This window comes from Roseibium sp. MMSF_3544 (assembly GCF_030732845.1).
GTDB lineage: Bacteria > Pseudomonadota > Alphaproteobacteria > Rhizobiales > Stappiaceae > Roseibium.
Genome location: NZ_JASHKA010000002.1, coordinates 403,701 through 461,074, shown reverse-complemented (window position 1 = coordinate 461,074; position 57,374 = coordinate 403,701). Strand labels below are relative to the sequence as shown.

General features: G+C 58.3%; 49 protein-coding genes and 1 tRNA gene (2 of these 50 cut by a window edge). 18 read left to right on the top strand and 32 right to left on the bottom strand.

Annotated features, from left to right (window positions below; all coding sequences use genetic code 11):
• From hisD to RBB47_RS04675, 3 genes are all read right to left on the bottom strand, one after another.
• On the bottom strand, positions 1–1,119 hold the 5' portion of the coding sequence (hisD, locus tag RBB47_RS04685; RefSeq protein ID WP_305984584.1) for a histidinol dehydrogenase. It extends 183 nt beyond the left edge of the window; the window shows 1,119 of its 1,302 coding nt (coding positions 1–1,119); its start codon is at positions 1,117–1,119; the stop codon falls past the left edge of the window.
• Positions 1,120–1,164: 45 nt separating this feature from the next.
• The gene (locus RBB47_RS04680; RefSeq protein WP_305984583.1) at positions 1,165–1,602 is read right to left on the bottom strand and encodes a DUF2948 family protein; all 438 of its coding nucleotides are present in this window, start codon (positions 1,600–1,602) and stop codon (positions 1,165–1,167) included.
• 132 nt (positions 1,603–1,734) lie between these two features.
• Positions 1,735–1,947, bottom strand: a complete 213-nt coding sequence (locus RBB47_RS04675) for a hypothetical protein (protein ID WP_305984582.1) — start codon at positions 1,945–1,947, stop codon at positions 1,735–1,737.
• A gap of 95 nt (positions 1,948–2,042) precedes the next feature.
• Between RBB47_RS04675 and RBB47_RS04670 the strand changes: the two genes are divergently transcribed.
• Positions 2,043–2,552 (top strand): DUF3124 domain-containing protein, encoded by a 510-nt coding sequence (locus RBB47_RS04670; RefSeq protein ID WP_305984581.1) that lies wholly within the window; start codon positions 2,043–2,045, stop codon positions 2,550–2,552.
• Positions 2,553–2,837: 285 nt separating this feature from the next.
• On the opposite strand, the gene murA is transcribed toward RBB47_RS04670, so the two are convergent.
• Both murA and RBB47_RS04660 read right to left on the bottom strand, forming a co-directional pair.
• Entirely contained in the window at positions 2,838–4,127 is a 1,290-nt protein-coding gene (gene murA / locus RBB47_RS04665) for a UDP-N-acetylglucosamine 1-carboxyvinyltransferase (protein WP_305984580.1), read from the bottom strand.
• A 166-nt stretch (positions 4,128–4,293) separates the two neighbouring features.
• The gene (locus tag RBB47_RS04660) at positions 4,294–4,473 is read right to left on the bottom strand and encodes a hypothetical protein (protein WP_305984579.1); all 180 of its coding nucleotides are present in this window, start codon (positions 4,471–4,473) and stop codon (positions 4,294–4,296) included.
• 433 nt (positions 4,474–4,906) lie between these two features.
• On the opposite strand from RBB47_RS04660, the gene RBB47_RS04655 reads away from it, so the two are divergent.
• Positions 4,907–4,981 (top strand) — tRNA-Thr (locus RBB47_RS04655).
• 192 nt (positions 4,982–5,173) lie between these two features.
• Here the strand turns inward: RBB47_RS04655 and RBB47_RS04650 are convergent.
• Positions 5,174–6,784: an FAD-dependent oxidoreductase gene (locus RBB47_RS04650; protein WP_305984578.1), complete on the bottom strand. Its 1,611-nt coding sequence runs from the start codon at positions 6,782–6,784 to the stop codon at positions 5,174–5,176.
• Between the two features lie 336 nt (positions 6,785–7,120).
• Here RBB47_RS04650 and RBB47_RS04645 point away from each other — a divergent pair, with 336 nt between their 5' ends.
• From RBB47_RS04645 to RBB47_RS04635, 3 genes are all read left to right on the top strand, one after another.
• Complete coding sequence (locus tag RBB47_RS04645) at positions 7,121–8,032, top strand: LysR family transcriptional regulator (protein WP_305984577.1); 912 nt, start codon at positions 7,121–7,123, stop codon at positions 8,030–8,032.
• A gap of 138 nt (positions 8,033–8,170) precedes the next feature.
• Positions 8,171–9,367: an efflux RND transporter periplasmic adaptor subunit gene (locus tag RBB47_RS04640; RefSeq protein ID WP_305984576.1), complete on the top strand. Its 1,197-nt coding sequence runs from the start codon at positions 8,171–8,173 to the stop codon at positions 9,365–9,367.
• A gap of 32 nt (positions 9,368–9,399) precedes the next feature.
• Positions 9,400–12,564, top strand: a complete 3,165-nt coding sequence (locus RBB47_RS04635; RefSeq protein WP_305984575.1) for an efflux RND transporter permease subunit — start codon at positions 9,400–9,402, stop codon at positions 12,562–12,564.
• 111 nt (positions 12,565–12,675) lie between these two features.
• Here the strand turns inward: RBB47_RS04635 and RBB47_RS04630 are convergent, their stop codons facing one another.
• The 7 genes from RBB47_RS04630 to RBB47_RS04600 all read right to left on the bottom strand — a co-directional run bounded on the left by RBB47_RS04630 (position 12,676) and on the right by RBB47_RS04600 (position 19,984).
• Positions 12,676–14,070 carry an FGGY-family carbohydrate kinase gene (locus RBB47_RS04630; RefSeq protein ID WP_305984574.1) on the bottom strand — a complete coding sequence of 465 codons (1,395 nt, stop codon included), beginning with the start codon at positions 14,068–14,070 and terminating at the stop codon, positions 12,676–12,678.
• A gap of 6 nt (positions 14,071–14,076) precedes the next feature.
• Positions 14,077–14,391, bottom strand: a complete 315-nt coding sequence (gene rhaM, locus RBB47_RS04625; RefSeq protein WP_305984573.1) for an L-rhamnose mutarotase — start codon at positions 14,389–14,391, stop codon at positions 14,077–14,079.
• Positions 14,392–14,395: 4 nt separating this feature from the next.
• Positions 14,396–15,412 carry an ABC transporter permease gene (locus RBB47_RS04620; protein ID WP_305984572.1) on the bottom strand — a complete coding sequence of 339 codons (1,017 nt, stop codon included), beginning with the start codon at positions 15,410–15,412 and terminating at the stop codon, positions 14,396–14,398.
• A complete protein-coding gene (locus RBB47_RS04615) occupies positions 15,409–16,392 on the bottom strand; it encodes an ABC transporter permease (protein WP_305984571.1) in 984 nt (327 codons plus the stop codon). Before RBB47_RS04615 ends, RBB47_RS04620 begins: the two co-directional genes overlap by 4 nt.
• Positions 16,389–17,948, bottom strand: coding sequence for a sugar ABC transporter ATP-binding protein (locus tag RBB47_RS04610; RefSeq protein WP_371932738.1), 1,560 nt, complete (start codon positions 17,946–17,948; stop codon positions 16,389–16,391). Before RBB47_RS04610 ends, RBB47_RS04615 begins: the two co-directional genes overlap by 4 nt.
• A gap of 93 nt (positions 17,949–18,041) precedes the next feature.
• Complete coding sequence (gene rhaS, locus RBB47_RS04605) at positions 18,042–19,034, bottom strand: rhamnose ABC transporter substrate-binding protein (protein ID WP_305984569.1); 993 nt, start codon at positions 19,032–19,034, stop codon at positions 18,042–18,044.
• Between the two features lie 143 nt (positions 19,035–19,177).
• Positions 19,178–19,984 carry a DeoR/GlpR family DNA-binding transcription regulator gene (locus RBB47_RS04600; protein WP_305984568.1) on the bottom strand — a complete coding sequence of 269 codons (807 nt, stop codon included), beginning with the start codon at positions 19,982–19,984 and terminating at the stop codon, positions 19,178–19,180.
• 184 nt (positions 19,985–20,168) lie between these two features.
• Between RBB47_RS04600 and RBB47_RS04595 the strand changes: the two genes are divergently transcribed.
• The 3 genes from RBB47_RS04595 (at position 20,169) to RBB47_RS04585 (ending at position 24,682) form a co-directional block, all read left to right on the top strand.
• On the top strand, positions 20,169–22,271 hold the full coding sequence (locus tag RBB47_RS04595) for a bifunctional rhamnulose-1-phosphate aldolase/short-chain dehydrogenase (protein WP_305984567.1): 2,103 nt from the start codon (positions 20,169–20,171) through the stop codon (positions 22,269–22,271).
• 9 nt (positions 22,272–22,280) lie between these two features.
• The gene (locus RBB47_RS04590) at positions 22,281–23,519 is read left to right on the top strand and encodes an L-rhamnose isomerase (protein ID WP_305984566.1); all 1,239 of its coding nucleotides are present in this window, start codon (positions 22,281–22,283) and stop codon (positions 23,517–23,519) included.
• Positions 23,520–23,626: 107 nt separating this feature from the next.
• Positions 23,627–24,682 (top strand): osmoprotectant NAGGN system M42 family peptidase, encoded by a 1,056-nt coding sequence (locus tag RBB47_RS04585; RefSeq protein WP_305984565.1) that lies wholly within the window; start codon positions 23,627–23,629, stop codon positions 24,680–24,682.
• Here RBB47_RS04585 and RBB47_RS04580 read toward each other — a convergent pair.
• Positions 24,677–25,894 carry a M20 family metallo-hydrolase gene (locus RBB47_RS04580; protein ID WP_305984564.1) on the bottom strand — a complete coding sequence of 406 codons (1,218 nt, stop codon included), beginning with the start codon at positions 25,892–25,894 and terminating at the stop codon, positions 24,677–24,679. The genes RBB47_RS04585 and RBB47_RS04580 overlap by 6 nt on opposite strands.
• 181 nt (positions 25,895–26,075) lie before the next feature.
• On the opposite strand from RBB47_RS04580, the gene RBB47_RS04575 reads away from it, so the two are divergent.
• Positions 26,076–26,867: a FadR/GntR family transcriptional regulator gene (locus RBB47_RS04575; protein WP_305984563.1), complete on the top strand. Its 792-nt coding sequence runs from the start codon at positions 26,076–26,078 to the stop codon at positions 26,865–26,867.
• Positions 26,868–26,886: 19 nt separating this feature from the next.
• On the opposite strand, the gene RBB47_RS04570 is transcribed toward RBB47_RS04575, so the two are convergent.
• Entirely contained in the window at positions 26,887–27,579 is a 693-nt protein-coding gene (locus RBB47_RS04570; protein ID WP_305984562.1) for a DUF1028 domain-containing protein, read from the bottom strand.
• Between the two features lie 141 nt (positions 27,580–27,720).
• On the opposite strand from RBB47_RS04570, the gene RBB47_RS04565 reads away from it, so the two are divergent.
• The 5 genes from RBB47_RS04565 to RBB47_RS04545 all read left to right on the top strand — a co-directional run bounded on the left by RBB47_RS04565 (position 27,721) and on the right by RBB47_RS04545 (position 33,456).
• A complete protein-coding gene (locus RBB47_RS04565) occupies positions 27,721–29,277 on the top strand; it encodes an ABC transporter substrate-binding protein (RefSeq protein ID WP_371932737.1) in 1,557 nt (518 codons plus the stop codon).
• Between the two features lie 103 nt (positions 29,278–29,380).
• Complete coding sequence (locus RBB47_RS04560; RefSeq protein ID WP_305984560.1) at positions 29,381–30,328, top strand: ABC transporter permease; 948 nt, start codon at positions 29,381–29,383, stop codon at positions 30,326–30,328.
• Complete coding sequence (locus tag RBB47_RS04555; protein WP_305984559.1) at positions 30,325–32,217, top strand: dipeptide/oligopeptide/nickel ABC transporter permease/ATP-binding protein; 1,893 nt, start codon at positions 30,325–30,327, stop codon at positions 32,215–32,217. The genes RBB47_RS04560 and RBB47_RS04555 overlap by 4 nt, the downstream gene beginning before the upstream one ends.
• Positions 32,214–33,167 carry an ABC transporter ATP-binding protein gene (locus tag RBB47_RS04550; RefSeq protein WP_305984558.1) on the top strand — a complete coding sequence of 318 codons (954 nt, stop codon included), beginning with the start codon at positions 32,214–32,216 and terminating at the stop codon, positions 33,165–33,167. The genes RBB47_RS04555 and RBB47_RS04550 overlap by 4 nt, the downstream gene beginning before the upstream one ends.
• A 46-nt stretch (positions 33,168–33,213) precedes the next feature.
• Positions 33,214–33,456, top strand: a complete 243-nt coding sequence (locus tag RBB47_RS04545) for a hypothetical protein (RefSeq protein WP_305984557.1) — start codon at positions 33,214–33,216, stop codon at positions 33,454–33,456.
• Positions 33,457–33,688: 232 nt separating this feature from the next.
• Here RBB47_RS04545 and RBB47_RS04540 read toward each other — a convergent pair whose 3' ends face one another.
• The 6 genes from RBB47_RS04540 to RBB47_RS04515 all read right to left on the bottom strand — a co-directional run bounded on the left by RBB47_RS04540 (position 33,689) and on the right by RBB47_RS04515 (position 40,780).
• Positions 33,689–35,113, bottom strand: a complete 1,425-nt coding sequence (locus RBB47_RS04540; protein WP_305984556.1) for a M20 family metallopeptidase — start codon at positions 35,111–35,113, stop codon at positions 33,689–33,691.
• A gap of 164 nt (positions 35,114–35,277) precedes the next feature.
• Entirely contained in the window at positions 35,278–36,276 is a 999-nt protein-coding gene (locus tag RBB47_RS04535; RefSeq protein ID WP_305984555.1) for an ABC transporter ATP-binding protein, read from the bottom strand.
• Positions 36,273–37,247: an ABC transporter ATP-binding protein gene (locus RBB47_RS04530; RefSeq protein ID WP_305984554.1), complete on the bottom strand. Its 975-nt coding sequence runs from the start codon at positions 37,245–37,247 to the stop codon at positions 36,273–36,275. Before RBB47_RS04530 ends, RBB47_RS04535 begins: the two co-directional genes overlap by 4 nt.
• A complete protein-coding gene (locus tag RBB47_RS04525) occupies positions 37,244–38,161 on the bottom strand; it encodes an ABC transporter permease (protein ID WP_305984553.1) in 918 nt (305 codons plus the stop codon). The genes RBB47_RS04530 and RBB47_RS04525 overlap by 4 nt, the downstream gene beginning before the upstream one ends.
• Positions 38,158–39,135, bottom strand: coding sequence for an ABC transporter permease (locus tag RBB47_RS04520; RefSeq protein ID WP_305984552.1), 978 nt, complete (start codon positions 39,133–39,135; stop codon positions 38,158–38,160). Before RBB47_RS04520 ends, RBB47_RS04525 begins: the two co-directional genes overlap by 4 nt.
• 61 nt (positions 39,136–39,196) lie before the next feature.
• Complete coding sequence (locus tag RBB47_RS04515; RefSeq protein ID WP_305984551.1) at positions 39,197–40,780, bottom strand: ABC transporter substrate-binding protein; 1,584 nt, start codon at positions 40,778–40,780, stop codon at positions 39,197–39,199.
• Between the two features lie 170 nt (positions 40,781–40,950).
• On the opposite strand from RBB47_RS04515, the gene RBB47_RS04510 reads away from it, so the two are divergent.
• A complete protein-coding gene (locus RBB47_RS04510; protein ID WP_305984550.1) occupies positions 40,951–41,862 on the top strand; it encodes a LysR family transcriptional regulator in 912 nt (303 codons plus the stop codon).
• Here the strand turns inward: RBB47_RS04510 and RBB47_RS04505 are convergent.
• Complete coding sequence (locus RBB47_RS04505) at positions 41,859–43,397, bottom strand: M81 family metallopeptidase (RefSeq protein WP_305984549.1); 1,539 nt, start codon at positions 43,395–43,397, stop codon at positions 41,859–41,861. The two genes, RBB47_RS04510 and RBB47_RS04505, sit on opposite strands and share 4 nt — an antisense overlap.
• Positions 43,398–43,447: 50 nt before the next feature.
• On the opposite strand from RBB47_RS04505, the gene RBB47_RS04500 reads away from it, so the two are divergent.
• Together RBB47_RS04500 and RBB47_RS04495 are read left to right on the top strand one after the other, a co-directional pair.
• Positions 43,448–44,407, top strand: coding sequence for a succinylglutamate desuccinylase/aspartoacylase family protein (locus RBB47_RS04500; RefSeq protein ID WP_305984548.1), 960 nt, complete (start codon positions 43,448–43,450; stop codon positions 44,405–44,407).
• A gap of 322 nt (positions 44,408–44,729) precedes the next feature.
• Positions 44,730–46,454, top strand: a complete 1,725-nt coding sequence (locus RBB47_RS04495; RefSeq protein WP_305984547.1) for an adenylate/guanylate cyclase domain-containing protein — start codon at positions 44,730–44,732, stop codon at positions 46,452–46,454.
• Here the strand turns inward: RBB47_RS04495 and RBB47_RS04490 are convergent, their stop codons facing one another.
• The 5 genes from RBB47_RS04490 to RBB47_RS04470 form a co-directional block, all read right to left on the bottom strand.
• Complete coding sequence (locus RBB47_RS04490) at positions 46,455–46,883, bottom strand: hypothetical protein (protein ID WP_305984546.1); 429 nt, start codon at positions 46,881–46,883, stop codon at positions 46,455–46,457.
• Positions 46,884–46,990: 107 nt separating this feature from the next.
• A complete protein-coding gene (locus RBB47_RS04485) occupies positions 46,991–47,596 on the bottom strand; it encodes a hypothetical protein (RefSeq protein ID WP_305984545.1) in 606 nt (201 codons plus the stop codon).
• A 56-nt stretch (positions 47,597–47,652) separates the two neighbouring features.
• Positions 47,653–48,945, bottom strand: a complete 1,293-nt coding sequence (locus tag RBB47_RS04480) for a hypothetical protein (protein WP_305984544.1) — start codon at positions 48,943–48,945, stop codon at positions 47,653–47,655.
• Positions 48,942–50,240 (bottom strand): TfuA-like protein, encoded by a 1,299-nt coding sequence (locus tag RBB47_RS04475; RefSeq protein WP_305984543.1) that lies wholly within the window; start codon positions 50,238–50,240, stop codon positions 48,942–48,944. The genes RBB47_RS04480 and RBB47_RS04475 overlap by 4 nt, the downstream gene beginning before the upstream one ends.
• Positions 50,237–51,454, bottom strand: coding sequence for a YcaO-like family protein (locus RBB47_RS04470; RefSeq protein WP_305984542.1), 1,218 nt, complete (start codon positions 51,452–51,454; stop codon positions 50,237–50,239). Before RBB47_RS04470 ends, RBB47_RS04475 begins: the two co-directional genes overlap by 4 nt.
• Positions 51,455–51,820: 366 nt before the next feature.
• Between RBB47_RS04470 and RBB47_RS04465 the strand changes: the two genes are divergently transcribed.
• Entirely contained in the window at positions 51,821–53,239 is a 1,419-nt protein-coding gene (locus RBB47_RS04465; RefSeq protein WP_305984541.1) for a M20 family metallopeptidase, read from the top strand.
• Positions 53,240–53,297: 58 nt separating this feature from the next.
• Here RBB47_RS04465 and RBB47_RS04460 read toward each other — a convergent pair whose 3' ends face one another.
• The 5 genes from RBB47_RS04460 to RBB47_RS04440 all read right to left on the bottom strand — a co-directional run.
• Positions 53,298–53,795, bottom strand: a complete 498-nt coding sequence (locus RBB47_RS04460) for a GNAT family N-acetyltransferase (RefSeq protein ID WP_305984540.1) — start codon at positions 53,793–53,795, stop codon at positions 53,298–53,300.
• A 95-nt stretch (positions 53,796–53,890) separates the two neighbouring features.
• Entirely contained in the window at positions 53,891–54,622 is a 732-nt protein-coding gene (locus RBB47_RS04455; protein WP_305984539.1) for a hypothetical protein, read from the bottom strand.
• A 135-nt stretch (positions 54,623–54,757) separates the two neighbouring features.
• On the bottom strand, positions 54,758–56,209 hold the full coding sequence (locus RBB47_RS04450) for a cytochrome-c peroxidase (protein WP_305984538.1): 1,452 nt from the start codon (positions 56,207–56,209) through the stop codon (positions 54,758–54,760).
• Positions 56,210–56,221: 12 nt separating this feature from the next.
• Complete coding sequence (locus RBB47_RS04445) at positions 56,222–56,560, bottom strand: hypothetical protein (protein WP_305984537.1); 339 nt, start codon at positions 56,558–56,560, stop codon at positions 56,222–56,224.
• Positions 56,561–56,578: 18 nt separating this feature from the next.
• Positions 56,579–57,374, bottom strand: partial view of a homocysteine S-methyltransferase family protein gene (locus RBB47_RS04440; RefSeq protein WP_305984536.1) — the 3' portion only. Its footprint extends 182 nt past the window's final position; only the last 796 of its 978 coding nucleotides appear in the window; its start codon lies off the right edge, out of view — the gene reads right to left on this strand; the stop codon is at positions 56,579–56,581.

The window sequence follows — 57,374 nt, the reverse complement described above, 5'->3', positions numbered from 1 at the left end:
CAGGACGTGGTTGGACCCGCCGACATAATCACCGATGGCCTCAGGCGTGTAATGTCCGAGAAAAACAGCGCCCGCGTTGCGAACCTTCGTCAACAGAGCTTCCGGGTCGGCGACCGCCAGTTCAAGGTGCTCTGGCGCGATCCGGTTGGCAAGCGGCATCGCCGCGTCCAGATCCTCTACCAGGATGACAGCTCCGAAATCTTCCCAGCTTGCCCGGGCAACTTCTTCGCGCGGCAACGTCTTGAGCTGCGCCTCGACAGCCTTTTCCACTTGCTCCGCCAAATCGGCGCTATCGGTTATCAGGATCGACTGGGCCGCCGTATCGTGCTCGGCCTGCGCCAGAAGGTCGGCCGCGATCCAGTCCGGGTTGTTTTCGCCATCTGCCACGATCAGGACTTCCGAAGGGCCGGCGATCATGTCGATCCCGACCGTACCGAACACTCTGCGCTTGGCCGCAGCCACAAAGGCGTTTCCAGGTCCGACGATCTTGGCCACCGGCGCGATCGTTTCCGTGCCGAAAGCCAGGGCGGCAACCGCCTGTGCCCCACCGATCCGGTAGATCTCGGTTACACCGGCAACCTTGGCAGCGGCCAGCACCAACGGGTTCAGCACGCCATCGGGACTCGGCACCACCATGACGATGCGTTCGACGCCGGCAACCTTCGCCGGCACAACATTCATAAGAACAGAGCTCGGGTAGCTGGCAAGGCCGCCCGGCACATAAACGCCAACGGCCTCAACCGCTGTCCAGAGCGAGCCAAGTTCCACACCAATGCCATCCGTGTAGCGGTCATCCTGCGGCATCTGGCGAAGATGGTGTGCGTGGATCCGGTCGTGGGCGAGCTTGAGGGCGTCCAGCGTTTCCGCCGGAACTTCTCTCACCGCGTTTTCGATTTCCATCTCGGAGACAGCAAGCTCCGACATATCCGCCGCCTCCAGCCGGTCGAATTTTGCGGTGTAATCCAAAACGGCGGCATCGCCGTTCAGGCGGACTGCCTCGATGATGTCCCGAACGACCTGATCAACGTCCTCAGACACTTCCCGCTTGCCTGCCAGGAGATCGGCGAACGTCTGCTCGAACCCGGCCTCGGTGCTGTTAAGGCGTAGAACCACGCGCATCTCCCTCAGGTTTGGTGCCGGGCACCGGTAGAATGGTCACGTCGCTTAGCTGAGATCGTGCTGCGGAAGGTTGGGCGTCGACCAGGCAGCTCCAAGGTCGGAAAGCTGCGCTTCGATGCACTCGACATCCAGCGCCAGGCTGGCTCCACCGGCAAAGGCAAGCTGTATTGTCCCGGAAGGTTCTTCGCCGCCTTCGAAGGTGACCGCAAGCAGTTCCAGGACAGCCCCCTTTGCATCCTGGCGGATGTTTTGCGCCTTCATGGCCTTGACCTGCGCAATGGCAAGGGCAGATCTGCGGCGCTCATGTTCCTTCGTGCGTTTGTCCGCCTCTTTGTCCCAGACAAAGCGGTTGAACACAAACACCGCCTTCTTTTCATTGGGTAGGTAGCGGATATCCGCCACGGTCAAAATGGCGTCCTGCAAATGTGCGGAGAGAACCTGAAGATCTTCCTGGTCGAGAGCGGCAAGTTTCAGCTGATCCATAGCGGCCTGATTCTGATCCGGTTATTGGTTTTTCGGCAAACCGCATATAGGTGAAGTCTGCCTGGGTCCCAAGGGGGATGACCTAATGCGGAATTCCCCGTTTGGCAACGACGAATAAGCTTGTGGCGGCTGTTACGGCCCCTCATCCACGCGTTGGCGCAGATCTTCCTTGATTTCGTCGAGGTTTGCGATGCGGTTGAACACCCGGCGCCCAAGCCAGAGACCGAAGACCAGAAGGAAAAACCCCAGCGTCGGACCATAAGGAGGTGCGACGAAAACAACTGCGAGCAAGCCCGCCATGGCAAAGCAAACCTGGATCAGGAACCTGATTGTCTGTGCACCCATGAACCTTCCTTCCATGACCCTAACCGCCTTACCGGAAACCGTTCCGCAAGGGGCCCTCTCTTGCAATCCAGACACGCATCAAGGACAGTGCCGTCATGTTGAAAATACCGTGCAACACCGGAAAAACCATGCTCAACAAACTGTCCGGCCTTCTTTTGCTTCTGACCGCTTTCTGGACCTCTCCCGCTTCGGCACAGGACTTTACCGAAAAGGTGGTCGGTGAGACGATCTACGTTCCTGCCTATTCCAGGATCTTTTCCTATCCGAACCGCTCAGATCTGCTGGCGGCGACGCTTGCGGTTCACAATGTCGATCCCGAAACGACCCTGACCCTGATGCGGGTCGACTATCACGGCGAGGACGGGAAGTTATTGCGCAGCCTTTTGGAAGCCCCGTTGGAACTCGCACCGTTGCAGTCGAAAACGGTTCTCATTCCGATCAACGATACCAGTGGCGGCGTCGGCGCAAATTTCGTGGTCGTCTGGACATCGGACACACCCGCGCTCAGCCCGATCGCCGAAGCCATCATGACAAGCGGCAGCGGCGGGCCCGGCCCGTCCTTTACATCGAGAGGCCGGGTGATCGAGCGCCAGCAAGCCAAGTGAGAGTGTCTCTTTGCGCCAAACTGGTCCGTCTTGTGCGCCACTACCAACTCAATTGAGCGCGATATATGCATTCGTCACGGAACGTCCCAACATGACACGTCATTGCCGGACTTGATCCGGCAATCCAAGCCGTGCCTTCGCTACAAACGCAGGCTCACTCGTCAGGCGAGGTCACGGTATGGGTCCCATGGTCAAGCCATGGGACGACCGAAGAGAGCAGGAAACTGAGTTTCCACCCGTCAATTCCGACCCGGATCAAATCCGGGGCAGCAAGGGAACCAGAACCTATCCGGAAATCCGCTCGATCTGTGCACCGCAGCGGGTGAGCTTGTCTTCCAGGCGCTCAAAGCCGCGGTCGAGGTGGTAGACCCGGTTGACCGTGGTTTCTCCCTCTGCGGCCAGTCCGGCGATCACAAGCGACACGGACGCCCTGAGATCGGTCGCCATGACCGGCGCACCGCGCAGCATGGAAACGCCGTCGACAGTTGCCGTACGTCCGTCCACATGGATCTGTGCACCGAGCCGCGCGAGCTCCTGCACATGCATGAAACGGTTTTCGAAAATCGTCTCGGTAATCCGGCTTGAGCCGCCCGCCTTCGTCATCAGCGCCATGAACTGGGCCTGCAGATCGGTCGGGAAACCCGGGAAAGGTTCGGTGGTGACATTGACCGGCTGAATGCCGTTGCCGTTCCGGTAGACCTTGATGCCCTCATTCGTCTGGGTGATGTCCGCGCCCGCCTGGCGCAGCGTATCCAGCGCCGTGTCCAGCAGGTCGGCGCGTCCGCCCTGCAGCAGAACATCGCCGCCGGTCATGGCAACCGCCATGGCATAAGTGCCCGTTTCAATCCGGTCCGGAACGACCGCATGGTGCGCTCCGTGAAGCCGCGGTACGCCCTGAATGCGAATGGTAGAAGTGCCCTCGCCCTCGATCCTGGCGCCCATGGCCTTGAGGCACCGGGCCAGGTCCACCACTTCGGGCTCACGCGCGGCGTTGACCAGTTCCGTCTCGCCGTCGGCAAGTGTTGCGGCCATCATGATCGTGTGTGTCGCGCCAACCGAGATCTTCGGGAATTCGACCCGCGCGCCTTTCAGCCCGCCCGGTGCCTTCACGACCACATAACCGCCCTCGATCTCGATATCAGCGCCGAGCGCTGCCAGGCCGTCGATGAAGAAGTCGACAGGGCGCGTCCCGATGGCGCAGCCGCCGGGCAACGACACACGTGCTTCGCGCATGCGGGCCACCAGAGGGCCGATGACCCAGAAACTGGCGCGCATCTTGGAAACCAGCTCGTAAGGCGCAGTGGTGTCGACGATTTCGCGCGCAGTCAAGTTCAACGTCTGGCCGGCCAGCTCGTCCTGACCGGACCGCTTCCCGTTGACCGAATAATCGACGCCGTGATTGGAGAGGATCTGCATCAGCTGGGCGACATCGCGCAGGCGCGGTACGTTGGAAAGTGTCAGGGTCTCGTCGGTCAGAAGCGAAGCGATCATCAGCGGCAACGCCGCGTTCTTCGCACCGGAAATCGGAATAATACCGTTCAGCTCCGCGCCGCCAACAACCTTGATACTGTCCATATGAACCCCGAATGCAGCCGATTTGCTTTCCGGCCGTCCCCTAGAAGCCATTCACACCAAACCTGCGGTCTACACACAAGTTGCGACCCATGCAAGGCAGCGCTAAGCCGGGGATCGGGCGTTTTGATGGCGGAAGTGCTCTGTTGGACCAATTGTCCTCAGGAATTCAGTCTTCGCGCTTCGCCTTGGCGGCGCTCTTGCGGCGGCGGAGGTTGGCTCTCAGCGCTTCGGCAAGCCGCTCCTCCCGCGACGGTGCCTTCGCTTTTTTTCCCGCAGGCACCCGCGTTTCAGAGGTGTCCACACTCTTGCCCTCAACGGCTTGGTCTTTTTGGTCTTTTTCACTCATCTCGCTGTCTGCCCGGTCGTCACCCGCGTTCTTTTACCAATCGGGCAGTCCGCTGCAAAGCGGAACAGTGCCCGTTTCGTAGCGAAGCGAAACAATAGATAAAGGACCAGAAGACAAGTGCCGGCAGGACGGTGGATAACACGCAATGACCGTTTGCAAATTTCGCAGGTCTGCGGCGCTATCCACAGCTTGGTATTCCCCGGATTTCAGCCGGAAATCAGGCCCGGCGCGTGCCGAGTGGAAGCCTACCCTTCGCAAAGCGGATCCAGCTCAAAAAAAACCAAATCACCGCTTGCGTCCCAATGGCTCTTATGGCAAAAGCGCCCTCATTCCGGTCGGCGGCGCTGATCGGGACCAGCATTCGCGTCTCAAAAAATCGCTTTTTTTTTGAAAAGGCCAGTTGGACGCCGGGCTCGATCAACCAAGCCCATTAGCTGCCGTAGCTCAGGGGTAGAGCACTCCCTTGGTAAGGGAGAGGTCGAGAGTTCAAATCTCTCCGGCAGCACCATAAAAATCAATACTTTACAGCTCTAAGCGTCAGCGTAACTTGCAGATTCCTTCAGGACTATGCAAGGAACAGACACCATCTTGACGGCGTTTCTGCCGCGAAGACCCGACGGGCCGTCCACGGCTTGGTCTGATCGAGACCCCTTTCGAACCGAAGGTTTGGCACTTTGATCCTGATCCGCTGACACACGCCTTATCCTTGCAGATGCTCCCAGACTTGCGAGATTACGACCGAGCCTTCGCCGACTGCTGAAGCGACGCGCTTCACCGAACCGGCGCGAACGTCTCCCACAGCGAAAAGACCTGGGCACGAGGTTGCAAACGGAGACGTCTTGCCCGCGTCATTGCCGGTCAAAACGAAGCCTCTCGCATCCATGTCACAGGACTTGCGCAGCCAGGATGTATTCGGTGCGGCGCCGACCATGATGAAGGCTGCCGGACAATTCAGATGCCAATCCTTGCCGTCGCGATCGATAACAACATTCGCCAAGGCGTCGCCGCCTTCGAGCGCCCGGATTTGCGACCTGTAATGAATGGAGATGGACTGATCGGCTTCCAACCGGGAGAGCAGATAGTCAGACATGGAGGCGGCGAGGCTCTCGCCGCGCACCAGGACATGCACATGCCTGGCGGTGCGCGACAAATACATGGCAGCCTGCCCCGCAGAATTGCCGCCACCGACGACAACGACGTCGGCGCCACGGCAATAACGTGCCTCCATGTCCGTCGCCGCGTAGTAGACGCCCGCGCCCTCGAACTGCTCAAGCTTTTCCAGAGGCAACCGGCGATACTGGACACCCGTGGCAACGACAACCGCTCTGGCGCAGATTTCCTTATTGTTGTCGAGCGTCACGCAGAACACACCGTCCGACCGGCGCTCCAGGCAGATTGCACGACGCGGCCTTAAAAACCGTGTGCCGAATTTCATGGCCTGAATTTCACCACGCCAAACGAGATCGGCTCCGGAGATGCCGGTGGGAAAACCCATGTAGTTTTCTATCCGGCTGGAGGTTCCCGCTTGCCCGCCCACGGCAAGGTCCTCGACCAGAACCGCAGACAGCCCTTCAGCCCCTGCATATACCGCAGCCGAGACACCGGCCGGTCCGCCTCCGACAATCAACGCGTCGACGGTTTCATTGCATTCGAAGTTCTGTGCAAGGCCCAGGAGTTGAGCGACTTTTGCCGGTGTCGGCTCATCCACAACCCGGTTGCTGCCAAAAACGACCGCGGGTTTGCGACCACTCAACCGGCAGCTCTGCCTGATTTCATCGGCATCCTCCGAACCAAGGTCGATCAGCTGAAACGGTATCTTGTTTCGCGCAGCGAACTCTGCAATCCGCCTGACGTCGCGATCCTGGTCTGCTCCTATCAGCCTCAACGAGGAATCGTTTTCTTCTATCTGGCGGCGCCGTCGCGCGGCGAAAACGGAAATCACGATGTCGGACATTTCCGGTATGCGCGCCATCGCATCGAGCATTTTTTCCCGCGAAACAGCGATGACAACGGTCTGTTCCCTGGCCCGAAGCGGCAGCGTGAAGGCACCCCTGTTCAGAAATGCAATCTCTCCCAGAAACTGCGTCGGCCCCAGCGAAGCAGGCAGGTATGCTTCGCGGGTGTCGGGGTCGATGACTTCAACACGGCCTTCGAGGATGTAGTAAAAAACATCCATCGGATCGCCAATCTCGGCGATGATGTCTCCCTTTTCGAAGCGCACGACGTCGCCAATTGCTTTCAATTCCTCAACATGACTTTGATGCAAAGGCGTTCTTGTCATTTCCCGCAAGTTGGCAGCAAAACTCTCCATTGCGAAAATCCTTTGCATTGTTCAGGCCGGACTGAAACTGGCCGACGTGCTTTCAACAGGAACCCGAACCACTCCACCCGGGGTTGCCCTATTGTTGTGGTGCGCTGCCGGCATTTGGGAAGATGCAAATCGATCCGGTTGCTGGCGTTTGCCGCAAAGATCGGCAGAAACCGCAGCAAGACCTCTTCGCCGCATTACGAACGAGGTATATATAGCGGGGGGCATCGCGTAAGCCCTGCTAGACCCTTGGACCGGCGTGAAAGACCTGACCGTTGCAACAGCTACCAAGTCTTCACTAAAGTCGGGCTCGCGCTTCCAATTCCGCCAAGGAACTCGATGAACAACCTCAATGAACTCCGTGTGTTTGTGAATGTCGCCCAGGCTGAAAACTTCGCCGGGGCAGCCAGGGTGCTCGGAATGACCACGTCGGCTGTTTCCAAGGCCGTCCAGCGGCTTGAGACGGAAATCGGTGCCAAGCTGTTCACCAGAACGACCCGGTCGGTAACACTCACCGTTGAAGGGATCCGGTTTCTTGACGGTGCCCGCCGGCTTTTGAATGACGCTGATGCGCTAAAGGAGGAATTCGCCGACAGCCTCGCCCAGCCTCGCGGCAAACTCGTCATTTCTGCGCCTGCCGTGTTCGGCCGCGTCTGGCTCACCGAACGCGTTCTCGCGTTCATGTGCCGCTATGAGGAGGTTGACGTCGAGCTGAAGTTCGAGGACCGGCAGGTCGACCTTGGAACAGAGGGTATCGATATCGCGATCCGCATCGGCGCGCTCGGCGACAGTGCCAACCTGATGGCAAGGAAGCTTTTCGACGATCGCGCGTATACATGCGTCTCCCCCTCCTATGCCGAACGGTATGGAAAACCGGAAACGCTAAGCGATCTCGAACACCATCGAGGGATTCACTACCGCGTGCAAAACACCGGTCTGCTGTTTCCGTTTCTCTTTGACGACAACGGGGAAGTCGTGCGACGGACGCTGGATCCGGTCCTTGTGGGAAACAGTGTTGATGCTCTGCGCCAGGCAGCCGAAAAGGGCATCGGCATCGCACAGTTGCCGAGTTTCCTTGCTCATGAAGCCTTTGCCGCCGGGCGCCTGATCGAGGTTCTTGAAGACAAACGGCTGAACAATTTCCCTTACTCGATCATCTACCTGAACAGGCAGCTTGTCGCGCCGCGCGTGAGGGCTTTCGTGGACTTTCTTGTCGCGGACCCGCCAAGCTTTGTCCAAGCGCTGGAATAGTGCCCATCTGCTCGGCTATCCAATTGCGTCCTGTCAGGAAACACTGAGCGTCTCGGCGTCCCGCTAATCAGAGCGCCTCTCCATTCCCATCTCCCAGTCCAAGCGTGGGGCACAGCCCCGCAACCAAAGGAGATCGGAATGCCAAAGTCCAGCAAACTCTTTGCAGGTGTCGCGTTGGCCGTATTTTACGGCGCCGGTGCCTGGTATGCCGGAGAACGCATCAGCGACATGCAATTCGTTGCATCCGTGGAAGCGTCGGCTCCGGCGCAGGAAGCCCCGCTTCCGGTCGTCGACGTTGTGGCGGCAAAGGCTCGCGCCATCACCGAGTGGGACGAGTTCACAGGCCGGTTTGAGGCCGTCGACGAAGTGTCTATCAGAGCGCGCGTATCGGGCTATCTCGATGCAGTTCATTTCGAGCCGGGTGATGTCGTGGAAAAGGGCGATCTCCTTTTCACCATTGATGCACGCCCGTTCGAGACGGCGCTCGCAGAAGCGGAAGCTGGTCTGAGCGAAGCCAGGGCAGCTGCCAACCTTGCCGAGAAGGAACTGGAACGTGCGGAGCGGCTCATTGAGAACGGGCATACCAGTCAGTCGGTTCTGGATGAACGTGTTCATGAGGCAGAAATCGCCAAGGCAAGCATCGCAGCAGCCGAGGCGGCCGTTTCAAGAGCCAGGCTCGACCTCGGGTTTACGAAAATCCATGCACCGGTGAGCGGGCGGATTTCGGACGATTTTGTCAGCCCGGGTAATCTGATCGCCGCCGGTGCGGGGTCTGATGCCCTGACAACGATTGTCTCCCTCGATCCGATCCACTTCGTCTTCGACGCGAGCGAACAGCAGTATCTTGAATACATGCGCGCCTCTGCATCGTCGGGTTTCAGGGAAACCGCCGGGAAAACACCAGTTGCCTTGCGGCTTGTCGACGAAGCCGACTTTGCTCATGACGGCGCAATTGACTTCATTGACAACCGAATTGACCGGTCGACCGGAACCATTCGCGGACGTGCCGTGTTTGAGAATACGGACGGCGTGCTGACGCCGGGCATGTTCGGCCGTTTGCGTCTCGCAACGGCAGAGGACGCGCAGCGGATCCTTATCCCGGAGCGTGCCATCGGCTCCGACCAGACGACGAAATTCGTCTGGGTGGTCGATGACAGCGGGTCGGTGTCACGCCGGAGCGTCACGCTTCGCGACCGGCACGCAAATGATCGTGTCGTCGAAGGGCTTTCAGCGGGTGAACACGTGATTGTCTCCGGCCTACACATGGTGGGTGCCGGTGCACAGGTTACGGCCCGATTGATTGAAGAACCAACGGTTCAGATGGCGAAGCGCTAGGCGCGCTTCGTGTATCAGGTGAGGACAAACTAATGAAACTTCCCCAGTTTTTCATAGACCGGCCGATTTTCGCCGTTGTGCTTTCGGCCTTTATCACAATCGTTGGTGCACTCAGCTACTTCACACTGCCAATCGCGCAGTATCCGGAAGTGGCACCGCCCACGGTCCAGGTTCGGGCTCAGTATCCCGGCGCATCCGCGGAAACGATCGCGCAGACAGTGGCAACCCCGCTCGAACAGCAGATCAACGGTGTCGAAGGTATGCTTTATCTGTCTTCGCAAGCCACAGGCGACGGCAACTTGACCGTCACCGTCACGTTCGAACTCGGCACAGACCTGGATGCTGCTCAGGTCCTTGTCCAGAACAGGGTTGCCATCGCCGAGCCGCGCCTGCCGGAGGAAGTCCAACGGCTCGGGGTGATCACCCAGAAGGCGTCGCCGGACCTGTTGCTGGTGGTGCACATGTTCTCACCGGACGGTTCCAAGGACGACCTTTACATCACCAATGCCGCTCAGCGGGTGCGCGATGAACTGACACGTCTTGGCGGCGTTGGCGACATCACCATTTTCGGCGCGCGCGACTACGCCATGCGGATCTGGCTCGATCCGGAGCGCATTGCGGCACTGGACATGACACCCGGCGAAGTGCTCTCGGCTTTGCGGAGCCAGAACGCGCAGATTGCATCCGGCCTGCTGAACCAGCAGCCGACCCCGACGGCCTCTGCCTTTGAGCTCTCCGTTCAAACGACCGGCCGACTGGCGTCGCCTGAGGAATTTGAGCGGGTCATCGTCAAACGGGGGGATGACGGCCGGATCGTTCGGCTGAGCGATGTCGGCCGCGTCGAGCTTGGTGCGGCGGACTACACGACCCGCGCTTACCTTGACCGCAATCCTGCCGTCGCAATGGTCGTGAACCAACGCCCCGGAACCAATGCGCTGGCAACGGCCGAGGAGGTGCTGAGCACGGTTGAACAGCTGAGCCAGGACTTTCCTGAAGGCCTGGCCTATGACGTGATCTACAACCCGACCGAGTTCATCCAGGCATCGATCGATGCGGTCGTTGCCACGATGATCGAGGCGGTGCTGCTGGTTGTTGCCGTGGTTCTGCTTTTCCTCGGTACATGGCGTGCGGCCGTGACACCCATTCTGGCAATCCCTGTCTCGCTGGTCGGTACGTTCGCAGTCATGTCTGCGCTCGGATACTCGATCAATAACCTGTCGCTGTTTGGGCTTGTCCTGGCTGTCGGCATTGTGGTCGATGATGCAATCATCGTTGTGGAAGGCATCGAGAAACATATTCGCGACGGCCTAAAGCCGCGCGAAGCGGCCCGCAAGACCATGACCGAAGTGTCTGGCGCGTTGATCGCAACGTCGCTGGTGCTGGCGGCGGTCTTTATCCCGACCGCTGCCGTTGCCGGTATCTCGGGCGAGTTCTATCGCCAGTTTGCCGTAACGATCACGGTTGCAACGGCCATCTCGCTGTTTGTCTCCCTGACCCTGTCACCGGCCCTGGCGAGCCTGCTGCTGCGGCCGCATGGTGACCAGAAACCCGGTCTTTTGATGAGGCCGGTGGTTTGGGCGCTGGCAAAGTTCGACCGTGGCTTTGACCGTCTTTCTGCCGGCTACGCGACGACGACCAAGCGTCTGGTTCGTGCGCCGCTGATCATGTTGAGCCTCTTTGGCGGGCTGCTGCTCCTGACAGACCATCAGTTCTCCAAGGTGCCGTCCGGCTTCATCCCGGAGCAGGATCAGGGCTACTACATCACCGTCGTTCAGTTGCCCCCCGGCGCCTCGCTCGACCGGACGGACGCTGTCGTGCGCACTGCTGTTGATGAGCTTCTGGACATCAATGGCGTCGAACATGCAGCCGTGTTTGCAGGTTTCAACGGTGCCACCTTCACAACAGAATCGAACACGGGCGTGATCTTCTTCACCACAACGCCGTTTGCTGAACGTGAAGAGAAGGGCATTGTTGCCGAAGAGGTTCTGTCTGAAGCACGCCAGCGGATGGCTGCTCTCAATGACGCGGCGATCTTCGTCATCGCACCTCCTCCGGTGCGCGGCATTGGCACCGGTGGCGGCTTCAAGATGATGCTGCAGGACACGGGTAATGTTGGCCCGGCTGCGCTGGAACAGGCCGCAAGAGCGCTTTCGGCCGAAGCCAACGCAGATCCCGGTCTTGTCGCGGTCTTTTCGCTCTATTCGACCGGCACGCCGCGCGTCTGGGCCGAGATTGACCGTGAACGGGCCGAGATGCTGAACGTCCCGGTTGCTGCCGTCAACGAAGCGCTGGAAGTCTATCTCGGATCGGCTTACGTCAACGACTTCAATCTGTTCGGCCGCACCTACCGTGTGATCGCGCAGGCTGACGCTTCGTTCCGTGAGACTGCCGAGGATGTCGCCCGGCTGCGGACTCGATCTGACGATGGTGCGATGGTTCCGCTGGGTGCCGTTGCGACGTTTGAAGACACCACCGGCCCATTGCGTCAGCCGCGATACAATCTTTATCCGGCTGCCGCGGTCCAGGGCCAGACAATGCCAGGTGTGTCTTCGGCGGAAGCCCTGGACAAGATGGAAGCCATTGCCGAACGGGTGCTTCCGGCAGGGATCTCCTACGAGTGGACGGAACTGAGCTATCAGGAAAAGAATACGGATGACACGGCACTCTTGGTGTTCGGCTTTGCAGTCCTGTTCGTCTTCCTGGTGCTTGCCGCCCAATATGAGAGCCTGGCCTTGCCGCTGGCGGTCATCCTGATCGTGCCGATGGTGCTGCTGTCCGCAATCACGGGTGTCTGGCTTGCCGGCCTCGACAACAACATCCTGGTTCAGATCGGGTTTGTCGTCCTTGTCGCCCTTGCCTCGAAAAATGCGATCCTGATCGTGGAGTTCGCGCGGCAGGCGGAAACGGAAGGTCTGGACCGCTGGGAGGCCGCCGTGCGTGCCGCACGGACCCGGCTTCGCCCCATCGTGATGACCTCGCTCGCCTTCATCCTCGGTGTCGTTCCGCTGATGCTGGCGACGGGTGCTGGTGCGGAAATGCGGCAATCACTCGGCACTTCGGTGTTCTCCGGAATGCTCGGTGTAACGCTCTTCGGTCTCCTGTTTACACCGGTGTTCTACGTCCTGGTTCGCGCAGTGGAAGAACGGATCGTAGGCATGAGAGGCAGGACCTCAGAAGCAAACGCCCAGGAAGCATAGATTGACGGCGCCTGACACCCTCACCTAAGGCGTCCCGGAAGAGCGCGGTTTCACGACCGCGCTCTTCATTTGTGTGGTTCGCGACGAAGCAATGCAGCCTCTTCCTTGCGCTTATCTGAAGCGAGCGTTGATTATCTTGCGCCATTCGCCGGCGTAGCGTTGCAAAGCGTCGCTCGACCTGACACTGGTTTCCTGAGCGGCCGCAACACCTGCTGGTGTCGACGGCCGGTCGCGAACCAGCAAGGCAGCTCCAATGCTGGTGCCTGTTGCGATCCCTTCGGAGGTGTGCACGGACCTGCGAGTTGCCGCCTCCAGCATCTCCAGGAAGAGCGCGTTTTTCGCAAACGGACCTTCCACGTAGGTCGGTCCCCGGGCTCCGATCATGGCCAGGCATTCCGATGTTACCAATGCCAGATAGTACGAGACCGCAGCGTATCGCTCCGCCAGGGTCAATTCGTCTTCAGCGACGCTCCACCGGGCAGTTTCACCTTTGAACGGACCAGAACGAGGTTCGACAGCTGGAAACAACATGACCTGATCTCTGAGCACACGTGTTTCGTCTGCCTTGTTTGGCGCTACGCTTTTGCCCTGCATCACCAGATCAAATTCGCGCCCCCCCATGAAGCGTGCGGAAGGTACCGGATCTCCAAACGCGTTCACGTTCATGAGCGTGTCGCGTTTTGGATCGAGTGGTACGTCTACTCCCCCCAGCGCCAGTGCAATTACCCAGGTGCCGGTGGAAACGACGGAAAATGGCGGGTTTCGTTTGAGAAGATGCGGATAGAGCGAGGCGTTGGAATCGTGGATTCCACAGAACACGGGTGTATCGATTGACAGACCGGTGAGCTCGGCAACGGCCGGAAGGATCGGTCCCAGACAGTCGCCGGCTTTTTTCACCGGTGCCATCTTTTCCGTCAATGAAAGCCTTTCCACAAGCGACGAAAACCGGTTCTCCGCCGGACGCCAAAGGTCGGTATGACAGCCGAGCGAGGTCACCTCGTTTGAACAAACACCGGTGAGCCTGAAGGTCCAGTATTGCGGATAGGTCAGAACGGTTTCGACCCGATCAAGCAGGTCCGGATCGGTCTTCAACTGCCAATGCAGCTGGGCTCCGACATTGAGCCCCATGCCAAGACGCGGTGAACCTGTCTCTTCAAAACCGGGACGGAGCGCGTCGTATTCTTCACCGACGCTGTCCGGACCATCAAATTCGTAGTCAAGCATCGGCGCTGCAAGGTTTCCGTCCCCATCAAGCAGGACCGCGCTGGCGCCATGCGTCGTTACAGAGACGGCGTCTATGCGGTGCAATTGGTTCAGATCGTGAAGGGCCGCACAGACAAAATCCCAGTGGCCTGCAAGGTCAAAATGAGGGTAAGGCGGTCCGGGCAAAACGCGGTTAGGGCGTTTCAGGACACCAAGTTCTGTTTCCTGCGCGAGATCGACCACAGCGACCTTCAAATTGGTCTTGCCGATATCGATCACGCCAACATGCCGGATCGCAGTCATCTGGCTTCAGTCCATGTGAAAGACGGTTTCAAGCTCCGTCACCACGGGCTTGTTGTCAGCTTCCGACGCCATGATGTCCGCCATATGGGCCCACCATTTTTGCATCACCGGATGCTGCGGCAGAGCATCCATGCTGTGCCCGTCCTCACGCCACAATACGCCGAAGAGGATATTGGTCTCCCGGTCAAGATGGATCGAGTAATCCTTGATCCCGGCCTCCTTAAGCAGAGTGACCAGCTCGGGCCAGATCTCGTCGTGGCGCTTCTTGTATTCCACTTCCGTGCCTGGATTGAGTAACATCTTGAAGGCGAATTTTTCCATGGTGTCAGACTTTCCGCTTGGCCAGGAGCTGACGGGCGATGCGCGGTAGTGCGATGACGCCGATGAGAAGCAAGCCGATGAAGATTGACATGACGATGCCCGGCACATTCAACAGCCCGAAGCCGAAAGTGACCATGCCCATGACAAAGGCCGCGACCACGACACCGGGAATGGAGCCGGAGCCGCCCAGAATGCTTACCCCGCCAAGCACGACCATGGTGACCACCTCCAGCTCCCAGCCAAAGGCTATCGATGGCCTTGTGGCCCCAAGACGAGACGTCAGGCAAATTGCCGCGACGCCGGACATCAGGCCGGTCAAGAGGAAGAGGGCAAATTTTACCCGCGTTACCCGGATGCCCGAGAAAAGCGCCCCAACCGGATTGTTGCCAACGACATAAACCGCGCGCCCGAAATTCGTTTTGTGCAGGAGAACGGCGAAAACGACGGCCAACAGGGCGAATAGCAGGAATTCAAAAGAAATCACCCACCAGACGTAGCCCTGACCGAAAAAGGCGAATTCGGACGGGTAACCGGTATAGGCCTTGTCGCCGAGCACGATATAGGAAATACCGCGGAAAAGGCTCATGGTGCCGATGGTGACCACAATGGAGGGCAGCCCGAGACCGGTCACCAGAGCTCCATTGAACATGCCGCAAGCCAGCCCGACAGCGAGACCGATCAGGACAAGAACCGGCGTGTCCGCTCCCAACTGAACAGCAAACCCCATCGCGGTCGAGGCAAGCGCGATGATCGAGGCCACCGAGAGATCAATCTCGCCGGAAATGATCAGGAGCGCCATGGCGAAGGCGATCATCGCTTTCTCGGTGAAATTGAAGGTCGCGTCCGAGAGGTTCCACGGATCCAGGAAATAGGGCGAGGCGAAACTGTTTATGACGAAAACAGCAATCGCCACACCAAGCAGAAGCAACTCCCAGCTTGCGAGGAACCGTTGCAACGGCGATTTCAACCGGTCCGGTATCTGGCGTCCGGTGGTGACGGTATCGGGTGCGGTAACGCTCATGCCGCATGCTCCGCTTTCTTCAGGATCACCCTGCCCTTGGTCCGGCTGGAGGTGGCGTTGAAGGCGACCGCGATGATTATGGCGGTTCCAGAAATCGCGAGCTGCCAGAACGGCGAGATGTTGATCACCGGCAGAGCGTTCTTGACGATGCCAAGGAACAACGCTCCAAGCAGCGCTCCACCGACCGAGCCGATACCGCCGGCGATCGAAATGCCGCCGATGACGCAAGCCGCAACCACTTCCAGTTCGAACCCGCCGGCGATGTCGACATAGGCAACCGCGTAACGCGCCACCCAGAGGTAACCCGTCAGTCCGGCCAGCGCGCCGGAAATCACGTAGGCTGCACACTGGGTCTGCCCGACATTGATTCCGGTATAGACGGCCGCATGTGGATTGCCGCCGACGGCAAAGAAGGCCCGACCGAGCGGTGTGCGCCCGATGAGGACAACAAAGCCCAGCACCACCAGGAGCGCGATCCAGGAGAGCACCGGCAGGCCGAGAACGACCTCGCGCGGAAACGCCTTGAAGGCATCGCTCATCTCATGCGCATTGATCCACTCGCCACCGGAAATCACGAAGATGATGCCCCGGTAAATTGTCATGGTGCCGAGCGTTACCACGATTGGCGGGATATCCAGCCGCCAGACGAGCAGCCCGTTGAAGAGCCCCATCAGCGCGCCGAGACATATGGCGATTGCCAGGATTGCCGGTACGGGAAGACCAGGCACTACCGTATTCAACATGGCCACAACCATGCCCGTCAGCGCCAGGTTGGCCGCGACGGAAAGGTCAATGCAGCGGGTCAGGATCACCACCATCTGCCCGAGCGCCAGGATGATCAGCGGAGCCGTGTCGTTGAAGACATTGACAAGGTTTGCCGGGGCGACGAAGGCCGGAAAACGCGAGGCGATCGCAACCACAAGCACAAGAATTGCTCCGGCCAGGATCGCTTCACGGGACTTGAGAATGGGCGGGATCATGAGCGCACCTCGGTAATTCCGGCAGCGGCGCGCACCAGATGCTCCGGCGACAAGTCGTCGCCCTCATATTCAGCGGCAATACGCCCTTCGCGCATGACGATCACACGGTCGGACATGCCAAGAATTTCCGGAATTTCCGAAGACACCATGATGACTGCAAGCCCCTCGGCGGCAAGCTCCGCCATGAATTCATGGACGGCGGCCTTGGAGCCGATGTCGATGCCTTTTGTCGGCTCATCCAGTATGATTACACGTGGTTTCGTCGCCAGCCATTTGGCGATGACCACCTTCTGCTGGTTGCCGCCGGAAAGCTCGCCGATATCCTGGTCCAGTGCCGCGGCGCGCAGATCGAGCCGCTGGGTGTAGTCGCGTGCAAGCTTGAATTCCTTGGCCAGCCGCAGGAAACCCTTGTGCGAGGTTTCCTTCAAGGAGGGGAGCGAGACGTTCTGGAAGATCGGCAACCCCTTGATTGCACCCTGTTTACCGCGATCTTCAGGCACATAGACGATGCCGTGGCCAATGGCTTCGTTCGGGTCTCGAATGACCGCGATCTGGTCGTCGATCCGGACCGCCCCCTTGGACGGTCTGGTGACGCCAAAGAGGGCCTGCATGAACTCGCTGCGGCCTGCGCCGACCAATCCGTAAAAACCTAGGATCTCGCCGGCGCGCAAGGAGAAGCCGATGTCCTCGAACTCGGTTGGGTGCGAATATCCAACCACTTTCAGGACCTCATTGCCAAGCTGCGGACTGCGCTTGGGGAACACCTGGTCAACCGAGCGGCCAACCATCAACTTGACCAGTTCCTGTTTCGACACGTCGGCGATCTTGCCGGCACCAACCATCTGGCCGTCGCGGAAGACGGTGTAACGGTCTGCGATCCGGAAGATCTCATCGAACTTGTGGCTGATGAACAGGATCGCCTTGCCTTCAGCCTTGAGCCGTTCGACCAGTTCGTAGGTTTCCTCAATCTCCTTATGCGACAGAGATGCGGTCGGCTCGTCCATAATGACAATGCGGGCATCGATGGAAAGCGCCCGGGCGATCGCCACCAGGTGCTTGTTGGCGATGCCGAGATCCTTGAGTGTCACTGTCGGGTCGATCCGGGCACCAATCCGGTCCAGCAGGGCTTGTGCCCTGTCGATCATTGCCCTGCGGTCGATCAGACCGAATTTCGTTTTCGGCGCGTGGCCGATAAAGATGTTTTCCGCGACCGAAAGATCATCGAAAAGCACGGTTTCCTGGTGAATGGCGGTGACACCCGCCCTTCCCGCATCCTGGGCCGTCGGAAATGTAACCTGGGTTCCACCGATGCTGATCTCGCCTTCATCCGGCTGGTAGATACCGGTCAGCACCTTCACGATCGTGGATTTGCCGGCTCCATTTTCTCCAACTAGCGCGGTGACTTCACCGGGATAAAGCTCCAGCGAGACGTCGCTGAGCGCCTTCACACCCGGAAAGGACTTGGAAATGCCAGTGAGGGACAATGCGGGGCTGACGGCGTCGCCCGATTGCGGATGCTTGTCCGCACTGTCCTGCGCGTTCGCAAGCATGACCATATTCTGGAGCCCGGTGTTAGGTGTGTTGAGGTGAGGACCCGGGGTCGACGCACCGGGTCCTGCATTGTTTTCCATCAGGTCGTTGCGACCAGCTTAGAAAATGTCCTTGAAGTCGTCGATGTTGGAGCTGTCGTAGACAAATGGATCCGCCATCGCGCCTTCATTTTTATCGTCAAGCGTCAGCGTTCCCATGCGACCCATCGGAATTTCCGCACCAGGTCCGGCCTCGGCATTACCAGCGGCCAGATTATATGCCAGCATGGTTGCGGAATAACCGAGGTCAATCGGGTTCCAGATCGCGAATGATTTCGAAGCACCGGACTCGATATGACCGGCCATTTCGGAGGGTAGCCCCAAGCCGGTGACATTGATCTGACCGGCCTTCTCCGCATCTGAAACAGCCTGTGCGGCGGCAACGATACCAACAGAGGTCGGTGCAATGATCGCCTTCAGGTCCGGATAGGTCTGCATGAGGCCCTGGGCCTCGCGATAGGATTTGTCGGCAAGATCATCACCATAAACCGTCGCCACAACGTTGATGCCCGGATAGTTGTCCTTGACCTTGTTCATTTCCTCGATCCAGGTGTTCTGGTTCGTGGCCGTCGCGGAGGCAGACAGAACGGCGACGTCACCGCCATCCGGCAGGTGGTCGGCGGCCAGCTTTATGATCATGTTGCCGATCAGCGGATTGGATGACGGGTTTAGGTGAAGCTGGCGGCCTTCCGGAGCAACGCCTGAATCCCAGGAAATGACGGTGATGCCACGGTCCATGGCTTTTTTCAGGGCCGGAACCAGCGCATCCTGATCGTTGGCGGAGATCGCGATAGCGTCGACCTTTTGTGCGATCAGCGCATTTATGACCTCGATCTGACCTTCGGCGGTGGTGTCGGTCGGGCCGGTATAGATGATCTCGACACCGCCGAGTTCCTTCGCGGCTTCCTCAGCACCCTTGGCGGCCGCTTCAAAGAAGCCGATACCCAGCGCCTTGACCACAAGGGCGATACGTTTGTCCTCGGCCTGGGCGGGGCTTGCCATCGCAACGGCGGCCATGGCGGTTGCTGCCAGAAGTGATTTCCAGAGTTTCATTGCTTCCTCCCTAAGATCAACCTGCAGATCTAGGCATGCAGGATTTTGATCGTTCTTGAGTGTTGGAGCATCGTGCCGGTATTCACCAAACCCGGGTCGCTCCAAAAGCTGCCGCCCCTCCTCAAGGTCCGGCAGAAGACCGGCTACCCGCTCGAGGGTGCCTTGCTCTGTGCGACGCTCACCGGCGCCACGATCAGATTTATGTCGGCCTGTTCCAGCATCTTGGCCGCGCTGTCCGGAATGCCATCATCGGTGATGACCGTCGTAATCTGCTCCAGCGGGCAAAGGATCAGGCTTGACCTTGCGCTGAATTTCGATGAATCCACCAGCACCACCAACTCATCGGCCTGGCCGATCAGTTTCTGCTCGGCCTGGATCAACAGCGGATCCGCTTCCATCAGACCAAGGGGCCCGAGCCCCTGAGCGCCCATGAACATGCGCGTGGCATAAAAATTCCGGGTTACATCATTGTCGAACGGGCTCAGGACGATGTTTTGCTCGCGGTAAATGACGCCGCCGGAGAGCATGATGGTGTTCTTGGAGTTCTTTAAAAGGTGTTCAGCAATCGGGAACGAGTTGGTGAACACCTGGCAGCGTTTGGTCGCCAGCGGATGCACCATCTGGAAAGTCGTTGTTCCGCCATTGACGATGATCGCATCGCCGTCCTCGCACAGCTCGACTGCTTTTTGGGCAATTGCGCGTTTCTGCGCGATGTTGATCGTTTCGTTGACGCTGAAAGGCCGCCCTGCGAGCCCGACAAATTGTGGTGGGTGAATGGATTCGGCACCGCCCCTCACCCGGCGCAGCTTTTTCTGAACATGCAACTGCGCAATGTCCCTGCGGATGGTCGCTTCAGAGGAATCCGTCAACGCCACCAGCTCCTGGACGGTCACGACCGGACGATCCTGGACTGCGGATAAAATGATCCTGTGGCGCTCTTTCTCGTGCATGTGGTCCTCCCAACAATCAAACGTTTCCATTGATATCAGTCAGTGTCAATCAAAAAATGTCATAAACAATCATTTTGCAGTGCAATATGATTGCTTATGATCGTTTTTGATTGACTTTCCGATCCGATCAAGCGAGTTTCTAGTCAATGAGACGCGAGCTGTCTGGCTTTCATGGGAGGAAAAAATGTTGAATTCCGCTGCCGGGTCCCGGTTGGCCAATCTGTGGGATGAACAAAAAACCTCCAACATGAGCGAAGCGGAGCTGCTGCTCTACCGGTCCAACCTTCTCGGCTCCGACAAGCGCATCACCAACTACGGCGGTGGCAACACCTCTGCCAAAGTGATGGAGAAGGATCCGCTCACCGGTGAGTTGGCAGAAGTGCTTTGGGTAAAGGGCTCAGGTGGCGATGTCGGCACGATCAAGATGGACGGCTTTGCAACGCTTTACATGGATAAGCTGCGTGCGCTGAAGGGGATCTATCGTGGTGTCGAATTCGAAGATGAGATGGTCGGCTATCTGCCCCATTGCACCTTCAATCTGAACCCGCGTGCAGCGTCGATCGACACGCCGCTTCATGCCTACGTTCCGCAGAAACACGTCGACCATATGCATCCCGATGCGATCATCGCGATTGCGGCCGCCAGTGACAGCAAGGCGATCACGCAAGAAATATTCGGTGATGACATCGGCTGGCTGCCCTGGAAACGGCCCGGCTACGAACTCGGTCTGTGGCTGGAAAAGTTCTGTCTGGAGAACTCGGAGGCGCGCGGTGTCGTTCTGGAAAGCCACGGTCTTTTCACCTGGGCCGATGACGCGAAAACCTGTTACGAGACCACGCTTGAGATCATCAACAAGGCCATTTCCTGGTTCGAGGACAAGACCGCCGACCAAGACGCTTTCGGCGGTTCGCAACATCGCGCCCTCGCCCCGGCCGAACGCCGCGCGGTCGCAGCCAAACTGATGCCTTCGATCCGCGGCATGGTGTCGGCCGCGCAACATCTGGTCGGTCATTTCGACGACAGCGACGCGGTGCTGGAATTCGTCTGCTCGAAAGACATGGAAGCGCTTGCCGCGCTCGGCACCAGCTGCCCGGACCATTTCCTCAGAACCAAGATCCGTCCGCTGGTTGTCGACTTCGATCCCTCAAGCCAGGATATCGAAGGCACTCTTTCCGGCCTTGGTGCGGCCATTGAGGCCTATCGGGATGACTACGCCGCCTATTACGCCCGCTGCAAACATGATGACAGCCCGCCTTTGCGCAATCCGAATGCGGTTGTCTATCTGGTGCCCGGCGTCGGCATGATCACCTTTGCCAAGGATAAGGCGACGGCGCGCATTTCTGCCGAATTCTACACCAATGCCATCAACGTCATGCGCGGCGCGTCCAGCGTCTCGACCTATCGCGGCCTGCCAGAACAAGAGGCCTTCGACATCGAATACTGGTTGCTGGAAGAAGCGAAACTTCAGCGCATGCCGAAACCCAAAAGCCTTGCCGGCAAAGTTGCGATTGTAACAGGTGGAGCCGGTGGCATCGGCTCCGCAACAGCCGAACGATTTCTGCGCGAAGGAGCTTGCGTCGTCCTTGCCGACATCGACGCCGATGCCCTTTCGGCCGCCACTCAAAACCTGTCCAGCCGTTATTCCGGCGACGTTGTCCGCTCGGTGACAATGGATGTCACCAGCGAGGATGCCGTGGCCGACAGCTTTGCCCGCGCAGCGCTTGAGTTCGGAGGCATCGACATTCTGGTTTCCAATGCCGGTATTGCTTCGTCGGCTCCAATCGAGGAGACCACTCTGGAATTGTGGAACCGCAACATGTCGATCTTGTCGACAGGCTATTTCCTGGTCTCGCGCGCGGCGTTCCAGATGATGAAGACACAAGGTATCGGCGGCTCGATCGTCTTTATCGGCTCCAAGAACGGCCTCGCCGCCTCGCCAGGCGCAAGTGCCTATTGCACGGCCAAAGCCTCAGAACTGCATCTTGCCCGCTGCCTCGCCCTTGAAGGCGCGCCGGACGGCATCCGCGTCAATGTGGTCAATCCCGATGCGGTCCTGCGCGGTTCCAAGATATGGTCAGGCGACTGGCTGAAGGAACGCGCACAAGCCTACGGCAAGGAAACCTCTGAGCTGGAGGAGCACTACCGCCAGCGGTCGCTATTGAAACGATCCGTCTTGCCGGAAGACATTGCCGAGGCAAGCTACTTCTTTGCGTCGGAAGCATCCGCGAAATCGACCGGCAACATTCTCAATGTCGATGCCGGCAACGTCCAGGCCTTCACCCGGTAGAGCCAAGTCATGACCTACGAATCTGCAAAATCCCGGTTTGGCGAGTGGGGTGTTGACACGGAAGCTGCGATCACCCGCTTGGGTGAAATTCCGATCTCAATGCATTGCTGGCAAGGTGATGACGTTGTCGGTTTCGAGCAGAAAACCGGTACTTCCGGCGGCGGCATCCAGGCGACAGGAAACCATCCGGGCCGGGCTCGCACACCGGACGAATTGCGGGCGGATCTGGAGTTTGCTTATTCCATGATCCCGGGTCGCCACCGGCTGAACCTTCACGCAATGTATCTGGATACGAACGAGGCGCCGGATCGCGACGAGATCGAATATCGCCATTTTGTGTCGTGGGTCGACTGGGCGAAGGACCAGGACCTTGGCCTTGACTTTAATCCGACTTTTTTTGCGCACGCGAAAGCGGACGATAACCTCACCCTTTCCCATCCCGATGAAGGGATCCGGGACTTCTGGATCGAGCACGGGCGACGCACGCGCGAGATTGCCGCGGCAATGGGCGCTGCGCTCGGGTCTCCAGCGATCAATAATATCTGGGTACCCGACGGCATGAAGGATCTGCCGATCGACCGGCTGGCACCGAGGGCCCGGCTCGAAGCGTCGCTCGACACGATGCTCTTGGAGCGACACGACCCGGCACACATGCGTGACGCGGTCGAGAGCAAGCTTTTCGGCATCGGCGTCGAGGCCTACACGGTCGGCAGCCATGAGTTCTACCTCGGCTACGCGATCCGCAAGGGCACACTGCTCTGCCTCGACATGGGCCATTTCCATCCAACCGAGAACATCGCCGACAAGCTCAGTTCGGTGGCGCTGTCGGTTGAGGAACTGCTCCTTCACGTCTCAAGACCGATGCGCTGGGACAGCGATCACGTGATCCTGTTGAACGATGACATCCTCGCCATGGGACAAGCATTGGTGAGCGAGGATCTCCTTGGCAGGACGCATATCGGTCTCGACTTTTTCGATGCGACGATCAGCCGGACTGCAGCCTGGGTGATCGGCACACGAAACATGCAAAAGTCACTCCTGAGAGCGATGCTTTTGCCGCTGAAACAACTAAGTGAGGCCGAAACTGCGCTCGATTTCACAAAACGGCTGGTCCTGACAGAAGAGCTGAAAGATCTGCCCTTTGGCGCTGTCTGGGAGGAATTCTGCAATCGCCACAACCGTCCAACCGGCGCAGCGCTGCTCGGTGAACTCGGCGCTTATCAGGAAAGTGTTGCCGACCGAGGTTAGCCACGGTTGAAGCAAGCGGGAGACCGTCGTAGTCAGAAATCAGGTGACATCACCCACCGGCTCAGTCATTCAATGGGTGATTGAGGCGAGAAACCAAGGTGAATGTCTTGACGACAAGTGCCCCAGGATATTCAGAGCACATCTGCCGAACTTTGTCGGCTTTGCTTGAAATCCCAAGCCCAACCGGAATGTGCGGGGACATATCTTACGAGGTCGAACGACGGCTTGCCGACCTTGGCCTGACTGTCACTCGCAGACGAGACGGCTCGCTTATCGCGCGTCTCGCCGGATCCGATCAATCTGCGCCAGCATTGGGATTTATTTCCCATCTCGACACGCTGGGTGCTCAGGTGAAACGCGTCAAAGCGAACGGTCGGCTTGAAGTCGTTCAGGTCGGAACGTGGTCGGCCCGCTTTGCTGAGGGCGCCAGGGTGAAAGTTCACGTAGACGGCGGCCTGCTGACGGGCACTATCCTCCCTGTCAAGGCATCAGGACATGCCTTTGGCAAAGAGGTTGATGCGCAACCGGTGGGGTGGAACGAAGTGGAGCTGCGGATCGACGCAGCCGTTCATACGCGCAAAGATGCAGTCGATCTTGGCGTTAAACCGGGCGATTTCGTTTCCATCGATCCGCAACCGGAGTTTCTTGAAACCGGTTTTCTTGTCTCCCGTTTCCTTGACGACAAAGCGGCCGTCGCCTGTCTGCTGACCGCGGCATCAGAACTCGCAGGTGGCGCAAAACCGGCGCGTGATGTCCACTTCATGTTCACTGTGAGCGAGGAAATCGGCACCGGCGCATCCGGATTGGTGAGCCCGGCGATTGCCGATCTGGTCGCGCTCGACATTGGTATTGTGGCGCAAGGTCAGGAGACCCGTGAGGACAGTCTCACGATCTGCATGGCCGACGCGACGGGCCCATATGACCGCCAACTAAGCCTGCACATGGAGGCAACCTGCAAAGTGGCCGGGTTGCCGGTCCTCCGCGATGTGTTTCGCTTCTACAAATCAGATGCAGCAAGCGCACGGCTTTCAGGGACTGATGCGCGCATGGCGTTGATGACATTCGGGGTCGATTCGTCTCACGCGTATGAGCGGACACATATTCGCTCACTGGAAGCGCTGACCGAGTTCCTGATCGCTTTTTCCCGGCAAGCCGCTTTATAAAGCCCTTAGGAAACGGGCGGCAATCGCGATTGCCTGCTCCATGTCTTCCGAAGATGCAAATTCTTCTGGGACGTGGGACACACCGCCCCGGCAGCGGACGAATAACATTGCGATGGGACAAAGCTCCGCCATTGCGGAGGCATCGTGTGTTGCACCCGACGGGAGCGAAACCGAGCGCCCCTGCGTCATGGAACAGGCATCTTCAAGAAATCTCCGGTAGTGAGGGTCGCAATCCTGCGCCGGTTGCTCATAGGTCTTCTCGATGGTGAGACGGCATCCTTGTTCTTCGCCAACCCTGTGTGCGTAATCCACCATGTGTGATCTGAAACTGTCACGGGCCGCATCATCCGGCGAGCGTATCTCCAGCGAAAAGCTGACCGTTTCCGGGATCTGGTTGACGGCGCCCGGCAGGATGGAGAGTGTTCCGCAGGTTGCGCGCAGGTTCTCAAGCTTCCTGGCTTGATCTTGAGTTTCAGCGACGATCCTTGCAGCGGGAACCAATGCATCGCGGCGTCCCTGCATCGGAACGGTGCCTGCATGACCTGTCTTGCCGTGGATCGTGATCGTGTTGCGTTCAATACCGCAGATTGCGGTCACGGTACCGACGGCAAGGTTTTCCTGTTCCAAGACAGGACCTTGCTCGATATGCATCTCCAGGTAACCCAGAACGTCGTCCGGATTTCGTTTGAGCGAATGGATCGTTTCAGGTTTTCCGCCGAACCCTTCCAATGCATCCTCAAGTGATACGTTTTCTGTGTCCCGCATCTTCAGGACGTGCGCATCAAAGCTGCCTGCGAGCGATCGGGGACCGAGCAAGGCTGTCGGGAAACGTACACCCTCTTCGTCGGCATACGCATGGACCTCGACTGCGAAGTCGGGCTCACCTTTTTCGGCAAATGCTTGTTCCACCGCTTGACACGCAAGTGCCACACCCATGATCCCGTCAAACATGCCGCCATTGCGAACGCTGTCCTGGTGCGACCCAAGAATGAAGGTTCGGGATGCGCGCGCGCCTTGTCCCTCAATGCGGCCGATCAGGGTTCCCGCAGCATCCAGCCGAACCGTCATGCCCGCCTGTTTCATCCAGCCGGCAATGTGTGTGTTTGCCTGCTTGTGTTCATCAGTGAATGGCAAGCGCGTCACGCCGTCTCCTGGAAGACTGCACTTGGCAATCTCTTCGAGACGTTTTGAAGCAATCAGACCGGCATCCATTCTGCGCTTTCCCTCAAGGCTTTGTGCGGTTGAAATTTATCATGATTAATTACATGCTACAGAACTCGAACCGAACGCAACGGTTCGTCATGAGCAATTCGAAGTGGAATGCGGGACCATCGGGACCTAGAGATAAGAGCGATCCTTTGAGATGAAGATGCCGGTAAACGCGGAGTAGGAAATGGACCTCAACCAGCTTGCAAAAGACCAGCAGGTTGAAGACCCGGCGAGCCGGGTCAAGCGGCGTAGCCGGCCGTTGCGCGTTGCCGATGCGATCAAGGACTGGGTGGTCGAGCGCGGCCTGTCTGCCGGAGACCGACTTCCAAGTGAACAGGAAATGATCGAAACCTTCGGCATGGCGAAGGGCACCATCCGCGAAGCCATGCGCATCCTTGAGGCACAGGGCCTTGTTGAAACCAAGACAGGGCCCGGAGGCGGTTCCTTCGTCAAGCAGGTTTCGCATGAGCGCGCGCGTGCATTGCTTGGCAACTATTTCTATTTCAAGGATCTGACAATTGGCGACATCTATCAGCTGCGCGAGATGCTCGAACCTGAACTCGCCGCATCGCTTGCCGGAAAACTGCACGAGAGTGCCCTGCAGAATTTGGAGCGTGATATCGCGGTCTATTCCAGTCCGCCGCAAACCCTGGAAGAAGAGCGTGATCATCACGTCAAATCTCTTCATTTCCACATGCACCTGGCGCAATTCGCCGACAACACGCTGCTTGGTTTCCTGATTGACTTCATGGCAAGCATTCTCACCGACATGACGATCAGCCGGCACCTTTACGATCCTCCCAATCCTGAATTGTGGAGGAAGGGGATCGAATACCAGTCCCAGCTTGTGCGGGCACTTCGTGACGGCGATGCCGAAAAAGCCCGGGAAATCATGCGGTCTCACATGCAAAACGCTCGAAGGCAAATGCTTGGTCAGGAAGCTGCGGTCCTGCATCGCTTCATTCGGGAAAACTGATCCTGCAACACCGGATATGTCAAACAGCTCCACTCTTGGACGCCTGGCCTCCAGCAGAGAATTTGTGCGGCTCGTCCTTCGTGGGGACTGTATCCAGCCATTCCCTATAGTCCGTCTCCCGGGTTTTTTTGAGTAACTCTTCAAGAGCCTCGATCGGGGCTTCGTGATGGTCGATCCTGAGTGTCAAAGGCGCACTGTTTTCCGCCACGACAAGCAAGGCCGCAGACAGAATGCCGCGTTCATCTCCGCCGGCGCGCTGCCCTGCAACCAAAGCGGCAAGCAACCGGTTTTCGAATGAAAGGCTCGGGAGTTCAAAAACGCGCACCATCTCGTCAAGCACAGCTGCGCCCTTCAGGATGTTTCCGCTCGCAACACACTCATTGCCAACCAGATGTCCCTTGTAGTCGCCGTTGGCACTGCCGGTAAACGCACCCGGGTCTCCGCTTGCATCGAACGCAGTCAGCTGACGGTGTTCCCGTCCCGGATCAGCATCGACAACAGCCGCAACGGCTTGTGCCGCTCCAACACCCGACTTCATTCGGACTTGCACCTGCTCTCGCCACAAGGTGCTGGGCGCCTGGCCTTGCGCGGCCACGACTCCAACCCCGGCCGTGCCTGCGAGTACCCATCCACCGACGCACAAATTGCCGGTTGCTGCGACACCGCCCAGCGCTCCTGTTTTCGGGTCGCGAGCCAAAAGGGAAAACGTCATGAATACCTCGGTACAAAATGGGACTTGAATTTATCATGATAATTTGCACAAATCTAATTTATCATGATAATTAAGAAATGCCACCTTGACGATCAACAACCCGATTTGCCGGAAAGAGAGTAACTGATGAGCTTTTTGCAAATGACCCGGAGGACCTTGTTGGCGGTGGGAACCGCATCAGTCCTCGCCTTCAGCGCACAATCTTTTGCGCAGACACCCGAGAACGTTTTGATTGTCGGCCAGATTGCCGAACCCAAAGCACTTGATCCGGCTGCCGTTACTGCAGTCAACGACTTCCGCATCCTGATGAACGTCTATGACGGGCTTGTGCGGTACCAGAGCGGTACGCTCGAAGTGGAGCCGGCTCTTGCGACCGACTGGGAGATCAGTGACGACGGCAAGGTGTATACCTTCAAGCTTAGGGATGGTGTGACGTTTCATGACGGAAGCGATTTCAATGCCGAGGCGGTAAAGTTCAACTTTGACCGCATGTTGAAGGAGGATCACCCCTACCACGATACCGGCCCGTTCCCGCTTTCCTTCTTTTTCTCGGCTGTGCAGGACGTGGAAGTCGTCGATCCGATGACCGTGAAATTCACTCTTGATGCGCCGTACGCACCCTTCCTTTCGAACCTTGCCTATCCGACCGGGCTCATTGTTTCGCCAGAGGCTGTCAAGGCGCATGGAAAGGAATTCGGCCGCAACCCGTCTGGTACCGGCCCCTTTAAATTTGCAGAATGGAAATCGAATGAACGTGTCGTTGTCGAGCGCAATGACGACTACTGGGATGGTACAGCGCAGACCGAGGCTATCGTTTTCCGTCCGATAACGGATGCGAACACGCGGACGGCAGAAATGCTCGCCGGCGGCATCGATCTGATGGTGGAAGTGCCGCCGGTCGCACTCTCGCAATTCGAAGGAGATGGCTACAACCTGGTCGAACAGGCAGGCCCGCACGTCTGGTTTTTGATCCTGAATGCAAAGGAAGGGCCTTTTGCCGACAAGCGTGTTCGCCAGGCAGCGAACTATGCGATCAACAAGCAGGCAATCGTCGATGATGTTCTTGAAGGCACCGCCGCCGTTGCCGCCGGACCGACACCGCCCGCCTTTGCCTGGGCTTACAATGAATCGCTGGAGCCCTACCCATACGATCCTGAGAAAGCAAAAGCGCTTTTGAAAGAAGCAGGTGCCGAGGGGGCGGAACTCACCTTCTACGTAACCGAAGGTGGATCCGGCATGCTTGATCCAGTTGCCATGGGAACGGCAATCCAGGCCGATTTGCAGGCTGTTGGTTTGGATGTGAAGATTGAAACCTATGAGTGGAACACATTCCTCGGCCAGGTGAACCCGGGACTTGAAGGCAAAGCCGATATGGCGGAGATGGCCTGGATGACGAATGATCCGGACACGCTGCCCTATCTTGCGCTTCGTACCGAAGCATGGCCGGACAAGGGCGGGTTCAACTCCGGTTACTATTCCAATCCGGAAGTCGATGAACTGCTGGAAGCGGCGCGTGCGTCGACCGATCAGGCCGAGCGGGCGAAACTTTACCAGCAGATGCAAACCATCGTTCAGGAAGATGCGCCTTGGGTCTTCGTTGCAAACTGGAAACAGAATGCCGTGACGTCCAGCCGTGTAGAGAACTTTGAACTGCAGCCATCCTTCTTTCTGCTGCTGAAGGACGTGAGCAAGAAGTAAGGCCTTGCGCCCATAGCAAACCCGGGAGGACCGCCCTCAGGCCCTCCCGCATCAGTTTGATTGCGCTGCCTCGCAGCCGAAGAACGATCTCTCGGGAGACCTCATGGCAGGTTACATTTTCAAGCGCCTGCTTTCCGCAATCCCTGTCCTGTTTGGCATTACGTTGATCGTATTTCTGATCATGGCAATGATTCCGGGAGATCCGGCCACTGCTATTCTTGGGTCCTATGCCACCCCGGAAAACGTGGCAAAGCTCAACCGGGACCTCGGTCTCGATGCGCCGCTCTGGCAACGCTATTTCATCTGGCTCGGCAATATGCTGCAGGGCGACTTCGGTCGTTCCTTCGCGCTCAACCGTCCTGTCCTCGACGAAGTTATTGAACGGTTCAACGCAACGCTCATTCTTGCAGGAACAGCCTTCATACTCTGCTCGCTGCTGGGTGTGATCGCCGGGGTCGTCTCGGCAGCGCGCCAGTACGGCTTTGCCGACAAGGCAATCACCTTCGCCGTGCTTCTGGGAATCTCGATCCCCTCTTTCTTTCTCGGAATGATGATGGTGCTGCTGTTTGCCGTAAATCTGAAATGGCTCCCGGTTTCCGGCATGTACGCCATCTATGGCGGGGGCGATCTGCCGGATTTGATCCGGCATCTGATCATGCCTGCAACGGCGCTTTCCGTCGTCGCGATCGGGGTTATCGCAAGGCTCTCCCGTTCTGCCATGCTTGAGGTGCTACGTCAGGATTTCATCCGCACGGCGCGCGCCAAGGGCGTGCATGAATTTGGCGTCATCTGGCGTCACGCACTCAAGGCTGCCATGGTCTCAATCATTCCTGTTCTTGGAATCCAGGCCGGTTTTGTTCTGTCCGGAGCCGTTTACATCGAGATGGTTTTCCAGTGGCCCGGCGTCGGCCGCATGCTGGTTGACGCCATTCTCAAGCGCGACATCCTGCTTGTTCAAGGCGGCGTTGTCTTTGTTGCGGCGTGTTACGTGCTGTTCAACATTATCGTCGATGTCGCTCAGTCCATGCTTGACCCGAGGATCAAGACATGAGGCAGTTTTTCGCTCTCCTGTTCCGCAACAGGCTCGCGGCTGCCGGTGCGATCGTGATGGCAATCGTCGTTGTTCTGGCGTTACTCACGCCGGTTCTGCCGTTGGCGGATCCCGACGTGACCAATACCGGAGACCGCTTCATTCGTCCCTTCTCCGATGGCCATCTTCTGGGAACCGACCACCTTGGACGCGACCTGCTGTCCCGCTTGTTGTGGGGAACACGGCTGTCGCTTGCTGTTGGATTTGCCGCTGCCCTGATCGCAGCCACCATCGGTTCAGCAATCGGCATCATTGCCGGCTACTTCGGCGGGCGCACGGACAATATCATCATGCGCGGCGTCGACATGCTCATGGCATTTCCGTACATCCTGCTTGCGCTGGCGATCGTCGCCGCGCTTGGGCCAGGCCTCTTCAATGCGCTGATTGCAGTGGCCGCGGTCAATGTTCCTTTTTTCGCACGCAACATTCGCGGAATTACAGTCAGCATTGCCCATAAGGAATTCGTCGATGCCGCCCGGCTTTCGGGCATGGGCGACATGCGTATCATTTTGAGTGAAGTGCTGCCGAACGTAATCCCGGTCATCGTCATTGCCATGTCGACCACAATCGGCTGGATGATCCTTGAAACCGCGGGGTTGTCGTTTTTGGGTCTCGGTTCACAGCCACCGCAAGCCGACTTGGGATCCATGCTGGGAGAAGCGCGGTCGGCGCTGATTACCAACCCACACACTTCCATCGTCCCAGGTGCCATGATCCTGGTCATCGTCATGGCAATCAATCTGCTGGGTGATGGTATTCGCGATGCCCTGGATCCGCGTCTGAAATCAGGCGCCCTGAGTCGCCCGAAGCCGGCCACGCTGGTCGACAAAAATCGCACGGAAATGCCCCCTGGTGACCCGGAAGCATTGCTGTCAATCAGGGACCTGCGAACCGAATTCAGGATAAAGGACAAGATCTACAAAGCGGTTGGCGGCGTCGACCTTTCCGTAAGACCCGGGGAGTGCCTTGGCATCATCGGCGAAAGCGGCTCGGGCAAATCCGTCACTGCGCTCAGCGTGATGGGTCTGGTCTCCTCGCCTCCCGGCATTATCACGGCGGGTTCGGTCGCCTTCAAAGGCGAAGAGCTGGTCGGCGCAAGCTACAAAACCCTTCGCGCGTATCGCGGTGATCGCGTCGCCTACATTTTTCAGGACCCGCTTGCGACCCTGCACCCGTTGTTTCGTATCGGCGATCAGTTGACGGAAGCAATCACGAGCCATCATGCAATCCCGAAAAAAGAGGCCAATCAGCGCGCGATAGAACTCTTGAGGGCGGTTCGTATTCCCAATGCGGAAAGCAGGGCGAAGAGTTTCCCGCATGAGCTGTCTGGCGGCATGCGCCAACGTGTCGGCATAGCGATGGCCCTCGCCAATGACCCCGACGTTATCATTGCCGACGAACCCACCACAGCGCTGGACGTCACGGTGCAAGCACAGATCCTGGCGCTTTTGAACGATCTGCGCCGCGAACGCGGACTTGCGATCATCTTTATCACGCACGACTTCGGCGTGGTGGCGCAACTCTGCGACCGGGTTGCCGTGATGTATGCAGGCCGGATCGTGGAAGAAGGAGACAGCGCTGACATTCTGGGCAATCCCGTACATCCCTATACGAGCCGGTTAATGGCCTGTGTTCCAGAACTTGGGGGCGGCAAACGGGAGCTTGAGGCAATCCCGGGCCTGCCACCTGTTGTCAACAATCTCCCGGCGGGATGTGCTTTTGCAGAACGCTGTGCGAACCGGCAGCCACAATGCACCAATCAGGAAATTGAGCTGATCGGCACGGGAAGCCGATCGGTCAGGTGCCTGTTTCCTGAAAAATCCCTGGTTGAAGATCGGGAGCTGCAATGAACACCGCCGTACACGTTGAAAACCTCTCGAAGTCTTTCGTCGTCGGCAAGCGTTTGCTGGGTCCGCCCAAGGGTATCGTGAAGGCGCTCCATCCACTGAATCTGGATGTCGAAAAGGGTGAAACGCTCGGCATCGTGGGCGAATCCGGCTGTGGCAAATCAACTCTTGCCCGCATGCTGGTGGGTCTGCTGGAGCCGACAACCGGCCTGATTGAAATCAGCGGTGAACCTCTTCAAAACACCGATCCGGCACTTTTTGGGCGAAAGATCCAGTACGTCTTCCAGGATCCCGTAAGCAGCCTCAACCCCCGCAAGACCATTCGCCAGATCATGGAAGCGCCGCTAGTTCACTTGCACGGCCTGGGGCGAGACGAACGCGCGCGGCGCATCTCCGAGATCTTCGAAATGGTCAGCCTTCGGGAGGAGTTTCTCGATCGCTACCCGCACGAGTTCTCTGGCGGACAGGCGCAGCGGATTGGAATCGCGCGGGCGTTGACGGCCGATGCCCAAGTCATTGTCCTCGATGAGCCGGTTTCAGCCCTTGATGTGTCGGTGCAGGCCCAGGTGCTGAACCTGCTTGCAGATCTCAAGCGCCAGTTGAACCTCACCTATCTGTTTATCAGCCATGATCTGGCTGTGGTCGAAGCGGTCAGCGACCGGATTGCCGTTCTCTACTTCGGGTCGATCGTCGAGGTTGGAACCGCCGCAGAAGTTTTCTCCAGTCCCCGCCACCCCTACACGAAGTTGCTGGCCGAAAGCGCACCCGTTGTTGGTCGGCCGCTCAAGGCGCCGGAAAATGCCGAGACCGAATTGCCGGATCCGCTGGATCCACCGACAGGTTGCGCCTTCAGAGCCCGATGCCGGAATGCAATCGCGGAATGCGCCGCGTCGTCACCAAGCCTTGAAGGACCGGCGAACCATCAGGCCGCCTGCTTCAATCCGCTGTCATAAGCACAAGTTTCGTTTTCCGCTTATCGGTCCGGGACAGTCACCACTTATGCTGGCACATCACGCCTGGCATTTCTTGCGGCAGGCAAAGGGCAAGCGGAGGCCTAAAGACGTGAAAATCACGATGGAAATAGACTTGAGGAATTTGCCCAGCGAACCCTCAGAGAGAATTGCTTACGCTGAGAAAACCAAGCTCGACATCACAAAAGCGGTGGCGACGGCGCTCCAGCAAAACGGCGCGGATGGCAGAATTCAAAGCATAGGTATGCATTTGCCTAAGCCTGCTGCCTGATCCGGACACAGGGGCGTTTGACAACGAAGCTCATTTTGGATTTTTGCGATCTCTCGGCGACATACCCCGGGTGAGAAAAGACGCTGGCTCGGCCCCAAGTCCGCGGGGGCGCAAGTCAATTGCTTGTTCAAGACGCCAATGATCTGTTTTTCAGATGGCCCAGATTCCTTGATCAACTTTTTCCGTCAATCGGCAACAGACTGACCTCAAATGTGGAATTCTTCCTGGCACGTCACTGGTTGCTCATCGCCTTGAGCGGCGGAGACACGTCGTCCGGGATCGGACAGGCATAAGGGTCGCGCTCGAGTTTTGAGCGGTGCGCCTTGATGGCATCCTCCAGCACGGAACTGTCTTCAAACAAATCCACCGCGGTTCCGGCCATGATCTTGGCGGCGTGGGTCATGCCTTTGTGGGCCGCCGGGGCTTTGCCCTGGGCCGTCAACTGCCAGGTGTGAAAGGGCGTTCCGACAGCGCAGGTCGCCACGCGTGCCTGGACCGTGGGAACCGCCCAGCTTACGTCACCGACGTCGGTTGACCCTTCGCCGCCTTCACTATGCCGGTCGAGAGGCGCCACAAAGTCACAAAGCGCAAGGTCCGGATCCACCTCGGCACCGATCCGCCGGAACGACACGGTTATGTTGTCCTTGCTAAGTGTTGCACGGATCTTGTCTGCAAATTCACGATCCTGATCGTCAAAGTCCGGCGCGCCCAGCCGGTCCATGTTCCGCTGCATGGTCTCTTCCAGTGGCCGGTTGCCGATCAGGTTGGAGACGCCGCTGACCACGCTGGTTTCGACTTCTGTCTCCGTCATCAGGGCAGCGCCTTCGCCGATCTTGCGCACCCGTTCGATCAGCCCACGCAGTTCCGAAAGATCGCGCGCCCTGATAAGTTGGCGAACGGTCGCCTTCGACTGCACGACGTTGGGGGCAATACCACCTGCATCCAGATAGGCATAGTGCACCCTTGCTTCGTCCGGCATGTGTTCGCGCATGTAATTGACACCGACATTCATCAGCTCGATTGCATCCAGCGCGCTGCGGCCGAGTTCCGGCGCTCCGGCGGCGTGGGCCGCCCGGCCATGGAAGGTGAAATCAATGCGCGTGTTGGCCAGCGACCGGGCCTCGTTGACCGCAGTGAATGTCGCCGGATGCCAGGAGATCGCAGCGTCCACGTCGTCAAACACGCCTTCGCGCACCATGAAAGTTTTGGCCGCGCCGCCCTCCTCCGCCGGACAGCCATAGTAGCGCACGCGTCCCTTGATACCCCGTTCCGCGAGATAGTCCTTGACGGCAGACGCAGCCATAAGCGCAGCCGACCCAAGCAGATTGTGACCGCAGCCATGGCCAGGACCGCCCGCTTCGACCGGCTGGTGTTCGGCGACACCGGCAACCTGCCCGAGTTCTGGAAGAGCATCGAATTCGCCGAGAATGGCAATCACCGGCCCCTCGTCGCCCGCTTCACCGACGATCGCGGTGGGTATGCCGGCAACACCTTCTGAAATCCGGAAGCCTTCCTGCTCCAGCATTTTCTTGTGTTCAGAAACGGACCTGAACTCGGTGTAGGCGATTTCCGGTTGATCAAAGACACGATCGGATAGACCGATATAGTCATCCCGGCGGCTATCTACCAAATCCCAGACACGATCCGTGTTTTTCATTTTTTCCTCCAAAATTCGGCAGTTGCCAGCCGCACCGTCGCCTGTTTTTTCGCGGCGGGTCCAAAGTGTTTATTCGGGGAACGACTTGAGACAGACGCGATGCAAGCGTGTCGATCGCGTGAAACCGGATCAGGCCCATGGCACGTCGGCCCCGGCGGTTTCTCTCAAAGGTCTTTCCAGTAGTGGCAGGCGACGGAATGCGCCTCACCGAAGGTCTCCAGCTTCGGCTGTTTCTGCCGGCAGAGCTCTTGTGCATGCGGGCAGCGTGGGTTGAAAAAGCACCCGTCGGGGGGTGCCAATGGCGACGGAATTTCCCCTTCTATCGGCGCAAAGTCGCGCTTGCGCTGATCCAGGCGCGGGGCTTCCGCCAGAAGTGCGCGCGTATAGGGATGCCTCGGCGCGGAGAAGATCTCCTCCGTCGACGCACTTTCGACAATGCGGCCCAGATACATGATCGCCACACGGTCAGCGATGTGCTCGACGACACTGAGATCATGGCTGATGAACAGATAGGTCAGACCGAACTCTTCACGCAGGTCCATGAAGAGGTTGATTACCTGCGCCTGGATCGACACGTCGAGCGCGGCGATCGCCTCGTCACAGACAAGAAACTTCGGCTTCACGGCAAGGGCTCGTGCAATGCCGATACGTTGTCGCTGACCGCCGGAAAACTGGTGCGCGTAGCGCCGTTTAAGCGACGGATCGAGCCCCACCTTGCGCATGACATCGTCGACATAGTCCGGGACGTCACTTCGAGACACGATCCCATGAACCCTCGGGGCTTCTCCGATAATGTCCTCAACCCGCATCCTCGGATTGAGACTTGCGAACGGATCCTGAAATATCATCTGCACTGCAAGGGTCGCCGCTCTTTTGTCAGCGCTCGACATGGTCGCAACATCGCTTCCCTCAAAGAGCAACTGTCCGGAGCTGGGTGCATGAATGCCGGCGACCACGCGGCCGAGCGTGGATTTGCCACAACCGGATTCGCCAACCAGTCCCAGAACCTCTCCCTCACGGATATCAAGATTGACCTCGTCGACGGCGTGGACCACTTCCTCGCGAATGTCGGCGCCCAGTTTCCGGGCGATCTTGCCGGCAACGTCCAGGCGCCGGGCGAACCGTTTCGAAACGTCGCGGATCTCTACCAGCGGAGCCGTCATTGTGCCGCAACCTGTGCCTGGGGGTGATAACAGCGGAGCTCTCGATCCGCGATATGCTCGACCGGTGGCGGCACCTTGCAGGCAGCGCTCGCAGAACCGCAGCGCGGCGCGAACGCACACCCTTCGGGCAATGCCAGCATGTTCGGGGTCATGCCCTCGATCTGGAAAAGGCGTTCGCCGCGATTGTTCGCAGTCGGAACAGATCCCAGCAGACCGACCGTGTAGGGATGAAGGGGCCGGTCAATCACGTCGTCTGTCTGTCCTTGTTCGACAATCCGGCCCGCATACATCACCGAGATCCGATCTGCGAGACCGGCGACGACGGCAAGATCGTGGGTGATCCAGATCATCGCCGTTCCCGTTTGCCGCGTCAGTTTCTGGGCCTCGTAGATGATCTGGGCCTGAATGGTAACGTCGAGCGCCGTCGTAGGTTCATCCGCAATGATCAGATCGGGCTTGTTCAAGAAAGCAATCGCGATGGAGACACGCTGACGCATGCCCCCGGAGAGCTGGTGCGGATAGGCGCGCAATCGTTCTTCCGGAGACGGAATTCCAACCAGTCCGAGCGCATCCCGGCTGCGTTCCCAGGCTTCCTTCTTGGGCACTGCCTCATGCGCAAGAATTGCTTCCATCATCTGTGTATCGATGCGCAAGACCGGGTTGAGGGTCATCATCGGGTCTTGAAAGATCATCGAGATTTTGTTGCCGCGAATGGCCTTGAGCTTCGCTTCAGGTGCATTCGCGATGTCTTCACCATTAAAGCGGATTGCGCCCTCGACGATCCGGCCCGGCTGATCGATGAGGCCAAGAATGGAAAATCCCGTGATGGATTTTCCGGACCCAGATTCCCCGACGAGGCCCATGACCTCGCCCTTGCTGACCGTAAAGTCGACGCCGTCAACGGCCTTGACGACACCGGCATGGGTGAAGAAATGCGTCTTCAGCCCGCTCACCTCCAGAACAGCGGTCATTTCTTCAGCCTCGGATTGAGAACGTCACGCAGGTGATCGCCGACAAGATTGATCGACGCGACCGTCAGAAGCAGCGCAATGCCGGGAAACACCGAAATCCAGTACCTGCCCGAAAGCATGTACTCAAAACCATTGGCGATCAGAACGCCGAGCGACGGCTCGGTCTGCGGCAGTCCGACCCCAAGGAAGGAAAGGGTCGCTTCAAGTGAGACCGCACTGGCCGTCTGCACCGTTCCGACCACGATGAGCGGTGCAAGGCAGTTGGGCAGGATGTGCCTGAAGACAACCCTCATTTTGGAGAGGCCGAGGCACTGGGCCGCTTCGACATATTCCTTGCCGCGTTCAACCAGCGCGGTGGCTCGAACCGTGCGGGCATAATAGGCCCACTGGGCAACCACAAGTGCGAGGATGATCTTGTCGACCCCCTTGCCCAATGCGGCCACCAGCATCAGCGCAACCAGCGACGCCGGAAACGAAAGCTGCAGATCGACGACACGCATGATGACAGCTTCCGTGCGTCCGCCGACATAGGCGGCGATCAGGCCGACCGCCATGCCGATCAAGAGGGCAATCACGCCCGAGGCCAGACCGACGGAGATTGAAATTCTGAGCCCATAGAGGATTGCCGAATAAAGGTCCCGGCCCGCCCCGTCGGACCCCAGCCACATTGTGTAGCCTGCAAAGGCTTCCGACCCCGGCGGCAAACGGCCATCGAGCACGTCGACCTGCGCCAGGTCGTAAGGGTTCTGCGGCGTGATCCAGGGAGCCAGGATCGCAAGCAGAATGATGATCACCAAAACGACGAACGCTCCGGACGCGATGCGGCTTTCGAAGAATTCGGTCCGAAACCGCTGGAAAGGGGTCTCCACCTTTGCAGTGGCAGGACTTGAAGGTTGCAGCGTTGCGTCGGTCATGCGCCCTGGTCCTGAAGGCGGACCCTCGGGTCCAGGATGGAATAAAGAATGTCCACGACCAGATTGATCAGGACAAAGAACAGAACCATGATCATCAGGTAGGCCACGACCACAGGGCGATCGAGTTGCAGGATCGCATCAATCAGAAGCTTGCCCATGCCCGGCCAGGCAAAGATCGTTTCCGTCACGACCGAAAACCCGATCAGGCTGCCGAACTCGAGCCCCATGACGGTCACGACGGGGATCATGATGTTTTTCATCACATGCACGAAGATAATGCGGCCCGTCGAAATACCCTTGGCTCGGGCGTATTTCACGTAGTCCTGGCTCATGGCTTCGCGAACACCGGCGCGTGTCAGACGGATCGCGAGCGAAATCTTCAAAAGCGAGAGGTTCAGCGCGGGCAGGAAGATATGCCGGATCCCGTCCCAGGTGGCGAGACTGGTTTGAATCCCGAAGACCGAAGCCGTGTCACCCCTCCCCGTGGAGGGCAGCCAGCCAAGTTCGACTGCAAAGAGCAGGATGAGCATCAGTCCGACCCAGAAGGTCGGCAGAGAAAAACCGAGAATGGATCCCGCCATGATGCCTTTCGACACCGGATTATCCGGGTAGAGACCTGAAAAGAGGCCGAGCGGAATGCCAATGACAATGGCGAGGAACAATGCGCTGAAGGCCAGTTCAAGCGTTGCCGGCATATGATGGAGGATCAGTTTCAGGGCCGGTTCGCCGAAGACGAAGGAGTCCCCGAGATTGCCCTGCGCGGCGCCTTTCAGGAACAGGAAATATTGCTCCCAGATCGGCCGGTCGAGACCGAGACGGCGGATCGCAGCCTCAATGTCCGCCTGGTCTGCATCCGGACTAACCAGCATATAGACCGGGTCGCCGACGATATTCACGCCGAAGAAGACGATGACCGACATGAGAAAGACGACAAGGAACGCCTGCATCAGTCGACGGATGACGAAAACAGTCATTGGGGTTTCTCGACTTGAAGAGGGGCCGGGCCGCTGGCGTCAGCGGCCCGGAAAAGGACGACTATTCCTTCACGACACCCATTGCGAGTGTGTATTCGTCGGTCCGGGGGATGTATTTCAATCCCTTCTTGGCCGCCCAGGTGTTGACCTGGAAATGGGTTGGGATGATCGCGACGTTCTCGATCGCTTTCTCCGTTGCCGCGGCCAGCAAATCCTGACGCTTCTCGTCATCCACGGTACGCAATGCTTCCTCGATCAAGGCATCGATTTCGGCGCTGGAATGACGACCGCGGTTTGAAGATCCAAACCCCTTGTCCTTGTCAAAGGTGTGAATCAGCGATTTCAGCGGCGACGAAGCTTCACCGGAACCGGCTCCCCAGCCGACCAGGATAAAGCTGAATTCCGGCAGACCGTCCGGGCTTCCGCGCGAGGCGCGGCCGAAATAGACGGAGCGCGGCATGGTTTCAACCGCCGTCTTGATACCGACCCTTGTCAGCATCTGACCGATTGCTTCTGCAATCTTCGCATCGTTGATGTAGCGGTCGTTCGGGCCGTGGATCGTCAGCTGGAAGCCATCCGGATAGCCGGCTTCAGCCAGCAATGCCTTCGCGCCCTCCGGGTCATAGGCAACCGGCTCCAGTTTATCCGAGACACCGAAGAAACCCTCCGGCAACAACTGGCCGGCCGGAATGGCAACGCCTTCCATCACCCTTTCAACAATGGCATCCCGATTGATCGCCTTGGAGATCGCCTGGCGAACGCGTTGATCCATCAACGGGTTCTTGATGTCGCTGCCGTCATTGCCCTGGACAAACGGCGAGTCCTCCCGGAACTGGTCCATATGCAGGTAGATGACCCGGTTCGACACGCCTTGGCTGAGCTGGATGTCGTCCTTGGATTCAAGCGTGGTGATATCCGTGGTGGGAACACCCGCAATCATGTCCACGTCACCAGCCAACAACGCTGCCACCCGGCTCGGACCGGATTTGATCGGACGAAATTCCACTTCGCTCCACGCCGGAGCATCGCCCCAGTAGTCGTCGTTGCGCACAAGCGTGATGCTTTCACCGGGTTTGTAGTTGGAGAACTTGAACGGACCTGTGCCGACCGCCGCCGTACCCGCATTGAAATCCTCGGTCTCCGCGCCGCACCCTGCGCTGTCGGAGATGACAGGGATCGTGGAAATGTCGTTCGCCATCAGCGGATAAGGCGACTCAGTAATGGCGTGCACCGTGTAGTCGTCAATTTTCTTGAAGGTCTTGCCCTTCAGGTAGGTTCCGTAACCAGATGGGGAGTTCGGGACATCCGGTGCCCGCTCCATCGTGCAGATAACGTCGTCCGCGGTGAAATCGCTGCCGTCGTGGAACTTAACGCCTTCCCGGAGTTTGAATTCCCAGGTCAGATCGTCAATCGGCTCCCAGGAAACGGCCAGCCCGGGGGACAGGCGTTGCTTCTCGTCCTGCGCAATCAGCCGGTCGAACAAATGGACCGACATTGCATTGTTCGGCCCGAGATTGTGGAAATGTGGATCCATTGACGTTGGCTCTGACGCCAGGCCAATGGTCAGCTTTTCTGCATAAGCCGCGCCGCTGAACAACGCGAGTGTGCTCACAGTAGCCACGACTGCGGCTGTAAGTTTTCTCATCACAATGAAACTCCCTCGGAAGGTGCGATGTCCTTTTTCCGGACTTTTGCCGCACAATGAAAAGGATGTTAGCTTGCAAAAAAATTCATTGCCAACAGCAAAGTTAATCCAGTTTTGCATAGGTCAATTCAACATGAAATCCCGGCCACAAAGCATCGGAAATTCAATCCATGGCTGAGCACCGTCACAGACTGAGGGAAATGGAAGCGCTGCGTGCCCTCGTCACAACAGGGACGACAATCGGGGCGGCGCGCCGGCTGGGCGTCTCCCAGTCTTCGATCAGCCGGGCGCTCGGACAACTGGAGCAGCGGGTCGGGCGAAACCTGTTTTTGCGCAGCTCCGGCAAGATTGAACCGACGGCTGCCGCCTTGAGGCTGAATGAACAGCTCGATCCGCTTTTTGAAACGCTCGCACTGATCGAGGGCGCGGAATGGGCAGCGGTGGATGAGGAACCGTTGCGGCTGATCGTGCCTCCGACACTGGCGCATAACTTCGTGATTTCGCGGGTGGCTGCCTTTTTGAAACAGAACCCGGGCAAAAGCCTGCAACTGGACATCCAGGCAACGGACGTGCTGGTCTCGGGCATCCTCGACCTCCGCTACGACCTCGGCCTGACCAGCGCCATGATCCAGCGCTCAGGCGTTACCCTTGAGCCCTGGAGGCGGTCGCATGTCGTGTGCGCCATGCCGAGCGGGCACCCGCTTGAAAAGAAGGAAATTGTCACCCCGGCGGACCTGGAAGACGTGGAACTGATCGAATTTCTGCGGCGTCTTGGAACGCGGGCGATTACCGAACAGGTGTTTGCCCGGGCAGGTGTGCGCCCGCGCACAGTTGCTGAGACTGCGACCAACATGGCTGCGCTTGAACTGGTTCGCGAGGGCCTTGGCGTGACGTTGCTCAACCCCTTCCCTGTTCTTTCAAACGGCATGGCCGAGATTTCGGTCAGGCCCTTTGACGCGCCCATTACCTACAACACCAGTTTCGTCCTGCCCTCGGGCCGCCAACCTTCTGAATTCGCACGGCAATTCATGGAATATGTCAAGAACACCACGCCGCCCGACAAGTACTCGGAGACTGTCTAGCGATGACCGGCTTCGCTCCAGACTGTGTCCTTGTCCAGCGGATAGCTAGGGCGCGGTATGAATCTGAAAGGCCAGCGCTCGAGCACCGGGCTCGTCAGCCCGGCCGTGTCGATTTCAAAGACCCTGTCCGGTGTGAACCAATGCGAGAACCCGGCGCGGAAATGACCGCGCGACTTGACGACAACGCAGCTCGCCTTGCCGACGTCCAGCCCGAGCATATGAAAGAAGACCGGGTCGGCCGTCTGAGTCCGGTCGGATATGACGACGACGCATATCCCACCAAGATCGAGGGCGGCACATGGCCCGAGGTGAAGCTGACGCCCCTTGGTCATACCGCGCTCTCCAATGACATTGCCGTCGTGAAGCGCAAGCACCTTTGCCGGAACCTCAAAAGGTCGGTCCCATTTCTCCCAGACCTCATTGCCGGCATTGCGATTGAAGACGGCCGTAAAACGCGCGCCGACACCTTGCGCATGGGCTTCAGCCGCCAGGTCGGGATCGTAAAACGATCCGTAGAGGACGTTTTCGGCGCGCGCAGAATAGAGAGCTGCCAGCAATTCCGTCGTGCGCCCGGAGCCGCCGCCTCCCGGGTTGTCGCCAGCGTCGGAGAAGATGACCGGCGCTCGCTCCGTGGTGTTTGCAAGGCTCACCGCCTCTTCGACAGACGTCAGGTTTCGCACGAACTTCTTGCGCATCGACCATGCCCGATCTGCAATTTCGGACGCCAGGTTGTCCGCGGCATGCTGATCGTCCCGCGCGGTCACAACAATGCTCAGTCCGTTGTCGGGCGTATCGGAGAAGACAAAATTGCCGAACACAGAGACATTCACAATCGCCCCGCCAAGCTCCGCCTGCCGCCGCTGCCCGTAGTCGATGAGCTCGCCATAGGGCGCTTCCGCCGTCAAAAGCGTGACGGAGGCGGCAACGATCGGCGGCCTCTTGAGCGCGGTCTTCGGCCGCTTTCCATCAGCAAGGCAGCGCCTCAACGAAAACGCGGCTTCCTCGCCGCGTTCGATCATGTCGACATGCGGGTTGGTCCGGTATCCGACAATCAGATCGCAGGCCTCGACCATCCTCGGCGAAATGTTCGCGTGAAGGTCAAGCGTGCTGACGATGACAGGCTCCGGACCGACCGCCATCCGGACAGCGGCCATCAGGTCACCGTCCGGATCATGACTGTGCTCGGCAACCATAGCGCCATGGTTGCAGACATAGACCGCATCGAAGGGCCCGTCCGCTTCGAGGCGGCGCTGAATGCTGGCGGTTATCGCTTCGAACACGCCGCGTTCCACGGGCCCAGCCGGATGGCTCGCCGCCAGTGTGCAGGGCGCAGGCCGCCATGGGCCCGTGGCATCCATGGCCCGGACAAAGGCCGCGAACTCGGTGGCCAAGGCCGGCGTCGGCGATCGGGCCTCTTCAAGCAAGTCGTCCCCCTCAAGCCAGGTGAGCGAGCGGAAATCATCTTCGCCTGCCGGTCGCGCGAACCGGTTCGATTCCAATATCATGCCCAGCAACGCAACTTTGGGTCCACTCACCACACGTCCTCCCATCTCCGGCCGTTTCTTTGAATTAGGAGCACGACCTCGTGAGCGAAATCAATATTCCGAACGAATACCCGGTAGAACTGAAAGCCCCCGACCTGTCGCCTTACAGGAACGGCAACACCGGAATTCCCTATATCTGGCGGTTCGACAGCGGCAAGCCAGGTCCAAACGTCATGCTCAGCGCAATCGTTCACGGCAATGAGCCCTGTGGGGCGATCGCGCTCGACTGGCTGCTGAAACGGGAGACCCGGCCGGCCGAGGGCTCCCTGACATTTGCCTTCATGAACATAGACGCCTATGAGGCCTTCGATCCGTCGGATCCGAACGCAACACGGTGGATCGATGAAGACTTCAATCGGGTCTGGGACATAGAAGCTCTTGAGGGCGACCGCGACAGTGTCGAGCTGCGCCGTGCCAGAGAGGTGCGTCCGGCGCTTGCAGACATCGATTACCTTTTTGACATTCACAGCATGCAGCATCTTGCGCCGCCGCTGATGCTGACAGGCCGCCACCCGCGCGCCAAATCGCTTGCCTTCAAAGTCGGTGTTCCGGAGAAAATGGTCGGCGATGCCGGTCACGCAGCGGGCCGTCGAATGCGCGACTATGCTGCGTTTGACGATCCGGAAAGTTCCAAAACAGCTCTCTTGATCGAGTGTGGCCAGCACTGGCAAGCCTCGGCAGGCGATCTTGCCAAGGAGTCCGCCGTCCGGTTTCTTGTCGCGGCTGGTACGCTTGACCCTGACGCCTTGACAGATTTTTCAGACACTCCACCCAGGCAGGCAGCCTTTACCGTCATTGAGGCTGTCACCATCAAATCAGACCAATTCTCCTTCGCTCAATCGTTCCTGGGCGGTGAGATCATCGAAAAGCGAGGCACCCTGATCGGGCATGACGGTGAAACCCCCGTCGTGACCCCGGAAGACGACATCATGCTGGTCATGCCCTCAAAGCGCCTGTGGCGCGGGCAAACGGCCGTGAGACTCGCGCGGCGTGACCGATGATGCCACGCGGGTCTTTCTCACTTCGCAGCTTGACCACAACCAAGAATTAGAGCTCACGATTCACTCTCGCTTTAGTAGATAATTTTGATCCCAGCCATCAGCTGATAAATCAGTTAATCCATTGTAAATATAAATTTTATCAGAACTGATTATTTGTTGAGCAGTGAAAAGGCTCACGAGTGTTTGATTAAACTTTACGTTATCCTGTTCCTGTAAAAAGCCACGATGCTTATTTTCCAACAAACTATTCTGGTCAAAACTGCGTATTAGTGGTAGCTTTTATTTTATTTCAGTCATTTTTCGGTTTGGAGATGCGTTTCAAATGACCCCTGTCTTGACTGCTATCCTGTATGCGGATGCGGTGGGTTATAGCGCACTTATTCGCGGCAACGAGACGCTGGGCATTCGCAGCATTCGCCATCATCTGCGAGAGATTACGGAACTGATCAGGAAACATGGCGGCGAGCGCCGTGGTGGCGCCGGCGACAGCGTTCTGGCAACATTTCCCAGCGCACGCGCGGCTATGTTATGTGCTCTCGACATCCAGAAACGCGAACACGACCGGGCCGACCTTCAAGACGTGCGTTTCCGCATCGGAATTCATACTGGCGATGCCGTCGAGGCGGATGGTCAACTGCACGGCGACAGCGTCAATGTCGCAGCCCGGCTTGAGCCACTCGCCCCGCCCGGAGGGATTTGCACCTCGGAATCAGTCTTCAATGCCCTTCGTGGACTTTCAGAGGTTCAATTTGAGTCACTCGGTCGCCCGGAACTCAAAAACATGGGCGCGGACCTTGAGGTTTTCCGCGTTGCCGGCCTCGGTGACGGAGCCGCACCGATATTGATGCCGACAGAGAATGGCGGCGAGAGTCCGATCAGCGAAGCTGCACGACCATCGGTGGCAGTGATGCCGTTCACTTGTCTCAGCGCGCGCGAAGACCTGGCTGCGCTTGCGGATGGATTTGCCGCAGAGGTTATCGGTTTTCTGACGCGATTTCGGGGACTTGACGTCATCGCGCCGAGTTCGTCGGCGCTCGGGATTGCCGCGCAATCGACAGAGCTCATGCAACGGCTCAAGGTGCGCTACACGGTGGATGGCAGAGTACAGCTCACAGAGCGCCGGATGCGCGTCAAGGTTCACCTTTATGACGCGGAACAGAACAAGGCCATCTGGACCGAGAGCTATGACCGTGTCTTCGACGACATTTTTGATATCCAGGAGGAAATTGCCGAATGCGCAGCCGCTTCGATGGCCGTCCAGATCGAAGAGGCAGAACGCTGGCTTGCACGGGCCCGCAATCCTGACTCCCTCGATGCCTATGCGCTGCAGTTAAGGGCAAGCTCCGAGATTTTTCTGAACGAGCGAGATACCTGCGAAGCCGGTAAGCAACTCATAGGTAAGGCAATCAATATCAGCCCGGATTATGCGCGTTCTTATGCAGTGCTCTCACGCGCGCACCATTTGGACTGGAAATACAGTTGGAGCAAAGACCCCAAAAAGAGCTTCAAGGAAGCCCACGACGCAGCGGTGAAAGCGACAGTAATCGATGGTTCTGACGCCAGGGGGCAGGCAGAAGTCGGATCGGTTGCTCTCTACCGCCGAGAGCATGATCGTTCACTCGCTGCGTATAAGCGTGCCTTGGAACTCAACCCTTCGGACGCCGACATCATTGGCGAATATGCAGACTCTCTGAAGCACGCGGGCGAAAAGAAAAAAGCGATACGGCTCTTCGACCGTGCTATTCGGCTTAACCCGCTACATGCGGATCGTTACCGCCGTGACCTAGCTCACACTCATCTGGTTAATCGCGATTTTGAAGCCGCGATCGCAACGGTTATGGAAATGACGGACCCGACGCAGGCATTGCGCGTGTTGACTGCGAGCTCGGCTTACCTCGGACGCATGGAAGACGCCAAACACTGGGCCGAGGTTTTGCGCAAGAAGTATCCGGGTTTCTCGGCCCGCGCTTGGGCACATATTGTCCCCGACCGCGACCCCGCCGACACAGAAATTTTCGTCGAGGGACTAGAGCGGGCGGGGCTTTAGTTATGGGCAGGCCTCTACGAGCTCAAACTTTACTTCTGAGTTTGCGATAATGTACTTACCATCCTTTTGTTTCCATGATTGTGCTATTAGGTTTGTGAAACCAGCGTCGCTGTAGATTTCGAAAAACTTCTCGCCGAATTCAACATCTTCGCCATTTGCTATAAGCTCGCCTTTGAATGTCACTGTAGTATCAAGGTCCTTAGGCGGAATAAGTTCGAAAAATCCAAAGGGAAGAATCTCGTCAGGATCGAGATCGTCGTCATCTCTTTTGAGAACCTTGACATAAACTTCTGGAAAGTCTTCGTTATTATCTCTTGAAAGCTTGAAGCGAACCTTCATGTTTCCTACTACACGTTTCTTCTTTTTGTACTTATGTCCTTCACAGTAGTCTTTTTCCTCGAGCGTTGCGATAGCAATGATAAATCCCATGATTATGTTCCTCGCTAGATTGTGTGAATTCACGTTAGAGGAGTTACTGTCTCGAATGGAAATACTTAAATCTTAGATAGTTCTTCCAAGTAATTTGACGATTATCCTTAGTCACTCGAACCCCGCCATCGACGACGACGACGCGGTGGTGGTGGGACATCGTCGCCATCACCCGCTCCCATCGAACCGGAACCAATGCAGCCAAGTTCAGCCTCGAGCAAAACACGCTCGAAAGTTCCGGTATCACTGTCCAGACGAACTGTGAAATCGGCCCGATCGTAGAGCCAGACTTTTATGTTTGGACCGAAAGACCCTCCTTGAATCACGACCCCGGAGCGGTCTGTGTATGGAGGCATACGACGCAAAAATGGGTTTTCTTTTCCTTGCGCACCTTCTTTGACGAATTCCACCGGTGAGCCTTTACCGTGCACGAGAAATATCGCTGGACGCGCGAGGTCAAAAATCTCGTTTTGGTAGGAAAATGCCATGATCCGCGCAAGTCTGGCGTCGCCACGACTCAATTGCTTCACCAGAAAATCATTGGCGCTCTCCCTCGTTGGTATTGGGTCGCCTGGCACTTGATCGCCATATGGCTTGATTCTTTCCCGTCGTTCACGAAGTTGAATGTCCCACATAAGCCGACCAAACAATCGGATGCTACTGTCACTCGCCAGGGTGTCGAATTCGCCCGAATAAGGATCTAGTTCGTCCATTTGATACCTCCATACAATGTGTTTTTGAGTGCAGTGAATTGTTCTTGCGTGTCAGGTCAATCTGCAGGCACTGGCACCAACATCCTCGCCGAATACGCATGACTGTTTTCATCGGGTGGCCGCAGCCTCCTGCCGACCCGGCTCTGCCCGATCCTGCGAAACCCAAAACTGTTGTCGAGGAGCCGTAGAAGTCTTCCACCTGTCTGCTCCCGATCGATACTGATCGCGATCCGGCGGACGTCTTCGAAGTTGAAGGTTTCCTTTTCGATACGTTCCCAGATTCCAATCAGGTATTCGGCCGAGAGGTCACGGACCTCAATCAACGCTTCCCTGAAGGCGTCGGGCGCCCGTTCGTAGGCACGGTCGAAGCCACGCTGGACATGTGGTCGGAGACCGGCGTCGCGTTCGGCGCGGTCGGCAAGCTCTTCCAATGCAGGCGGCACGGCGCCCATATCGAGTAGGATCTCGTGATAGACGTCAACGAAGATGTCAAAAAAGGCTCCGATCAGAGGCTGGGCCAGCTGGTGTTCGTTTTCCCAGCCGTCGGTGAATTCATCCAGGGTCCGGTTGTTGTTGGCGAGACGGATTTGCGCCGAGGACGAGACCTCACCGAACCGGCTGAACCGGTTGAACGTGTCGAGATTGCCGCTGGTGTTTTCAAGAAGCTCATCGATGACGCTGTCAAAATGCAGTGACGCGATCAGCGCCACCCAGTCGGAAGACATTTCGTGAAAGGCCTCGAAGGCTTCCGGAACCGTTCCCGGGACGAACGGGCCGGTCATGGCGACCAAAATGGCGTGGCCGATCTCGTGCGCGATGATATCGAAATTCAGCGCGTAAGGTATCAGTTGCCCAGTCTGATCGGCCCGTGCCCCCGTTTCCAGGTAGCCGTACCCCATATGAGCGTTTGCCCAGGTTTCGATCATCGACAATTCAAGGCGCTCGTAGTCAGTCTGGAAATGCCAGGGAATTTCCTCGCCGAGATACGACTCCCAGACATCTAACGTAAAGCGCACGGCACCGAACAAATGCACGGCTTCGAAAGCGGGGTCGTCTGGCGCGATATGATCGAAGTGCCCGTCAGGCCCCGGGCTCGGTGGTGGCACAACAGGTCCATCCCAAGGCGGCAGATAGAGTGTGTCTCCGATCGGGCCTGGGATCAGGCCGTAGGGCATTTCCTTGCCGATCGGATTGATTGCATACATCCGGTGATCGGACGGCCCCGGACCAAGACTGCCTACAGGACTCGAGACCCTGACGGTCACCAGCCGTCCCGGCTTACCATCAAGCGGTGGATGCGTATAAAGACGAAAGCGTGTGCCGCCCCTTTGTCCGCGACCCGGTCTCATGCCGCATCCTCCCGGGCACGCACGCGCTCAAACTCACGTCTCAGGAGCCGGTGCAACGCGGTCCGGTCGGAAAGACCAAGGCTTCGAGCCAGGTCATCGGCATCGTCTGTCGGCAAGGCCAATCTGCGGGACTGGCAGAACCAATCGAGAAGGTCGCGCAAGTCGAAATCTGCGAAAGCTGCCGGGACAGCCATTCGCCGGTCGCCGAGAAGTTCCGCCTTGGCCTCGGCGCGGGCCAGATAGTCCTCAAAAAGATTGTCCGCTCTGAGTTCGTCCAGCAGTGCCGGCGCAAGTTCATGCGCCGTCCTGTCCAGCGCCTCTTCAAGCGCCTCGTCTGACGAAAGAAACGCTCCAAGCTCCGCTTCGGTCGTTTCATTTGCTGTCAGCCATTCATGGAAAGCGGAGGCTGTGCCGAGACCGAGATCGGTACGCAGCCCTTCGATCAGTTGCAGATCTGCTTCGGGGCGCTGAACCATCGATGCACGGCGCGCAAATGCACGCAAGAGCCGGTTGCGATAGCGAACCGGGTCAAGCCGCAACTCATCCAGAACGGCTTGTTCAATTTCGCTCAATCCGTCTTCAGCAGTGCTGTAGCGTGCTTCGAGCGCTTTCCAATGATGTGTCCGTTGCAGGTCAAAGGTGGGCTGGAAAGGTGACAAGCCGGAGGTCAGCGCATCGCCCAGCGCATTTATGAGTTCAGCCGCATCGGATTTCTTCGCATCCACTTTTTGCTCAGAAATCTCCCGCAACCTGAGTGCGAGCGTTGCTGGCTCCACAGCATCGCAAAGCACCGGCCACGTGAGCTTTGTGTAAGGGATCTTCGCAGCTACCTTAAGGACATCGGTGATTTCTTTTGAGGATATGCGATCCGCGTTTTCTGCAGCGCTCAAGGTTGCGCGAACATTGACCAAGGGCTCGTTCAGCGCCGGGTATCCGAGTTCCTCAGGCCCGTGCTGTACGGCGACTTCGTGGTCATCGACGAGAACGCCATCTCTGTAGTCCCGATAAATTTTGCCGAATCCCAGCATGCCGAATGTGTCGCACTCTACGGCACGAAGAGCCCCCATGCTGGCTGCACCCCAAACGTGAACACCCTGCTCCAGCGCATAGAGTATTTCCTTGTGCTGCACGGTCTGGAAGTCCTGGAACCGGGCATCGACGAGCGCGATGAGGTTCGCACCGCGGCGCACGGCCCTAAAAACATCTCCGGCCGCTGCGGGCGGACGCAGTTCGACGCCATCGGGCAGTTGTATTTCCTCCGGCAGACTTGGCCCGATGAACAACACAACCTTCATTGCGCAACCTCGTAGCCAAGGAGCCCTGGGACAATGACTCGGACCACCGAGAAACTCGGATCATCGGAAAGATCGACACCGACAACGGGTCGATGACCAGCTTCGTCGACGGCGGTAACGAGCATCTGGAGATCGCTGTCCAGCCGATCTGTCGAGAGATCGGGAAGCTCCGCGAAAGACCTTTGCCGGGCTTCAACCGGCTCCGTCAGCCAGCGTGCCCTGATGCCCTCCGCCTTGCCGAATTGCGAGACCTGAAGGTCGTCACGGGCGCCTGAAATCCGCGTCAGCCGCGCTTGCGCGGCCTCGGTCAGCGCGCGACAGAGGGCGACGGACCGGCTCGCATGGCAGCCGGCTCCGAACCCGGGCGGAATTGCAGCGTCGCGCAGATCGGCAATGGCTGCGACACAACTTGCAATACCTATCGCGCCCGTCGCGTCCCAAACACGCACCGCAATATCCGCATTTTTGAACTGTTCAAGTAGGCGCGCCGCTACTGGATCATCCACGCTCTCCAGATCCAGAATGCGTGCAGTGCGTTCCTCGGGAAAGGATCTTGCCAGCATGGCCGTGTCGTGCCGCTCGACGACTTCGCAAAGCGCGTGGATCAGTGCTTCGGTCCTGCTGGCTCCAGAAGCAAGTCCATTTGTCGAAACGGGAAATTTTACGCCGCGCACATGAGCATCGTCCGTGAAGCAAGTGTGCACGAGATCGAAAGGAACGGCGACAGGCTCACCGGAACTCAGATTGGTACCGGTGCTCCAAAAAATAGACGCATCGCCAAGCGGGCGCCCCAAAAGACTGTCCAGCACGGCTCGATCCAGAGCGAATGGCGTCCGGTCGCGTGTCCCGAATGTAAGGGGTACGCAAGGGTTCTCAGCATGCGAGAGCTCTATCGCTTCCATGATGCCAGACAGTTCTGCAGCTTCCCGTGTACATCCTTTACCTTGCGCCACCGAGAGCCCGCGTGCATTCGGCCGAACGGCTGCGAAGACTTCGACGCCGATCCGGTCGAGCCCCGTCAATCTGCTGACCCTCGTAATTCCGAATTGCTTCAGATCACCCTGCAGTGCAGACAGGAGATGTTCGGGACTATGCGTGCGATGAGTTCCTTGAAGAAATCCCTTGGGCAAGCGCTTTTCCGCGAAGCAATCGGTGGCAATGGACGGATTTCCCTCCATTGAAAGCGTCGCGAAATTGAGACTATCACTCGCCATTCGACCCCCCGATCGCAAACTAGTATGCCGAGCCCGCAGATAAACTTCAAGTTGAATATCGCCAGAGTTGAAGAGTGACGCAGCTGCAACGTTCGATTCTTCGCAGCAATCCGCTTGTTTAATTGGAAAATTTCCTATCCATGATCTTAGGCTTAAGCCTTTACCCCTACGGCATTATCGAACCGACCCTTAGGGCAGAAACGTACGAACTTTAAGTTAGTCGGGTAATAATCTCAGAATGAATGCGGCAAACCTGTACCCAAAGGCTGTCGCGCGAAGCCCCCCTTGGCCAAACGCCCGAAACTGCTAGTTTTCTCTTCCGAAAAGACAATACGAAAACAAGAGTGTTCCGGAGGCAAATCGATTATGGCGACGCGTGAGGCGGCTATCAAAGCTGTCACCAGGTATTACGACGCTGGGGAATTCCGGACCGAATTGGCTGAGCGGGTTGCGGTCCGGACATCCAGCCGCGAGGAACAGTACCAGAAAGAGCTGCGGCGCTATCTGGACGAACTGATGCGGTCACGCTTCGAAGCGACGGGGTTCTCCGTCGACCTGCACCCCAATCAACTGCTCGAACGGGCACCCTTCCTGGTGGCCAAGCGGGTCGAGGATCCTGCCCTGCCCACTCTCTTTTGCTATGGTCATGGCGACACCGTCCCCGGCGAGGACGGCAGATGGAGCGACGGGCGCGATCCTTGGATCCTTTCGGTCGCCCAGACACCAAGCGGCGAACGCTGGTACGGCCGGGGGACTGCGGACAACAAGGCGCAGCATGCCATCAACATGGAAGCCATGCGCCATGTCCTCGAAGCGCGGGGCAGCCTTGGCTACAACGTCACGTTCCTGATCGAAACTGCCGAAGAGATGGGGTCTCCCGGGCTTGCCGAGTTCTGCCGCGAAAACCGCGAAATGCTCGCAGCAGACCTGCTGATCGCCTCGGACGGTCCACGTTTTTCGACCGACGGACCGGACATAAAACTCGGCACGCGCGGCGGGTTGAACCTTCGCTTCCGGCTGGACTACCGTGAGGGCGGCCACCATTCCGGCAACTGGGGCGGTTTGCTGGCCAATCCGGCAATCGTGCTCATGCACGCGCTCACGACGCTTGTAAGCCGGACCGGCGAAATCCTGCATCCGGGTCTCAAGCCAGACAGCATCAAACCGTCAGTGCGCGATGCCCTTGCCAAGGTCACGGTCACGTCCGGCGCGGACGATCCGGACATCGACCCCTGGTGGGGTGAGCCGGGCCTGAGCGGGGCTGAAAAGGTCTTCGGCTGGAACACCTTCGAGGTGTTGTCCTTCATTACCGGCGACCCCGAGAGACCGCAGAACGCGGTCCCGCCCTTCGCGGAGGCCATCTGTCAGATCCGGTTTGTGGTCGACACCGATCCCGATACTTTCCTGCCGCTGATCCGCCAGCATCTTGAAGACGAGGGTTTCAGCGGCATTACGGTCGAACCGGCCCGCATGTCGATGCTGCGCGCCTCGCGCCTCGACCCTGAACATCCTGCGGTCGATTGGGCAGTCAGATCGATCGAGAAGACCACGGGCAAAGCGGTCACGATCATCCCCAATGCCGGCGGCTCGTTGCCGAATGACATCTTTCTCAACATCATCGGCATGCCGACGATCTGGGTTCCGCACAGCTATACCGGCTGCTCACAACATGCTCCGGACGAACACGTCCTGCCGCACCTGATGAAGGAGGGCCTTCAGATGATGACGGGTCTGTTCTGGGACCTGGGAGAGGGTTTTCCCGCGATGGAACACCAACCACGGTGAGCCACGAAGCCTTTGGGGCGGATGTGTGAAAGGCGATGTCGTGCGTCCGCGGACAAAGTCATTTGGACGCAATCCGTGCCATCTGCAGGGCATCGCAGTAGCCTTCCTCGGTCCGAACATAGTCGCGCAAGCGGCCTTCCTCTTCAAAGCCGAGTTGGCGGTAGAGTTCGATGGCGCGCGTGTTGTCCACCCAGACAATCAGGCTTAAGCGCCTGATCCGGTAAAAACCGTCACACAGCCGGATCACCTCTTCGATCATGGCGCGGGCAATGCCCTGTCCTTGCCGCTCGCCGTGGGTCACGACCATGTTGAGCTCTGCCGCATGGGCCGCACGCGGGATGTTTTGATGCAGGACAAGCTCCGCGAAACCAATGACCTCCCCATCGCTCTCTGCAACGATCTGCACCAGGTTCGGATCGGCGGCCAACCGGTCTTCAGTGTTCTTGAGCCGCATATAGGGCAACCGCATCGACCCGAGGACAACGTGAGGGCTCGTCAAAATTGCGTGCAGCTGAGGTGCGTCCACGGGTTCGGCGTGGCGTAATTTGTAATTCATCAAACCCTCCCTGGGGCGTCGCGGCCGCTAAAGAAACGGCCGCTCTCTTGGTCAGAATAGATCCGATCATGCGCGCCGGACCAGTCCCGCAAGGTTCAAAGACCCGTCCGCTTGGGCAGCGGAACATACATGTGCACGTGGGTCTGAGTGGAGAATTCCCCCGTCATCGGGCCGTGTGTTTTGCCGTCGCTGTGCCAGGCGATCGCCAATTCGGAGATCAGCTGCTCGCCGGTCAACTGGAGACAGGGTGTGATGACTCGAAAGAATTTTGCATTCCCGTTTTCGTCGGCCGTGAAGACATTCTCGGTCCCGTCCCTGGACCCGAGCGGCGTGTCGTAAAACCCGAGAAAAGGCTCGGTCGGCGGCCAGATCGCAAAATCATGCCAGACGGTGTAGAGGCCGTTCGGGACAAGGTTTTCAAAATTGAGATTCACAACGCCCCTGCCGTTCGCACAGGTGTAGTGTCCGGTTCCCTTGGCCTCGAACCACTCACCCAGTGTGATGCCGAGTTTCTTGCCCTTAGGCCAGGGACCCGTGTTCTCGGTCTGAAGGGGCGTGTGCGGAACGGCATCAGCAGGCGCGTAAAGGGGCGCATCCATGTCGCGCGTTGCACCGGTGGGACGAAAAACTTCGCCCGATCCGGCAACCTTCTCGAAGAATACATCCTGCTCGGCCAGTTTTTCATCGATGTGGAAAATGAAGGCCAGCGTCATGCCTTCGTCCATGTCATATCCGGCATCGGCCGAGACCATTTGAACGGCATCGTCGGCCGCCGAGGGCAGCACGGTTGAAAGGGCAAGTGACATTGCCAAAAGTGTACGTCTCATGTGATTTCCTTTCAGGTTTGGTTTGGGCGCCCGGACGAACCTTTGTGTCCGGGGCGTGGTGGCCTGCATTTTCGCGGGCCGGACAAGGTCCGGTGTTCCTGCACGGAGCACCGGAACAGTGTTTCGAGGGTTTCGTTATTGGCCGTGGTTGGGCGGGGGTTGCGGTGTCAAACCGGACGGAACCCGAGCCGGAACCAGATCGCTTCGCTCCCGCATGGCCGGATCGGTCAGGCTTTCCAGAAAGGCGACCAATTGGGCGACCTCCCTGTCACTGAGATCGACGATTCCAAGATCGTTTGCGCCGGCGATACGGTTTCTGAGGCGGTCGTTGGACTGAACCCAGGTGTCGCGACGATCGAAAGCGTTCCGGCGGGCCGGATTGAGCGGCCTGAAGATCAGCTGTGACCCCTTGCCGGTCTGCTCGATGACGTCACCCAGCTCCGGCAGCTCTGACGAGCCATACGTATGAAGTGAGGTTTCCGGGTCGAGATGATGGCGGACAACAGCTTCCAGAGTGTCATAAGCGCCCGAATGGCCCCACGGTCCCGTCAGCGCAACATTCAAGAGAGATGGCGTCCGGAAGGCGAAAAGGTCTTCCTTTTCAAAGGTGACGCGAAAGCGCCCCTCATCCTCTAGCCGGTCCATGAAACCGCTTGCGCGCCAGTAGCTTGTGTCACTGCCGTGACCCTTTCCCGGACCGGTTTGCGGCATCGCGATCGCGTGAAAGCCGTGGTCGGTCATGAGCGGGCCTGAATGGCAGTCATCGCAGCCCGCCCGGCCATAGAAGAGTTCGATACCGGACCAGACATCCCTGCTCAACCTGGCAAAGTCACCGTCGCGCAGGGTCTGTTCAAACGGGCTGCCGTTTGATCGGAAAGCAACCGCCTGAAAGGCCGCAAGTGCGTTTGCCGCCTGTACGAATGTGATCTCGCCGGAACCGAAGGCGTCGTGAAACATCTCACGATATTCGCCAATCTCGGCGAGTCGCTGCGCCAAAAGCTCCCACGCATCGGCCGGCCGGTCCTCCGCGACGGCGGTTGCCACGGGGTTCTCACCCTTTTGTCCTGCCATTTCGACAGGCGAAAGAACGGGAAACATCGCCTGGGCCGCAAGCGGGCTGTCGAGGCCGTCCGGCAGATGTTCGCGCGCCGGGCTCCAGAACCCACTTTTAAAAACACCGTCCGGATCGGGTTCAAGGCGGCCATCGTGAAAGAAGGCCCTGTAGGAGCGCGCGCCGATGTTGTAGAGCGGCTGCGCATTTCGCGGCACGCGGCCGGTGACGCCGGCGGAGCTCGTCCGGCGTTCGGGTCCGAACCCCTTGCCACCCTCGCCGATCGACAGCGCCAGATCATCACCCGTCCCCCGGCTCGGATCGTGGCAGGTGCCGCACGAGATGTTGCGGTTGCCTGACAGGACCGGGTCGAAAAACAGCATCCGGCCAAGTTCCACCACGGCTGCGTCATGGGCTCCGTTGTTAAGATAGTCGGTATCTTTCAGCGGCGTTGGCAACTCGCCGGCCTCAGCGGCTACGATCGCCAAAAGCGCCGTGGTGGAAACCAGAAATGTTTTCGTGTTCAGACAGAACATCAGGTCACTCCTTCACTGGTGGGCACGGGTCGCCGGTGTCTCCCGGTCACCCTTTTGACCCTTTCCGGCAGACCGCCACCAGGCGGGGCGATGGCGTTTGTCGACTGAAAAATATGGACTTTTCTTCGACTTCCCGGGCGACGGGAGATAGATGACGATCTGGCCCGGCAACTTGCCGGAGACCCTCGTTCCAGACGTTGTTTCCGCCACGAACACATCGTCCGAATGGCTCAGTGAACGCAGGCAGCCGCCGTCTTGGGGTTTTTCGAAATCGAATGCGAAAGCAAGGCCAGAGGCGAATGCAATCGCCAGAGCGAGTGGTCCGGCAAGGGACCAACTTGGACGTTTCATTGAACTTCTCCCGAGGTGTCAGGCCGGTTCGGTTCGCGTGTGTCGAACCCTGGGTTCCAGGCTGTTCTTCGTCGCCAGACACACCTGCTCGATATGCCTGTGATCCGTGCCGCAGCATCCGCCAAGCACAACGAGTTGCGGCATGAAGGCCTTGAGTTCGGCGTAGTCACGCCCGGTCTCGACCGGACTTCCGTCGTCAAGCTCTTCGGCTTCGTCGAGTTCAGCATGGCTGAGGCGCGACGCGTTGGCGCGGATCCCGCAGATCCGGTTTCGCCAGTCTCCGCCTGCGCGCAACGTTTCGATGAAGTGATCCGGGTGGGCACAGTTCAGCATGAAGTAAGCCGGTCCATAGTCGGTCCTTGCATCAACTTCATTGATTGCCGCGCCAAGAGGTTGACCTGTCGGCAGACGCCCGTCCGTTTCAACCGTGAACGAGATCACGACCGGTAAGCCGTGTCCCTGTGCCGCCCGGACGATCCCGATCGCTTCCGGAGTGTTGTTGATTGTAATCGCGGTCACCAGATCGGCGCTTGTGGAGGCAAAGGCACCGATCTGTACGGCGTGATAGGCTTCCGCCTCCTCCGGCAGCATAAGCTCCCCCGGGACGTAACCGTCGCCGCGCGGGCCAATGCATCCGGACAGCACACTCCGCAATTCCGGGAACTCACCTCGCAAATCATCCATCAGGGTGATCGCGCGGCGGTTCAGCGCAACCAGGTCGTCCTGGCTGACGTCCAGTTTTCGAGCCCAGTCGGGGTTTGCCCGCCAGGTGGCACTTTCAAAGACGAAGCCGGTTCCGTGCACCGCTGCAACA

Coding starts and splice junctions, on each gene's coding strand:
- RBB47_RS04680 (WP_305984583.1), bottom strand. CDS start 1,602: ATGGATCAGCTGAAACTTGCCGCTCTCGACCAGGAAGATCTTCAGGTT.
- RBB47_RS04675 (WP_305984582.1), bottom strand. CDS start 1,947: ATGGGTGCACAGACAATCAGGTTCCTGATCCAGGTTTGCTTTGCCATG.
- RBB47_RS04670 (WP_305984581.1), top strand. CDS start 2,043: ATGTTGAAAATACCGTGCAACACCGGAAAAACCATGCTCAACAAACTG.
- murA (WP_305984580.1), bottom strand. CDS start 4,127: ATGGACAGTATCAAGGTTGTTGGCGGCGCGGAGCTGAACGGTATTATT.
- RBB47_RS04660 (WP_305984579.1), bottom strand. CDS start 4,473: ATGAGTGAAAAAGACCAAAAAGACCAAGCCGTTGAGGGCAAGAGTGTG.
- RBB47_RS04650 (WP_305984578.1), bottom strand. CDS start 6,784: ATGGAGAGTTTTGCTGCCAACTTGCGGGAAATGACAAGAACGCCTTTG.
- RBB47_RS04645 (WP_305984577.1), top strand. CDS start 7,121: ATGAACAACCTCAATGAACTCCGTGTGTTTGTGAATGTCGCCCAGGCT.
- RBB47_RS04640 (WP_305984576.1), top strand. CDS start 8,171: ATGCCAAAGTCCAGCAAACTCTTTGCAGGTGTCGCGTTGGCCGTATTT.
- RBB47_RS04635 (WP_305984575.1), top strand. CDS start 9,400: ATGAAACTTCCCCAGTTTTTCATAGACCGGCCGATTTTCGCCGTTGTG.
- RBB47_RS04630 (WP_305984574.1), bottom strand. CDS start 14,070: ATGACTGCGATCCGGCATGTTGGCGTGATCGATATCGGCAAGACCAAT.
- rhaM (WP_305984573.1), bottom strand. CDS start 14,391: ATGGAAAAATTCGCCTTCAAGATGTTACTCAATCCAGGCACGGAAGTG.
- RBB47_RS04620 (WP_305984572.1), bottom strand. CDS start 15,412: ATGAGCGTTACCGCACCCGATACCGTCACCACCGGACGCCAGATACCG.
- RBB47_RS04615 (WP_305984571.1), bottom strand. CDS start 16,392: ATGATCCCGCCCATTCTCAAGTCCCGTGAAGCGATCCTGGCCGGAGCA.
- RBB47_RS04610 (WP_371932738.1), bottom strand. CDS start 17,948: ATGGTCATGCTTGCGAACGCGCAGGACAGTGCGGACAAGCATCCGCAA.
- rhaS (WP_305984569.1), bottom strand. CDS start 19,034: ATGAAACTCTGGAAATCACTTCTGGCAGCAACCGCCATGGCCGCCGTT.
- RBB47_RS04600 (WP_305984568.1), bottom strand. CDS start 19,984: ATGCACGAGAAAGAGCGCCACAGGATCATTTTATCCGCAGTCCAGGAT.
- RBB47_RS04595 (WP_305984567.1), top strand. CDS start 20,169: ATGTTGAATTCCGCTGCCGGGTCCCGGTTGGCCAATCTGTGGGATGAA.
- RBB47_RS04590 (WP_305984566.1), top strand. CDS start 22,281: ATGACCTACGAATCTGCAAAATCCCGGTTTGGCGAGTGGGGTGTTGAC.
- RBB47_RS04580 (WP_305984564.1), bottom strand. CDS start 25,894: ATGGATGCCGGTCTGATTGCTTCAAAACGTCTCGAAGAGATTGCCAAG.
- RBB47_RS04575 (WP_305984563.1), top strand. CDS start 26,076: ATGGACCTCAACCAGCTTGCAAAAGACCAGCAGGTTGAAGACCCGGCG.
- RBB47_RS04570 (WP_305984562.1), bottom strand. CDS start 27,579: ATGACGTTTTCCCTTTTGGCTCGCGACCCGAAAACAGGAGCGCTGGGC.
- RBB47_RS04565 (WP_371932737.1), top strand. CDS start 27,721: ATGACCCGGAGGACCTTGTTGGCGGTGGGAACCGCATCAGTCCTCGCC.
- RBB47_RS04560 (WP_305984560.1), top strand. CDS start 29,381: ATGGCAGGTTACATTTTCAAGCGCCTGCTTTCCGCAATCCCTGTCCTG.
- RBB47_RS04555 (WP_305984559.1), top strand. CDS start 30,325: ATGAGGCAGTTTTTCGCTCTCCTGTTCCGCAACAGGCTCGCGGCTGCC.
- RBB47_RS04550 (WP_305984558.1), top strand. CDS start 32,214: ATGAACACCGCCGTACACGTTGAAAACCTCTCGAAGTCTTTCGTCGTC.
- RBB47_RS04545 (WP_305984557.1), top strand. CDS start 33,214: ATGCTGGCACATCACGCCTGGCATTTCTTGCGGCAGGCAAAGGGCAAG.
- RBB47_RS04540 (WP_305984556.1), bottom strand. CDS start 35,113: ATGAAAAACACGGATCGTGTCTGGGATTTGGTAGATAGCCGCCGGGAT.
- RBB47_RS04535 (WP_305984555.1), bottom strand. CDS start 36,276: ATGACGGCTCCGCTGGTAGAGATCCGCGACGTTTCGAAACGGTTCGCC.
- RBB47_RS04530 (WP_305984554.1), bottom strand. CDS start 37,247: ATGACCGCTGTTCTGGAGGTGAGCGGGCTGAAGACGCATTTCTTCACC.
- RBB47_RS04525 (WP_305984553.1), bottom strand. CDS start 38,161: ATGACCGACGCAACGCTGCAACCTTCAAGTCCTGCCACTGCAAAGGTG.
- RBB47_RS04520 (WP_305984552.1), bottom strand. CDS start 39,135: ATGACTGTTTTCGTCATCCGTCGACTGATGCAGGCGTTCCTTGTCGTC.
- RBB47_RS04515 (WP_305984551.1), bottom strand. CDS start 40,780: ATGAGAAAACTTACAGCCGCAGTCGTGGCTACTGTGAGCACACTCGCG.
- RBB47_RS04510 (WP_305984550.1), top strand. CDS start 40,951: ATGGCTGAGCACCGTCACAGACTGAGGGAAATGGAAGCGCTGCGTGCC.
- RBB47_RS04495 (WP_305984547.1), top strand. CDS start 44,730: ATGACCCCTGTCTTGACTGCTATCCTGTATGCGGATGCGGTGGGTTAT.
- RBB47_RS04490 (WP_305984546.1), bottom strand. CDS start 46,883: ATGGGATTTATCATTGCTATCGCAACGCTCGAGGAAAAAGACTACTGT.
- RBB47_RS04485 (WP_305984545.1), bottom strand. CDS start 47,596: ATGGACGAACTAGATCCTTATTCGGGCGAATTCGACACCCTGGCGAGT.
- RBB47_RS04480 (WP_305984544.1), bottom strand. CDS start 48,945: ATGAGACCGGGTCGCGGACAAAGGGGCGGCACACGCTTTCGTCTTTAT.
- RBB47_RS04475 (WP_305984543.1), bottom strand. CDS start 50,240: ATGAAGGTTGTGTTGTTCATCGGGCCAAGTCTGCCGGAGGAAATACAA.
- RBB47_RS04470 (WP_305984542.1), bottom strand. CDS start 51,454: ATGGCGAGTGATAGTCTCAATTTCGCGACGCTTTCAATGGAGGGAAAT.
- RBB47_RS04465 (WP_305984541.1), top strand. CDS start 51,821: ATGGCGACGCGTGAGGCGGCTATCAAAGCTGTCACCAGGTATTACGAC.
- RBB47_RS04460 (WP_305984540.1), bottom strand. CDS start 53,795: ATGAATTACAAATTACGCCACGCCGAACCCGTGGACGCACCTCAGCTG.
- RBB47_RS04455 (WP_305984539.1), bottom strand. CDS start 54,622: ATGAGACGTACACTTTTGGCAATGTCACTTGCCCTTTCAACCGTGCTG.
- RBB47_RS04450 (WP_305984538.1), bottom strand. CDS start 56,209: ATGTTCTGTCTGAACACGAAAACATTTCTGGTTTCCACCACGGCGCTT.
- RBB47_RS04445 (WP_305984537.1), bottom strand. CDS start 56,560: ATGAAACGTCCAAGTTGGTCCCTTGCCGGACCACTCGCTCTGGCGATT.